49 protein-coding genes and 2 tRNA genes (2 of these 51 cut by a window edge) are annotated in these 57,671 nt (G+C 35.9%); 19 read left to right on the forward strand and 32 right to left on the reverse strand.

Annotation, left to right across the window (positions count from 1 at the left end):
- The 3 genes from recJ to ACNQGD_RS03385 all read left to right on the forward strand — a co-directional run.
- Window positions 1–14, forward strand: partial view of a single-stranded-DNA-specific exonuclease RecJ gene (gene recJ / locus ACNQGD_RS03375; protein ID WP_417998305.1) — the 3' end only. It extends 1,678 nt beyond the left edge of the window; 14 of the gene's 1,692 nt are visible here — the last part of the coding sequence; its start codon lies off the left edge, out of view; the stop codon is at window positions 12–14.
- A gap of 10 nt (window positions 15–24) precedes the next feature.
- A complete protein-coding gene (locus ACNQGD_RS03380; protein ID WP_417998306.1) occupies window positions 25–1,293 on the forward strand; it encodes an MFS transporter in 1,269 nt (422 codons plus the stop codon).
- Between the two features lie 147 nt (window positions 1,294–1,440).
- Window positions 1,441–1,797, forward strand: coding sequence for a hypothetical protein (locus tag ACNQGD_RS03385; protein WP_417998307.1), 357 nt, complete (start codon window positions 1,441–1,443; stop codon window positions 1,795–1,797).
- Between the two features lie 3 nt (window positions 1,798–1,800).
- Here the strand turns inward: ACNQGD_RS03385 and ACNQGD_RS03390 are convergent, their stop codons facing one another.
- The 3 genes from ACNQGD_RS03390 to ACNQGD_RS03400 form a co-directional block, all read right to left on the reverse strand.
- Complete coding sequence (locus ACNQGD_RS03390) at window positions 1,801–2,553, reverse strand: UDP-2,3-diacylglucosamine diphosphatase (RefSeq protein WP_417998308.1); 753 nt, start codon at window positions 2,551–2,553, stop codon at window positions 1,801–1,803.
- 4 nt (window positions 2,554–2,557) lie between these two features.
- Window positions 2,558–3,022, reverse strand: coding sequence for a 6-pyruvoyl trahydropterin synthase family protein (locus ACNQGD_RS03395; RefSeq protein WP_417998309.1), 465 nt, complete (start codon window positions 3,020–3,022; stop codon window positions 2,558–2,560).
- A 251-nt stretch (window positions 3,023–3,273) separates the two neighbouring features.
- On the reverse strand, window positions 3,274–4,041 hold the full coding sequence (locus tag ACNQGD_RS03400) for an enoyl-CoA hydratase/isomerase family protein (protein ID WP_417998310.1): 768 nt from the start codon (window positions 4,039–4,041) through the stop codon (window positions 3,274–3,276).
- A gap of 125 nt (window positions 4,042–4,166) precedes the next feature.
- Here ACNQGD_RS03400 and ACNQGD_RS03405 point away from each other — a divergent pair.
- Window positions 4,167–4,240 (forward strand) — tRNA-Ala (locus ACNQGD_RS03405).
- Window positions 4,241–4,329: 89 nt separating this feature from the next.
- Here the strand turns inward: ACNQGD_RS03405 and mtgA are convergent.
- Both mtgA and ACNQGD_RS03415 read right to left on the reverse strand, forming a co-directional pair.
- A complete protein-coding gene (gene mtgA, locus ACNQGD_RS03410; protein WP_417998311.1) occupies window positions 4,330–5,076 on the reverse strand; it encodes a monofunctional biosynthetic peptidoglycan transglycosylase in 747 nt (248 codons plus the stop codon).
- Window positions 5,076–6,188, reverse strand: coding sequence for an NAD(P)/FAD-dependent oxidoreductase (locus ACNQGD_RS03415; protein ID WP_417998312.1), 1,113 nt, complete (start codon window positions 6,186–6,188; stop codon window positions 5,076–5,078). Before ACNQGD_RS03415 ends, mtgA begins: the two co-directional genes overlap by 1 nt.
- A gap of 246 nt (window positions 6,189–6,434) precedes the next feature.
- On the opposite strand from ACNQGD_RS03415, the gene ACNQGD_RS03420 reads away from it, so the two are divergent.
- Window positions 6,435–8,336 (forward strand): S9 family peptidase, encoded by a 1,902-nt coding sequence (locus ACNQGD_RS03420; RefSeq protein WP_417998313.1) that lies wholly within the window; start codon window positions 6,435–6,437, stop codon window positions 8,334–8,336.
- A 113-nt stretch (window positions 8,337–8,449) separates the two neighbouring features.
- Window positions 8,450–10,879: an ATP-binding response regulator gene (locus tag ACNQGD_RS03425; protein WP_417998314.1), complete on the forward strand. Its 2,430-nt coding sequence runs from the start codon at window positions 8,450–8,452 to the stop codon at window positions 10,877–10,879.
- On the opposite strand, the gene ACNQGD_RS03430 is transcribed toward ACNQGD_RS03425, so the two are convergent.
- From ACNQGD_RS03430 to pdxA, 9 genes are all read right to left on the reverse strand, one after another.
- Window positions 10,876–12,225 (reverse strand): sigma-54-dependent transcriptional regulator, encoded by a 1,350-nt coding sequence (locus ACNQGD_RS03430; protein ID WP_417998315.1) that lies wholly within the window; start codon window positions 12,223–12,225, stop codon window positions 10,876–10,878. The two genes, ACNQGD_RS03425 and ACNQGD_RS03430, sit on opposite strands and share 4 nt — an antisense overlap.
- A 120-nt stretch (window positions 12,226–12,345) precedes the next feature.
- Window positions 12,346–12,636 carry a hypothetical protein gene (locus ACNQGD_RS03435; protein WP_417993619.1) on the reverse strand — a complete coding sequence of 97 codons (291 nt, stop codon included), beginning with the start codon at window positions 12,634–12,636 and terminating at the stop codon, window positions 12,346–12,348.
- A gap of 29 nt (window positions 12,637–12,665) precedes the next feature.
- Window positions 12,666–12,962 (reverse strand): hypothetical protein, encoded by a 297-nt coding sequence (locus ACNQGD_RS03440; protein ID WP_417996454.1) that lies wholly within the window; start codon window positions 12,960–12,962, stop codon window positions 12,666–12,668.
- 265 nt (window positions 12,963–13,227) lie between these two features.
- Window positions 13,228–14,574 (reverse strand): acetyl-CoA carboxylase biotin carboxylase subunit, encoded by a 1,347-nt coding sequence (gene accC / locus ACNQGD_RS03445; protein WP_417993621.1) that lies wholly within the window; start codon window positions 14,572–14,574, stop codon window positions 13,228–13,230.
- Between the two features lie 90 nt (window positions 14,575–14,664).
- Window positions 14,665–15,144 (reverse strand): acetyl-CoA carboxylase biotin carboxyl carrier protein, encoded by a 480-nt coding sequence (accB, locus tag ACNQGD_RS03450; protein WP_417998316.1) that lies wholly within the window; start codon window positions 15,142–15,144, stop codon window positions 14,665–14,667.
- Between the two features lie 22 nt (window positions 15,145–15,166).
- Entirely contained in the window at window positions 15,167–16,165 is a 999-nt protein-coding gene (locus tag ACNQGD_RS03455) for a beta-ketoacyl-ACP synthase III (RefSeq protein ID WP_417996451.1), read from the reverse strand.
- Between the two features lie 172 nt (window positions 16,166–16,337).
- On the reverse strand, window positions 16,338–16,532 hold the full coding sequence (gene rpmF, locus ACNQGD_RS03460; RefSeq protein WP_007137315.1) for a 50S ribosomal protein L32: 195 nt from the start codon (window positions 16,530–16,532) through the stop codon (window positions 16,338–16,340).
- A gap of 9 nt (window positions 16,533–16,541) precedes the next feature.
- Window positions 16,542–17,084, reverse strand: coding sequence for a YceD family protein (locus ACNQGD_RS03465; RefSeq protein WP_417998317.1), 543 nt, complete (start codon window positions 17,082–17,084; stop codon window positions 16,542–16,544).
- 85 nt (window positions 17,085–17,169) lie between these two features.
- Window positions 17,170–18,219: a 4-hydroxythreonine-4-phosphate dehydrogenase PdxA gene (gene pdxA, locus ACNQGD_RS03470; RefSeq protein WP_417993625.1), complete on the reverse strand. Its 1,050-nt coding sequence runs from the start codon at window positions 18,217–18,219 to the stop codon at window positions 17,170–17,172.
- A 58-nt stretch (window positions 18,220–18,277) separates the two neighbouring features.
- Between pdxA and ACNQGD_RS03475 the strand changes: the two genes are divergently transcribed.
- Entirely contained in the window at window positions 18,278–18,865 is a 588-nt protein-coding gene (locus ACNQGD_RS03475) for a riboflavin synthase (RefSeq protein WP_417993626.1), read from the forward strand.
- A 32-nt stretch (window positions 18,866–18,897) separates the two neighbouring features.
- Here ACNQGD_RS03475 and ACNQGD_RS03480 read toward each other — a convergent pair whose 3' ends face one another.
- From ACNQGD_RS03480 to mce, 3 genes are all read right to left on the reverse strand, one after another.
- Window positions 18,898–19,128 carry a hypothetical protein gene (locus tag ACNQGD_RS03480; protein WP_417998318.1) on the reverse strand — a complete coding sequence of 77 codons (231 nt, stop codon included), beginning with the start codon at window positions 19,126–19,128 and terminating at the stop codon, window positions 18,898–18,900.
- Window positions 19,129–19,285: 157 nt separating this feature from the next.
- Window positions 19,286–19,359, reverse strand: a tRNA-Ile gene (locus ACNQGD_RS03485).
- A gap of 142 nt (window positions 19,360–19,501) precedes the next feature.
- Complete coding sequence (gene mce / locus ACNQGD_RS03490; RefSeq protein ID WP_417998319.1) at window positions 19,502–19,903, reverse strand: methylmalonyl-CoA epimerase; 402 nt, start codon at window positions 19,901–19,903, stop codon at window positions 19,502–19,504.
- A gap of 197 nt (window positions 19,904–20,100) precedes the next feature.
- Between mce and ACNQGD_RS03495 the strand changes: the two genes are divergently transcribed.
- Window positions 20,101–21,765: an Ig-like domain-containing domain gene (locus ACNQGD_RS03495; RefSeq protein WP_417998320.1), complete on the forward strand. Its 1,665-nt coding sequence runs from the start codon at window positions 20,101–20,103 to the stop codon at window positions 21,763–21,765.
- A gap of 2 nt (window positions 21,766–21,767) precedes the next feature.
- Here the strand turns inward: ACNQGD_RS03495 and ACNQGD_RS03500 are convergent, their stop codons facing one another.
- On the reverse strand, window positions 21,768–22,538 hold the full coding sequence (locus ACNQGD_RS03500; protein WP_417998321.1) for an amidohydrolase: 771 nt from the start codon (window positions 22,536–22,538) through the stop codon (window positions 21,768–21,770).
- A 71-nt stretch (window positions 22,539–22,609) separates the two neighbouring features.
- Between ACNQGD_RS03500 and ACNQGD_RS03505 the strand changes: the two genes are divergently transcribed.
- Window positions 22,610–23,173: a hypothetical protein gene (locus ACNQGD_RS03505; RefSeq protein WP_417998322.1), complete on the forward strand. Its 564-nt coding sequence runs from the start codon at window positions 22,610–22,612 to the stop codon at window positions 23,171–23,173.
- A gap of 117 nt (window positions 23,174–23,290) precedes the next feature.
- On the opposite strand, the gene ACNQGD_RS03510 is transcribed toward ACNQGD_RS03505, so the two are convergent.
- The 3 genes from ACNQGD_RS03510 to ACNQGD_RS03520 form a co-directional block, all read right to left on the reverse strand.
- Window positions 23,291–24,037 carry a succinate dehydrogenase/fumarate reductase iron-sulfur subunit gene (locus tag ACNQGD_RS03510; RefSeq protein ID WP_417993632.1) on the reverse strand — a complete coding sequence of 249 codons (747 nt, stop codon included), beginning with the start codon at window positions 24,035–24,037 and terminating at the stop codon, window positions 23,291–23,293.
- Between the two features lie 83 nt (window positions 24,038–24,120).
- Window positions 24,121–26,121, reverse strand: a complete 2,001-nt coding sequence (locus tag ACNQGD_RS03515; RefSeq protein ID WP_417993633.1) for a fumarate reductase/succinate dehydrogenase flavoprotein subunit — start codon at window positions 26,119–26,121, stop codon at window positions 24,121–24,123.
- Between the two features lie 12 nt (window positions 26,122–26,133).
- Window positions 26,134–26,796: a succinate dehydrogenase cytochrome b subunit gene (locus ACNQGD_RS03520; RefSeq protein WP_417996444.1), complete on the reverse strand. Its 663-nt coding sequence runs from the start codon at window positions 26,794–26,796 to the stop codon at window positions 26,134–26,136.
- 369 nt (window positions 26,797–27,165) lie between these two features.
- Here ACNQGD_RS03520 and ACNQGD_RS03525 point away from each other — a divergent pair, with 369 nt between their 5' ends.
- On the forward strand, window positions 27,166–28,527 hold the full coding sequence (locus ACNQGD_RS03525; RefSeq protein WP_417998323.1) for a hydroxymethylglutaryl-CoA synthase family protein: 1,362 nt from the start codon (window positions 27,166–27,168) through the stop codon (window positions 28,525–28,527).
- 76 nt (window positions 28,528–28,603) lie between these two features.
- Here the strand turns inward: ACNQGD_RS03525 and ACNQGD_RS03530 are convergent, their stop codons facing one another.
- On the reverse strand, window positions 28,604–30,085 hold the full coding sequence (locus ACNQGD_RS03530; protein WP_417998324.1) for a helix-turn-helix domain-containing protein: 1,482 nt from the start codon (window positions 30,083–30,085) through the stop codon (window positions 28,604–28,606).
- Between the two features lie 118 nt (window positions 30,086–30,203).
- Between ACNQGD_RS03530 and aceB the strand changes: the two genes are divergently transcribed.
- Together aceB and aceA are read left to right on the forward strand one after the other, a co-directional pair.
- Window positions 30,204–31,805 carry a malate synthase A gene (gene aceB / locus ACNQGD_RS03535; RefSeq protein ID WP_417998325.1) on the forward strand — a complete coding sequence of 534 codons (1,602 nt, stop codon included), beginning with the start codon at window positions 30,204–30,206 and terminating at the stop codon, window positions 31,803–31,805.
- A 46-nt stretch (window positions 31,806–31,851) separates the two neighbouring features.
- Entirely contained in the window at window positions 31,852–33,132 is a 1,281-nt protein-coding gene (aceA, locus tag ACNQGD_RS03540; RefSeq protein WP_417998326.1) for an isocitrate lyase, read from the forward strand.
- A 73-nt stretch (window positions 33,133–33,205) separates the two neighbouring features.
- Here aceA and ACNQGD_RS03545 read toward each other — a convergent pair whose 3' ends face one another.
- Window positions 33,206–36,043, reverse strand: coding sequence for a WD40/YVTN/BNR-like repeat-containing protein (locus ACNQGD_RS03545; protein ID WP_417998327.1), 2,838 nt, complete (start codon window positions 36,041–36,043; stop codon window positions 33,206–33,208).
- 202 nt (window positions 36,044–36,245) lie between these two features.
- Here ACNQGD_RS03545 and ACNQGD_RS03550 point away from each other — a divergent pair, with 202 nt between their 5' ends.
- The 3 genes from ACNQGD_RS03550 to ACNQGD_RS03560 all read left to right on the forward strand — a co-directional run bounded on the left by ACNQGD_RS03550 (window position 36,246) and on the right by ACNQGD_RS03560 (window position 39,590).
- Window positions 36,246–37,538 (forward strand): aminopeptidase P family protein, encoded by a 1,293-nt coding sequence (locus tag ACNQGD_RS03550; RefSeq protein WP_417998328.1) that lies wholly within the window; start codon window positions 36,246–36,248, stop codon window positions 37,536–37,538.
- A gap of 259 nt (window positions 37,539–37,797) precedes the next feature.
- A complete protein-coding gene (locus ACNQGD_RS03555; protein WP_417998329.1) occupies window positions 37,798–38,598 on the forward strand; it encodes a TIGR00266 family protein in 801 nt (266 codons plus the stop codon).
- A 209-nt stretch (window positions 38,599–38,807) separates the two neighbouring features.
- Window positions 38,808–39,590, forward strand: coding sequence for an alpha/beta fold hydrolase (locus tag ACNQGD_RS03560; RefSeq protein WP_417998330.1), 783 nt, complete (start codon window positions 38,808–38,810; stop codon window positions 39,588–39,590).
- Here the strand turns inward: ACNQGD_RS03560 and ACNQGD_RS03565 are convergent.
- The 4 genes from ACNQGD_RS03565 to ACNQGD_RS03580 all read right to left on the reverse strand — a co-directional run bounded on the left by ACNQGD_RS03565 (window position 39,587) and on the right by ACNQGD_RS03580 (window position 48,388).
- Window positions 39,587–42,352, reverse strand: a complete 2,766-nt coding sequence (locus ACNQGD_RS03565) for a PD-(D/E)XK nuclease family protein (RefSeq protein ID WP_417998331.1) — start codon at window positions 42,350–42,352, stop codon at window positions 39,587–39,589. The genes ACNQGD_RS03560 and ACNQGD_RS03565 overlap by 4 nt on opposite strands.
- A 65-nt stretch (window positions 42,353–42,417) precedes the next feature.
- The gene (locus ACNQGD_RS03570) at window positions 42,418–43,851 is read right to left on the reverse strand and encodes an OmpA family protein (RefSeq protein WP_417996434.1); all 1,434 of its coding nucleotides are present in this window, start codon (window positions 43,849–43,851) and stop codon (window positions 42,418–42,420) included.
- Window positions 43,852–43,984: 133 nt separating this feature from the next.
- A complete protein-coding gene (kbl, locus tag ACNQGD_RS03575; protein WP_417998332.1) occupies window positions 43,985–45,178 on the reverse strand; it encodes a glycine C-acetyltransferase in 1,194 nt (397 codons plus the stop codon).
- A gap of 45 nt (window positions 45,179–45,223) precedes the next feature.
- The gene (locus ACNQGD_RS03580; protein ID WP_417998333.1) at window positions 45,224–48,388 is read right to left on the reverse strand and encodes a UvrD-helicase domain-containing protein; all 3,165 of its coding nucleotides are present in this window, start codon (window positions 48,386–48,388) and stop codon (window positions 45,224–45,226) included.
- Window positions 48,389–48,650: 262 nt separating this feature from the next.
- Here ACNQGD_RS03580 and rbfA point away from each other — a divergent pair, with 262 nt between their 5' ends.
- A complete protein-coding gene (rbfA, locus tag ACNQGD_RS03585) occupies window positions 48,651–49,043 on the forward strand; it encodes a 30S ribosome-binding factor RbfA (RefSeq protein WP_367756553.1) in 393 nt (130 codons plus the stop codon).
- Between the two features lie 3 nt (window positions 49,044–49,046).
- Window positions 49,047–50,246, forward strand: a complete 1,200-nt coding sequence (locus ACNQGD_RS03590) for an ABC transporter permease (protein WP_417998334.1) — start codon at window positions 49,047–49,049, stop codon at window positions 50,244–50,246.
- A gap of 121 nt (window positions 50,247–50,367) precedes the next feature.
- Here ACNQGD_RS03590 and dusB read toward each other — a convergent pair whose 3' ends face one another.
- Genes dusB through ACNQGD_RS03605 form a run of 3 tightly spaced genes read right to left on the reverse strand, consistent with a single transcriptional unit; the run spans window position 50,368 to window position 53,429 of the window.
- Window positions 50,368–51,360 carry a tRNA dihydrouridine synthase DusB gene (gene dusB / locus ACNQGD_RS03595; protein WP_416842394.1) on the reverse strand — a complete coding sequence of 331 codons (993 nt, stop codon included), beginning with the start codon at window positions 51,358–51,360 and terminating at the stop codon, window positions 50,368–50,370.
- A gap of 43 nt (window positions 51,361–51,403) precedes the next feature.
- Window positions 51,404–52,171, reverse strand: a complete 768-nt coding sequence (locus tag ACNQGD_RS03600) for a TIGR03915 family putative DNA repair protein (protein ID WP_417998335.1) — start codon at window positions 52,169–52,171, stop codon at window positions 51,404–51,406.
- A complete protein-coding gene (locus ACNQGD_RS03605; protein WP_417998336.1) occupies window positions 52,149–53,429 on the reverse strand; it encodes a putative DNA modification/repair radical SAM protein in 1,281 nt (426 codons plus the stop codon). The genes ACNQGD_RS03600 and ACNQGD_RS03605 overlap by 23 nt, the downstream gene beginning before the upstream one ends.
- A 190-nt stretch (window positions 53,430–53,619) precedes the next feature.
- Between ACNQGD_RS03605 and lepA the strand changes: the two genes are divergently transcribed.
- A complete protein-coding gene (lepA, locus tag ACNQGD_RS03610; RefSeq protein ID WP_416842391.1) occupies window positions 53,620–55,416 on the forward strand; it encodes a translation elongation factor 4 in 1,797 nt (598 codons plus the stop codon).
- 99 nt (window positions 55,417–55,515) lie between these two features.
- Here lepA and ACNQGD_RS03615 read toward each other — a convergent pair whose 3' ends face one another.
- A complete protein-coding gene (locus ACNQGD_RS03615) occupies window positions 55,516–56,448 on the reverse strand; it encodes a 1-phosphofructokinase family hexose kinase (protein ID WP_417998337.1) in 933 nt (310 codons plus the stop codon).
- A gap of 105 nt (window positions 56,449–56,553) precedes the next feature.
- On the opposite strand from ACNQGD_RS03615, the gene thiL reads away from it, so the two are divergent.
- Complete coding sequence (thiL, locus tag ACNQGD_RS03620; RefSeq protein ID WP_417998631.1) at window positions 56,554–57,600, forward strand: thiamine-phosphate kinase; 1,047 nt, start codon at window positions 56,554–56,556, stop codon at window positions 57,598–57,600.
- 59 nt (window positions 57,601–57,659) lie between these two features.
- On the opposite strand, the gene ACNQGD_RS03625 is transcribed toward thiL, so the two are convergent.
- Window positions 57,660–57,671 carry the 3' portion of a response regulator gene (locus tag ACNQGD_RS03625; RefSeq protein ID WP_417998338.1) on the reverse strand. The gene runs 684 nt beyond the window's last position, so 12 of the gene's 696 nt are visible here — the last part of the coding sequence; its start codon lies off the right edge, out of view — the gene reads right to left on this strand; it ends in the stop codon at window positions 57,660–57,662.

Here is a 57,671-nt window from a genome sequence, read left to right on the forward strand (position 1 = left end):
ATATTAAGGAATGATTCTTTTGCTATGAAAAAAAAAGACCCCTACTCGGCGCTGCGTTATAAAGAATTCAATATTTTTTTGTTACTGCGTTTTGCCATGGTTTTTGGCTGGTCCATGCAGTTTATCGTCATTGAATGGGAAGTATACAGTCTGACTAAAAATCCGTTGTCGTTAGGAATCATAGGATTAATGGAAGTCATTCCGGCAATATCGATGGCATTATTTGCTGGGCACATTGTTGATCAGAAGGAGAAAAAAGGATTACTTTTCAAATGTATTTTAGGGTTTTCAATCATCAGTTTGGGCTTGTTTTTATTCACGTGGCCACCTTTTATAAAAGATTTTTCTACCCAAACCATTTTATATTCCATTTACTTTTTCGTGTTTTTAGGCGGATTGGTTCGCGCTTTTCTTGGCCCGACGATATTTTCTCTTTTGGCACTGATTGTCCCTAAAAAAGAATATCCCAATGCTGCCACCTGGAGCAGTTCGGTTTGGCAAATAAGTTCGGTTTTAGGACCCGCAGTAGCCGGCTTTTCGATTAATTGGATTGGTGTTCATTGGTCCATGTTCATCGTTTTGGGCTGTTCACTTTTGGCGCTAATCGCTTTAACCCAAATAGCAACAAAACCTATTTTGAATCCAAAGATTGGCGAACCCATTATAGAAAGTTTAAAGGAGGGCGTGAAATTTGTTTTCAACAATAAGACGATTTTAGGCGCTTTATCACTCGATATGATTGCCGTACTTTTTGGTGGAGCCGTTGCACTATTGCCCATTTTTGCACAAGATATTTTGAAAGTGGGACCGCAGGGATTTGGTGTTTTGAGAGCCGCTCCGGCAGTTGGTGCTTTTTTGATGCTAATAATCTCAGCTTACATTCCTTTTACTAAAAATGCAGGTATGAAATTGTTGTCGGCCATTTTTGCATTTGGAATTTGTATTATCATTTTTGGACTTTCGTCTATTTTTTGGTTGTCCGTTGCGGCTTTATTTTTAAGTGGTGTTTTCGATGGGATTTCGGTGGTAATACGCCAAACTATTTTGCAATTGAAAACTCCCGATCACATGCGAGGCCGAGTTGCGGCTGTAAATTCTATATTTGTGGGTTCCTCTAATGAATTGGGTGCTTTTGAAAGCGGCTTAACAGCAAAACTGATGGGAACCGTTAGCGCAGTAGTCTTTGGAGGAAGCATGACATTGATTACCGTATTACTTACCGGAGCCGTTTCGCCTACTTTTAGAAAACTGGACTTGCAAAAAGACATTGAGGAACACGAAAAGAGCGAATAATAAATAGATTTAAAAAAGAATACACTTCCTGTAACCATATAGTAAAATAATCTCAAGATTACTTACTGCATTTTTTATCTCTTTTTTATGTTTAATTATTTAGAACAAATATAAATAATACGTATTTTTGTTTCAAACTGATGAGACATGCAAGAAATAAAACAAATTTATCATAACAATTTAGGCACCGCTTTTTACTGGAGAAAAGACAATGATGTGGTATTAGACAAAGTCCAACTAGTTTTTAGAGAAACGGGGTTTTATTTTACCCAACAGGAATTGCAACTATTTAAGCGCTGTATCGAGGACAGCTATAACCAAAACAAATGTTGTGATGATTGCGAACTGAAAAACAAATGCCATAAATTTTTACTAAAAACACCTTGCTCCCAAATTGATTTGGCCGTTTCCATGGAAGAATTAGACGCCGTAAAAGACTTAGTGGAAGGGACTTTGTTTAAAATAAGTTTGGATGACTATTTGTATGGGGAGGGGATGAATTAGGGATTAATACTTTTTAATATCAAAATTCTCGCCATCAAAAACGCCATAAGTAAAATACGTAATCCAGTCCCCCAGATTCACATACTCGGCATTTTCTCCTACGGTTACTTTCATAGGCAAATGACGGTGACCAAAAATAAGGTAATTGTAGTGTTTGGTTTCCAATTTTCTTTTGGAATAGAGAATCAGCCATTCGTTGTCTTCGCCAAGAAAAGTTACATCTTCATCGCCAGAAATCAGTTTGTTTTTTACGGAAAGGTATTGCGCCAGTTTCACGCCAATATCCGGATGAAGCCATCTAAAAAGCCATTTGAAAAACGGATTTGTAAATATTTTTTTCATGCGTTTGTATCCTAAATCGCCAGGGCCTTTTCCGTCACCGTGGCCAATTAGGAATGTTTTATCCCCAAAAGTGTATTCTTGATTGTCATGAAACACGGGAATATTAAGTTCTTTCTGGAAATAATCGGCCATCCACAAATCATGGTTTCCCACGAAAAAATAAATAGGGATTCCGCTATCTCGTATTTCAGCGAGTTTGCCTAAAATACGGACAAAGCCTTTTGGGACTACGGTTTTGTATTCGAACCAAAAATCGAATAAATCCCCCAACAGAAAAATAGCTTCGGCATCGCCTTTTACTTCGTCGAGCCAAGCCACAAATTTTTGTTCTCTCGGAAAACTCAATTCGGGTGTTGGTGCGCCAAAATGCTGATCGGAGGCGAAATATATTTTTTTGTTATTGGGTAATTGCATGAAGTTACAGTATGGATTTCATATTATCACTGGCAAACCATTCTGCAAAAGAAGATTCGGTTTCTTGTAATTTTAAGGAAAAAAGAGTGATTCCTTCCGGTAAACGGCCGATGATTCTTTGAGAAAAATCAACGACCATATTTTCGCTTGTTGGTTGGTAATCTACTAAAATAACGTGGTGTCCGCGGCTTATTAATTCGTTTGCCAATTCGATATGCGGCGTTGTTCCGTTGAAAACAGTCGCATGGTCAAATTGATCTACAATTTCTTCTTTAACAATTTTCTTTAAATCTGTGAAGTCAATCACCATACCAAATTTTACATTGGAACGATCTGCAATTGGAGTTCCAATAACCGTTACTGACAATTTATAACTATGTCCGTGGACATTTTTACATTTCCCGTCATAGCCATATAAGGCGTGTCCGGTTTCGAAACTAAATTGTTTTGTAATTCTGATATTGCTCATCGGAGTATAATTTTGGTGCAAATTTAGCAAATTGATATGAGAAATGGGACGTAAATATTTCCCCTTCCCAAAGTGGAGGGAGATAGGATGAAATTATTTTGTTTGTAATCCGAATTTGATAGTTCCCAAATGCTCTAGCCCTGATGGAAACGGCATCCTTTTTATAAGGTGATTTTTCTCCACCTTATAAAAAGATATAGTGAACAGCAGGAAATAGCTCCTGAAATAAATTTAGAATAAATCCTGAATAATTACTTTTTGAATTGAGACAAGGCTTTTCTGGTGAAATCAGACAGCACCAATTTACCCGAAATTGCGGCGCGTTCCAACAATAATGTGTCCCAATGTTGTGTTCCTTCCCACAAAACCTTTTTCATTTCCAATAAAGCTTCGGGATTATAACTGGATAATTTAGCGCTGAAATCAGCTATTGTGGCATCCAGCGCTTCGATGGTTTCAAAAGTATTGGCATATAATCCTTTGGCTACAGCCCAATCTGCGGTTTTCCAATCGTGGGCTGCGAGTGTCATTTCTGCCATTGCCGTCTTTCCGATTTTCTTAGAAACTACCGGTTCTATTACAAAGGGACCAATTCCGATTGCCAACTCTGATAGTTTTATTGATGCGTTTTTTGTGGCCAGTGCGTAGTCACAGGCAGAAGCAATTCCTACGCCACCGCCAACTGCTTTACCGTGAACGCGACCCACAATAAGCTTGGAACACGAACGCATCGCATTGATTAAATGCGCAAATCCAGAGAAAAAATGGGTCCCTGCTGCTTCATCAGAAACGGCCAAAAGTTCATCAAAAGAAGCGCCTGCACAAAAAGCCCCTGATCCTTCGCTTTGTATAACAATAACCGAAACGGCTGGGTTCGTACTCAAAGTATTGAACTCACTGGTTAAACGATTTAACAATTCTCTTGGAAAAGAATTGCTCGAAGGATGACCAAATGAAACCGTTGCGATTTTATTTTCGATTGTTGTGAAGAGCGAACCTGTTGGGTTTTCTGATACCATAGCGGGGATTTTGATGTAAAGTTAAAAAAAGTAAAGGAGGATTTGACTTTTTTTCAAATAGAATGGATTTGTATTTTGAAATTTGCTTTTTGGAAAATTTATATGTTATATTTGTGCTTTAGTTTGGGGGATTAGCTCATTTGGCTAGAGTGCTTGCCTGGCAGGCAAGAGGTGATCGGTTCGAATCCGATATTCTCCACAAAATAAAACCGTAAAATCTTTTAAGTAAGAGTTTACGGTTTTTTATTTTTTAGAAATTGTTTGATTGCTTTTTAAGACTGCAACAAACTATTTTGAATAGTCTATTTTCCCCACTTGTCGCATAATGCGGACAATTTTAGCTTTTCGTCTGTTGATATACGTAGAAGAACTGGTTGCTGAATATTTTCTTGGATTGGGCAAAATTGCTGCAATTCCAGCTGCCTGCATCGGCGTGAGACTGGAAGCTCCTTTTCGATACCAATGTTCTGCGGCTGCTTGTGCTCCATAGACACCATTCCCCATTTCGATACTGTTCAAGTAGACTTCCATGATGCGTTCTTTACCCCAAATAATTTCGATTAAAACCGTGAAATACGCTTCAAGTCCTTTTCTCAAATAACTTCGGCCTTGCCATAGAAAAACATTCTTGGCTGTTTGTTGTGATATGGTGCTTCCTCCTTTTACTCTTCGACCTCTTTCATTGCTTTTGTACGCTTTTTGCATGGCGACAAAATCAAAACCATTGTGTTTCAGGAACGTTCCATCTTCACTGGCAATCACGGCCTTTTGAAGATTCATAGAGATATTTTCAATGGGTTCCCAGTCGTGGCTGAAAAAAACTTCTTTTCCGGCTGTTTTGTTTTCAATCGCCCGAATGACCATTAAAGGCGTAAACGGAACCGGAACAAATTTAAAAAGTACCACAAAAAACAAAGAGAGTCCAAAGAACCATAGCAATGCTTTGAATAAAAAACGAGTTAGGTTGCTCATAAAAGAGGTAGGTTCTTTTTTAACGGGTTGTTTTGATTTTCTTGGTGTTATTTTCGTTGCCATTATACTAAATCTGCTAATTCTGTTCCAATTAAACTTCCTATTGCTACTCCCATTCCACCCAATCTAACGCCACAATAGACGTTATCGGATATTTGTGAAACAATAGGATTCTTGCTGTTACCGATACCCATGATGCCACTCCAACGGTGTCCAATTTGGAAATCCTGATGCGGCAAAATTACTTCTTTTAATAATTGTTCCAATTTTTTTTGGACGATTTCTGTTTGTCCAAATTCGGTTGTATTCTCCGTCTCAAAATCGAGGTTTCTCCCTCCGCCCAGTAGTATTCTGTCGCCAATATTCCTGAAATAATAATACCCTTTATCTAAGTGAAAAGTTCCTTTTATATATAAGTTTTTAATGGGCTCCGTAATTAAAACTTGTGCTCTGGCCGGTTTGACTGCGCCATTTGTCAATGCGTTTGCAAAACCGTTCGTCGCAAACAGTATTTTTTTGGTACTGAAACTGAATTCACCAAGTGCTACTTCCACTCCATTACCTTTGTCAAAATAAGAGGTAACCGTTTGTTGGTTTAGAATTAAAATATTTTTAGAAACCGCCTCTTTCAACAACGCCTGCATCATATTTCCGGTATCAATCTGTGCTTCAAATGGATTGAAAACTAAATATTCCTGTATCCCACTGAATCCAAAGCGGTCTACTTCTTTGGCAAAAACATCTGCTTTAAAAAGTGGTCTTAAAATTTCATTGATGAAGGGCAATTTCCCAACACACTGACTGTAAAAACTGTCGTCGTCTTTTAAAAACAACTCATAACCCCCATACGGTTTGAAATCTATTGTGTTATCACCGAGTCTTTTTCGTAGCAATTGCAAGCCTTTCCATCGTTTCTGAATCAGATGCATCACTTCTTCCTCTGAATGGGATTTTAAATCTTCTATAATTTCAGAAAGACTTCCAAAACAGGCAAAACCGGCATTTTTAGAACTCGCTCCTTGCGGCAACATTCCTTTTTCCAACACTAAAATTTTACTTTCCGGGAATCTTTCGCGCAAGCGTAATGCAGCATGTAAGCCCACAATACCGCTTCCTACGATCGTATAGTCTATATCAGTAAACCAGTTTTTCAACTCCCAATAGCTCAAATCCATGTTTAAATATTTTTTATAAAAATAATAATTTTTTGGAGCTAATCCCGCTATCCGTTGCAAATAAATTCACTGAACTCCAATTAAAATAAAAGTAGTGTGAAGTAATCTTTTATTTTTTTCAAGAAAAAAAATAAAAGGATTTCTCCCGAAGTTTCGGGACTATCGGGACTAAAAAGCAAGTGTTAAAAACGAAAAACATCAAATTAAATTGGCTAATTTTAGCATTCGAAAAAATCAATTATTTAAATGAAAAAACTTCTGCTTATACCCTTATTAATGATGAGTTTAACTGCTATGGCACAAAATGTAATGACTCCGGAACTGCTTTGGAAACTAGGAAGAGTAACTCCTTTAGGGATTTCCAAAGATGGAAAAAATGTAGTTTATAAAGTAACGACTCCTTCGGTTCAAGAAAATAAATCGGATACAAAAATCTATATCTTACCCGTAAATGGTGGAAATCCAACCGAAGTAAAAGATACCCCAGCCCTATTAAAAGACAAGAACATTTCTACAGACGGGAAATATATTGTTTACAATGAAGAAGTGAAAATTGAAAAAGTACACGGAAAAGATTTTTATCCGGAACTGGAAAAATCAGATGTTCAAATCTATGACGGATTGAATTACCGCCATTGGGATACTTGGAACGAAGGCAAATACAACCATGTTTTTTACAAAGAAAACAAGGAAGGCGCAACGGGAATTGACATTCTGAAAGGAGAAAATTTTGACAGTCCACAAAAACCTTTTGGTGGAGACGAAGATTATATTTGGTCACCAGACAGCAAAAGCATCTTGTACGTTAGCAAGAAAAAAGCAGGAACCGATTATGCTGTTTCTACCAACACCAATATCTTCGAATACAATCTCGAAACTGGAAAAACCATCAATACAACGGAGGGAAATCTAGGATATGATACCGCTCCACAATTTTCTCCAACAGGAAATTTAACTTGGCTACAAATGAAACGAGACGGTTATGAAGCCGATAAAAATGACCTGATGGTTAGTTTCAAAGGAATGAAAATGAACCTGACAGCAAACTGGGACGGAACTGTGGATCATTTTATATGGAGCACTGACGGAAAAAAAATCTATTTTGTGGCACCAATAGACGGAACAAAACAGTTATTTGAAGTTAATTTTCCGGGTCTGACCAAAATAGCAATTACCGTTCGCCAAATTACAAATGGTGATTATGATGTCAATGATTTAGTTGGTTTTTCTGGTGACAACATCATTGTAACGAGAACTGATATGAATCATGCTGCGGAAATTTTTTCGTATAATTTAAAGAAAAGCACGTGGAAGCAATTGTCCAATGTCAATACAGCAACCTATAATTCTTTGGCGTTAAGCAAAACCGAAAGAAGATATGTAACCACAACGGATGGCAAAAAAATGTTAGTTTGGGTCGTTCTTCCTCCTAATTTTGATGCTTCAAAAAAATACCCAACCCTATTATACTGCCAAGGTGGACCACAATCTCCATTGACACAATTTTATTCGTATCGATGGAATTTACAGTTGATGGCCGCTAATGGTTATATTGTTGTTGCCCCAAACCGTCGCGGTATGCAAGGTCATGGCGTGGAATGGAATGAGCAAATCAGTAAAGACTGGGGCGGACAAGTGATTGATGATTACCTATCAGCGATTGATGCTGTGGCGAAGGAAAAATACGTTGATGCGACACGTTTAGGATGTGTTGGCGCCAGTTACGGTGGGTATTCTGTTTTCTATTTAGCCGGAATGCACAACAACCGATTCAAAACATTTATTGCACATGATGGCGTTTTTAATACCCAAAGCATGTTTGGAACTACTGAGGAAGTTTTCTTTAGCAACTGGGATTTTGGCGGTGCCTATTGGGAGAAAGACAATGCTGTAGCACAAAAAACCTATACGACATTCAACCCAATGACCATGGTGGAAAAATGGAACAAACCCATTTTAATTATTCAAGGCGGAAAAGATTTCCGTGTACCGATAGGACAAGGCCAAGAAGCTTTCCAAGCGGCTCAATTGCGTGGAATAAAAAGTAGATTCCTGTATTTTCCGGAAGAAAACCATTGGGTATTAAAACCTCAGAATGCTCAAGTTTGGCAAGGTGAATTTTTCAAATGGTTGAAAGAAACCTTGTAGATTAGAACATTTAAAAGAAATTAAACCTCACTCACCGGTGAGGTTTTTTTGTTGCTGAAAAATATTTTGAATATCTTAACTTTAAAGCCTTTTCTAATTTTTATCTTTGAAAAATGGATAGTACAAAAAGTTATATTCCGATAAAAGTTTTCATAAGTTACTTAGTGCTGGCATTACTTTTTGTAAGCGTGGGTTGGTTTTTATATACTGAAAACAAGAGTTTTTCTAAAACTGATAAGAGAATCGCAGAAGAAAGCAGCACTATCTTGAAAGTAAGCAACTTACTATCCAACATGCATAAAACGGAAAGTTTGGCCCGAATCGCCATTCAATCGGAATCAGATAAAGATTTTAAAAATTACACCAACAAAACTGCGTCTTTAAAATCAGATATTGATTCTTTAAAATTACTGGTTTCTACTCCCTATCAAATTACTTTATTGGATAGTGTTAAATATTTATTATCCAAAAAAACAAAAAATATACAGCAACTAAAAACGATAAAAAACAAAACCGAAGACGAAACTACTGTTAAGAATGCCATTGACGATTTGACAAAAATGGAGTCTTCGTTACGAAAACTTGAATTGGAAGATTTTGTAAAATATCCTTCGGAAATGGGGCTGTACCAGCGAAATGTACTTAAAAAGTATGTGGCCTATTTGAACCAAAATATTCCCGATGACAGTACCAATACATTAAGCAAAAAAGCTTCGGATTCTATTTTAATGGTTTCTAAAAATTTGCTTAATGAGGTAAAAAGAGAAACTGCAAAAAAGAAACGACTGTTAAATCAAGAAGAAAATAAATTGTTGCAAAATGAACTTTCGATATCCGATCAATTAAGAAAGGTACTCAATATAATAGAACGTGAAATCATTATAAATACGACCAAAAGCTATTCAGACCGGGAAAATTCTCTAAAAAAAACAAACCAAATTGTTAGCACCGCCGCAATAATTGGATTGTTGCTGACCCTATTCTTTTTGATTATTATTTTAAATGATTACTCCAAAACCCAATCTTATAAAAAACAACTGGAAGTTGCAAATTCAAAAACCAAAAAACTCTTGACGAGTAGAGAACAACTTATTTCGACAGTGAGTCACGATTTAAAAACGCCTTTGAGCACTATTGTTGGCTACACGGAGCTTTTGAGTAATTCTGATTTAAATACCAAACAATTGTATTTTACAAAAAGCATCAAAGGTTCCTCCGATTACATTTCACAATTAGTACAGGATTTATTAGATTTCACTCAAATTGAAGCAGGAAAAATCACCGTAGAAAAAATTTCGTTTTCATTATACAACATCATTAACGAAGTCGGAAATAGCATCCAATCCGTTTATACACAAAAACAAATTGAACTGATTATTGAAATTGATCCTAATCTAAAACAAAGAATCATTGGAGATCCATTTCGATTAAGACAAATACTGTCTAATATCATTGGGAATGCTTTCAAATTTACGGAGAAAGGATTCATAAAAATTCAAGCCAAAGTTCATTCAGAAACCAATACAATAATTATCCTAATTGAAGATTCCGGCATTGGAATAGAAGCAAAAAATCAACAATTAATTTTTGAGGAGTTCAAACAAGCCGATGAAAATATTGAGAAAAAATACGGAGGAACGGGTTTAGGACTTACCATCTCTAAAAAAATGACGGCTATTTTAGGTGGCGAATTAAGTTTAAAAAGTGGGCTGGGTAAAGGCAGTGTTTTTGAAATCAAAATCCCTTTACAATTTGACGATGCGATTCAAAAAGAATTTAATAACACTCCATCAAAAGAGGGATTTACCGCAGTAATCATTGATGATGATGAGAGTTTATTGAAATTGACAACCGAAGTTTTAAAACAGCATCACTTCAATACAATTCCATTTAATGATGCCAGCGAAGCACTTCATTGGATTAAAAATAATAGTTTTGATTTCATAATTACGGATATTCAAATGCCCGTTATGGACGGTTTTTCATTTTTAAAAGAACTCCAAAACAACCCTGAATCTAATTATCAAAAACAACCCGTAATAGCGGTGACAGGAAAAAGTGATTTGGATTTAGAAAGTTATAAAAAAGCCGGATTTACAACCGTTGTCAGAAAACCATATTCGCCAAAAACAGTACTTAAAATTATAAAAGCAATCTTGAATAATGAGGTAATCCCTATCGGATTAAAAAATAAAATTGACTCTAAAAAAACAGATAAGCTCTATTCTTTAAAAACAATAAAATCATTTTTGCCCAATGAAAAAGAAGCTTTAACTGAGGTCTTAGAATCGTTTATGACAAGTACCAAAGAAAATTTAGAAAATTTAGAACAAGCTGTTTCTTCAGAAGACTTTGTCGAGATTAAAAATATTGCCCATAAAATGGGGCCTATGTTCAAGCAAATTCAGGCCAATGAAATAAGTGGTATATTAGATACATTAGAACTCGAGGATTTTACACTAGCAGCAATTCAAATCCATTCTAAAAACTTAAAATATAAAATCGATCATGTTTTCACTCTTTTACAAAAGGAATTAGACTAATTAATATTGTAGCGATTTAATTTATTATACAACGTTTTTCGGGTGATTTTCAGCAGTTTTGCCGCTTCTGATTTGTTGTTATTCGTTTTATTTAAAGCTTCCAGAATGGTTTCTTTCTCATTTTGAAACAAAGAAAAATCGGTTGTTTTCAACTCTTCATTTTGAAAAAACTCTACAGGAAGTGTGGTTTTTTCAATAAAATCTCCCTGCGATAAAAGCGTCGCTCTTTTAATACAATTTTGAAGTTCCCGAAGATTACCGGGCCATTTGTAGTTTTGAAAAATAGTCATGACTTCAGATGAGAATCCGATGATATTTTTATTCAATTCCTGATTTGCCTTTTCAAGAAAAAAATCTGAGAAAATCATTAAATCTTCATTCCTCTCGACTAATGATGGGGAATGTATAGAGAATTCATTGATTCTATGGTATAAATCTTCTCTGAAATCTCCATTTTTAACTGCTTCACGCAAATCTTCATTTGTGGCGGTAATAATTCTGATATCCACGTCTATTTCTTTATTACTGCCTACGGGTTTTATTCTTCTTTCCTGCAAAGCTCTCAGAAGCTGCATTTGATTTCCATAAGAAAGATTCCCTATTTCATCCAGAAAGATAGTTCCTCCATTTGCCGCTTCAAAAAAACCAATTTTATCCTGAATTGCTCCCGTAAAAGACCCTTTAAGATGACCAAAAAATTCACTCGCTGCTAATTCTTTTGGAATGGAACCACAATCAACGGCAATGAAATTAGTATTTTTTCTGGAACTGTTTTGGTGAATACTTTTTGCAATGACTTCTTTTCCGGTTCCGCTTTCGCCAATAATTAAAACTGACATATTTGTTGGGCTGACTAATTGGATGTATTCAGCAAGCTTTTGAGAGGCTTTAGAAATCCCTTTAACGAACTCGTCAGTAGCTTTTTTTACTACTAGTTCTTTATTTTCAGATGCAGAAATCGTATCCTTTGTGCTGTTTATATTATTAGAGATTTTTAATGCACCAGCAATAACCAATAAAACTTCCTCCGGATTAAAAGGTTTCGAAATATAATCCGCAGCACCGTTTTTAATAGCTTTTACAGCTGTACTCACATCAGAATATCCTGTCATTAGTATTACAGGAATATTGGGGTGAGTCAATTTTATTTCTGACATAAGCACAATCCCATCAGAATCGGGAAGTCTTAAATCAGTAATAATCAAATCGAATTTGTTGCTTTTAATCTTAGATTTTGCTTCTGCACCCGAAAATGCTGTCGTTACATCGTAAGATTTTTTTATTAGAAATTTTTCTAATAATTTACAAAAGGCAACATCATCTTCAATCAATAAAATCTTAGCCATCACATTTTAACTTTAAAGGCTAAAATAAAGTTATTAAAATTGTATTCTCCTAATTTTTTGCAAAAAAAGAGAGAGACTGTTACAAACAATCTCTCTTTTAAAAAACAAAACCCACCTAAATTATTTATTGATCCAGTTCCCAATGGCATCTGCATAAACAGTAGCTTTCTGGTCTCCAACTGTAATCTCTAATTTGTATTCTTTCTTTGCATTTATATATGCTTTCCCAAGAACTGCACCGGGATGTGCTATTTCCAATGCTTTTTTCACTGCATCTGGAACTGTTTCTACTTCAATGTACTTTTCTTGAAACAAGGAGAATTGAACTTGAATATTTTGATTTGGAACTGTAGTCGCAAATGCTGAGAAACTCCCTAAAACGATTGCTGCTGCTATCATTACCTTTTTCATACTATTTGTTTTAATTGGTTATTCTAATTTTATTTTTGAATCCATTTCCCATTTGCATCTGCAAAAAGATTTCCCTTTTTATCTCCAAGCGTTATGTCTAATTTATATTCTTTGGCAGCATTTATATATGCTTTGTCAAGAACAGCATCAGGATGATCCGCTTTTAATGCCGCTTTTATTGCTTCAGGAACCTCTTCCATTTTTACTTCAGTGTATTCCTCTTGAATTGATACTGTTTTGACAATCGCATTAGTTGCAGGAACAGTACTTGCAAATGTTGATAAACTTCCTAATAGAATTGCGGTTGATAAGATTAACTTTTTCATAGTATTTTAATTTTAATTATTTGTTTGTTATTGTTGTTACTTAAGATATAGAAATAATTATACCAATCATTTAAAGCAAGAAGTCATACATCTAACCATCTTAAAAACAGACTTTTAAAAATATAATCCAAAATAGAAACACAAGAAATATGTATAAATACTGGAGCAAAGTGTATAAAAATTACACTGTTCTTAGTACTATCAAAATAGTATAAACAAAAAAAACCTTGCATCGCTGCAAGGTTTTACTTAAAGAAAGTATTTTTTATTCCGGATCATTCATTTTGAAAGTATCCATAAATGCAGTAGTGTAGTCTCCTGCAATATAGCGAGGATCGTCCATTAATTGTCTATGAAATGGAATGGTCGTTTTTATTCCTTCGATTACAAATTCATCCAAGGCTCTTCTCATTTTACTAATGGCTTCCTCACGAGACTGAGCGGTTGTAATAAGCTTTGCAATCATTGAATCGTAATTTGGCGGAATCGTATACCCTGAATACACGTGAGTATCTAAACGAACTCCATGTCCACCCGGCATGTGTAATGTTGTAATTTTTCCCGGAGACGGACGAAAATCATTGTAAGGATCCTCAGCATTAATTCTGCATTCGATTGCATGCAATTGTGGCAAATAATTATTACCAGAAATAGGTATTCCAGCAGCAACCATAATTTGCTCCCGAATTAAGTCATAATCAATAACCTGTTCCGTAATTGGATGCTCCACTTGAATACGGGTATTCATTTCCATAAAGAAAAAATTACGGTGCTTATCTACCAAAAATTCTACCGTTCCAGCACCTTCATATTTAATATATTCGGCTGCTTTTACAGCTGCTTCACCCATTTTCTCTCGTAACTCATCTGTCATAAATGGAGATGGAGTTTCTTCGGTTAATTTTTGATGACGTCTTTGAACAGAGCAATCTCTTTCAGAAAGATGACAGGCTTTTCCATAGGAATCTCCTACTACTTGTATCTCAATGTGGCGCGGTTCTTCGATTAATTTCTCCAGATACATTCCATCATTTCCAAAGGCTGCTGCAGATTCCTGACGCGCACCTTCCCAAGCTTTCAACAGCTCCTCTTCTTTCCAAACAGCTCTCATTCCTTTTCCACCTCCACCAGCAGTTGCTTTAAGCATTACTGGATAACCAAAATCTCTCGATAATTGTAACGCTTCTTCATAGGATTCTAAAATTCCTACTGAACCAGGAACACAAGGAACACCTGCTTCAATCATCGTTGCTTTTGCAGAAGCTTTATCTCCCATTCTATCAATCATCTCTGGAGAAGCTCCAATGAATTTGATCCCATGTTCTTGACAAATTTTAGAAAATTTTGAATTTTCAGAAAGGAATCCATATCCCGGATGTATTGCATCTGCATTTGTAATTTCGGCAGCGGCAATAATATTTGACATTTTTAAATAGGACAAGTTGCTTGGAGGTGGCCCTATGCAAACTGCTTCATCAGCAAACTTTACATGTAAACTTTCGGCATCTGCAGTAGAATAAACGGCTACCGTTTTTATGCCCATTTCCTTGCATGTTCTAATTACGCGTAACGCAATTTCCCCTCTATTGGCAATCAATATTTTTTTAAACATCTTTTTTGAAATTTTAAATGTAGAATTTTAAATCTTAAATTATTTCAAATAATGAAAACTCATCATTCAAAATTTATAATTTATAATTTCTTATGATGGATCTACTAAGAATAACGGCTGGTCAAATTCTACTGGCGACATATCGTCAACCAATATTTTTACAATTTTACCAGAAACTTCAGATTCAATTTCATTAAATAATTTCATGGCTTCAATTACACAAAGTACGTCACCTTTAGAAATTGTTTTACCTACTTCAACAAACATTGGTTTATCAGGAGATGGTTTTCTATAAAAAGTTCCAATTATTGGAGATTTTATGGTGATAAAGTGCGCATTTTCTACTACAGGAACTTCTGGAGCGGCTGGAACGGGAGCAGTTGGTTGCGGTGCTACTGCTTGCTGAAGCGCAGCTTGAGCGGGCATTTGTTGAACATACGTGGTTTCAGTTACATTCCCTTCTAAAGTTGTTCTGATGGTAATTTTCACATCATCCATCTCTAATTTAACTTCTGCAACTCCTGAATTTGCTACAAACTTGATTAGATTTTGAATTTCTTTTAAATCCATAATTATTTGTTTTAGTTTAAATTTATTTTTTATCGTATGCCCATTTTAGATAAATAGATCCCCAAGTGAATCCACCTCCAAAAGCAGCCAAAATTATTGTATCTCCTTTTTTGAATAAATGTTCAAAATCATTAAGAACTAATGGTAAAGTCGCAGAAGTTGTATTTCCATATTTCTCAATATTCATCAGCACTTTAGAATCTTCTAAATTCATTCTATTTGCTGTTGCATCGATAATACGTTTGTTGGCTTGATGGGGAACTAACCAATCTACATCTTCATTGGTCAAATTATTCCTTTTGAGAATTAATTCACTGGAATCAGCCATGTTGGTTACGGCATATTTAAATACTGTTTTTCCGTCTTGAATAATATTGTGTTTATTATCTTTTACCGTTTCATGAGAGGCCGGAAGTAGGGAACCACCCGCATCAATTTTAAGAAAATCTCTTCCGATACCATCACTGCGCAAGTATTCGTCTTGCAATCCTAATCCTTCATAATTAGGCTCAAACAATACTGCTCCAGCACCATCTCCAAAAATGATACAGGTTGATCTATCCGTATAATCTACGATAGAAGACATTTTATCAGCACCAATTAAGAGGACTTTCTTGTATCTTCCGGATTCTATATAAGCTGCTGCCGTTGACATCCCAAATAAGAAACTGGAACATGCTGCTTGCAAATCATATGCAAAAGCATTTAAAGCTCCTATTTCGGTTGCGACATATACACCGGTTGAAGCAACTGGCATATCTGGTGTTGCAGTTGCCATTATCAATAAGTCTATTTCTAGAGGATCAATATTGGCTTTAGCTAATAAATCTTGTGCAGCTTTTATCGCTAAAAAAGAAGTCCCTTTACCCTCTTCTTTGAGAATTCTTCTTTCTTTTATTCCTGTACGAGAGGTTATCCATTCGTCATTGGTCTCAACCATAGCCTCTAGGGCTTTGTTTGTTAACACAAAGTCTGGAACATAGGCTCCAACAGCGGTTATTGCGGCTGTAATTTTATTCATTGTATGCGATTATTTTTTGTCAAATATTACCATTTGAAAAATTTTTAAATGACCTGAAAATTACAAAAAAAATTCCATTTTCATTGATTTGGAACTTCTTATTTAATGAAAATTATAAACAACAAAAAAACTCTCACGATGTGAGAGTTCGAATATCATTTACAAAAATGTATTAAGCAACAGCTACAGATTTATCTATAACAACTTGCCCTCTGTAATACATTTTACCTTCATGCCAGTAAGCTCTATGGTATAAATGTGCTTCTCCTGTAATAGGACAAGTAGCAATCTGTGCTACAGTAGCTTTGTAATGTGTTCTTCTTTTATCTCTTCTTGTTTTGGAGATTTTTCTCTTAGGATGCGCCATTTTACTATATTATTTATCCGTTAATAGTTGCTTTAATTTGTCCCAACGCGGGTCAATATTTTCTTCTTGTTTATTCTCTTTTTTTTCTTCTTTTACGATCAGTTCATTAAGCTTAGTCAAAGCTTCCGTCTTTAAACTTCCATCTTTAACTCCTGGATGAACTCGTCTTAGAGGCACTGACAACACAATCATTTCATAGATATATTGTGCAATATCTACTTCAAACTCTCCATGAGGTAGAATCAACAATTCTTCATTGTCATTATTATACTCCTCGCCAAAACGAATAATTAAATTCATTTTGCCTTTAACTGGCAAGTCAAAATCTTCGCTTGTTAAATCACAAGGTACATTTACGACTCCTTTATGCTTAAAACTTAACTCTAACAGCGTACCTTTTTTCTCTAAAACTACATTTACTTTGATATTTGAATCTTGATATTCATTATAATCAAAGATTTCAAAGAACGAATTATTTATTTGATACTCAAAATGATGTTTTCCTAGCTTTAATCCTATAAAAGGTATTAAAAATTCTTTTGTCTTATTCATTTCAACAACAATTTGACCCTAAACTTCGGGAGTGCAAAGATATAAAATTATTGCAAATCTAATAATGTTATTCACTTTTTTTTGTTCACAACTGTTTTTCTTTTGTTTTCAATGGCTTCACACTGATTTCAGCATATTGATTTCTCGAATGATAAATATCAATTGCAAGATACACCGCTTCTTTAAAGGAGTTAAAATCAGCCACTCCTTTTCCCGCTATATCATAAGCAGTACCATGATCCGGAGAGGTTCTTATCTTATTTAAACCCGCAGTATAATTCACTCCATTTCCAAAAGACAAGGTTTTAAAAGGAATCAATCCCTGATCGTGATATGCCGCAATAATAGCATCATACTTCTCATATTGATTGCTTCCAAAAAAACCATCCGCTGCAAAAGGACCAAACACCAAAGTTCCTTTTTCAAATATTTTTTTCAATGTTGGCTTTATAATCAAATCATCTTCAGTACCGATAACTCCTCCATCACCACAATGCGGATTCAATCCTAAAACAGCTATCTTAGGTTTATTAATACTAAAATCCCGTATCAATGATTGCTTAACCGTTTCGATTTTTCTTACAATCAATTCCTCCGTAAGATGAGATGCCACTTCACTTAACGGAATATGGTCCGTCAAAAGCCCTACTCTCAAATTATCCTGAACCATCAACATAAGTGCATTTCCTTCCAATTCTTGATCTAAATAATCCGTATGTCCTGGAAATTTAAAATCCTCTGATTGAATATTATACTTATTTATAGGCGCAGTAACCAATACATCCACAAGACCATCTTTCAAAGCTTTGGTAGCCGCAACAAATGATTTTATAGCATACTCACCGGCCTTAGGATCACTGACTCCTAGATTTAAATCTACACTTTCTCTCCAAAGATTGAGAACATTAATCTTTCCAGGTATAATCTGATCCAGTTTGTCAATTCCGTGCAATAAAGAAGCTGATTGAAAACTTTTCTTTACAAAAGACAACAACTTAACATTAGCAAAGATAACAGGAGTACACAACTCTAACATACGAGAATCCTCGAATGTTTTTAAAACAACTTCGCTTCCAATACCGTTTAAATCTCCTATAGAAATCCCAACGATTATATTTTCTGCTTTTTTCATCATGACCTAACGTTATTTATTGCTAATTTTGAAGTGCAAATTTAGTAAAATAAAACAAGAAATGTTTACAGGAATCATAGAAACACTTGGTCTCATCCAAGAAATAAAAAAAGAGAACAGCAATGTCCACATAACGATGAATTCATCGATTACCAGCGAACTACAAATTGACCAAAGCGTTGCCCATAACGGAATTTGCCTTACCGTGGTTGCAATTAAGGACACTTTTTATACCGTGACCGCAATAGACGAAACGATAAAAAAAACAAATTTAGCGGATTGGAAAGTTGGAGACAGCATCAATTTAGAAAGAGCAATGAAACTTGGCGACAGACTTGACGGACACATCGTACAAGGGCACGTAGACCAAACAGGCACCTGCATCACCGCAAAACAAACTGACGGAAGCTGGCTTTACACATTTGAATACGATGAAAAATTAAATAACATTACTATAGAAAAAGGTTCAATTACCGTAAATGGCGTAAGTTTGACTGTGGTGAATTCTAAAAAAAATGAATTTAGCGTAGCCATAATCCCCTATACACATGAACACACTAATTTCAAAACTTTTGAAGTTGGCACAAAAATAAACCTTGAATTTGATGTAATTGGCAAATACGTTTCCCGATTATACGCTAACAAATAACTCGCAAGCATTCTAAAAACAGAAACCCCAATTTAAATTGGGGTTTCTGTTTTTAACATATTATCATAAATGATATAAATTCCAAACAACAAGGCAATTACCATTACTACAATACTATTTTCATCGATAGATAATCCAGGAGGCGGTGGTGGTTTTCTGGCCGTAGGCGCAGGAGGTCCAGAACCACCGGGTCCAGCAAGAACATCCATGATCCCAAAAAGGAAAATGATTAAAAAATAAACTTTATTTGACTCAATCTTCATCGGTTTCAAAAATAGTAAATTTACAAAAATAAGAAAATCCATTAAACAATAAATAGTAAGTACTTATTTCTAAATACAAAGATACGTTTTTTAGTCCAATTTGAGTTTTAGTAAAAAATAAACCCCCTCAATATCAACAGATATGAGGGGGTTTTTGTGGTCCCACCTGGGCTCGAACCAGGGACCACCTGATTATGAGTCAGGTGCTCTAACCAGCTGAGCTATAGGACCGGTTAAGAGTGTGCAATATTACTACTATTTTTCATTTGCTCCAAATATTTTTGACTTAGATTTTAATATAGTTCAATTATTAATTTATTTTAAACAGAAACCAACTGAATATTAGAATACTACCCATGTATCTGTACTTAAATTATTTTATTTCCTGACACAATTCTATCAAAACACCATTCGTACTTTTAGGATGTAAAAACGCAACTATTTTATTATCAGCTCCTTTTTTTGGAATTTCATTCAAGACAACAAACCCTTCTTTTTTTAAACGCGCTATTTCCGAAACAATATTTTCAACATCAAAAGCGATATGATGAATCCCTTCTCCCTTTTTTTCTATGAACTTAGCAATAGGACTTTCTGGATTGGTAGCAGCAAGGAGTTCAATTTTATTGGGTCCATTCATAAAAAAAGAAGTTGTCACTCCTTCGGTTTCTACATCTTCAAATTTATAAGCTGGAGCACCAAAGAGTTTTTCGAAAACTAAATTCGACACTTCTAAATCTTTAACCGCAATTCCTATGTGTTCTATTTTTCTCATTGTCTATAATATCAATTCAACTTTGGTTTTAAATTCAAGCAATACAATTTGTTTGATGTAAAATTAAACATTAAAAACAAAAAATAAGGAATAATTCTAAAAAGTAAGCTGAATTAAATCACTCATAATAATTCTATAAAAAATTTCGATTGCATGAATTATAATTGTTATTTTGTAAACTCTAATTATGATTTGATATGTTGAAAAACAATTTAAAATACACCTTCTTTCTATTGCTTTTAATTATTGTTGGATGTGCAAAAAGAGGCTCCATCACTGGCGGTTTGAAAGATACCATTGCCCCTGTTTTAAAAGTAAGTTTCCCGGAAAATTTCAACAAAAACTTCAAAGGAAACGAGATCAAACTAGTTTTTGACGAGAATATTAAACTCAAAAACCTTAACAAGCAATTGATTATTTCACCACCAATGAAATACGAACCATCAATTCTGCCTACTACCCCAAGCAAAACGATTACAATAAAAATCAAAGACACGTTACAGCCTAATACCACTTACAGCTTTAATTTTGGCCAAAGTATCGCTGACAATAACGAAGGAAATCCGCTAAATCAATTCAAATATGTGTTTTCAACTGGCGATTATATCGACTCTTTAAGCCTTGGCGGAACTGTAAAAAGCGCTTATGACAAAGAGATAGAATCATTCGTTTCGGTTATGCTTTATGACATAAATGACACTTTTAAAGATTCGGTAGTCTATAATGAGAACCCAAGATACGTGACTAATACTTTAGACAGCTTGAAGACTTTTCGTTTTGAGAATTTAAAAGCTGGGAAATACCTTCTTGTAGCCATGAAAGACTACAACAGCAACAACAAATACAATCCAAAAACGGATAAAATTGGATTCAACAAAGAGTATATTACCATTCCAAACGACACTCTTTACGAGTTGGAATTGTTCAAGGAATCACTTCCTTTCAAAGCTTTCAAACCAAACCAAGCATCCGGAAACAGATTATTCTTAGGATATGAAGGCGTTGTAAATTCAGTTGCTGCCCAACCGAAATTAACCTTGAAAAACAACACTGAAATCCTGTCCCATATCATTACTAAATTTCCAAAAAAGGATTCCCTTCAAGTGTGGTATAAACCCCTCAAAGCAGATTCGCTTACTTTGGCTGTAGCCAAAGACAAATACGAAATCAATTTCAACTTTAAAATAAAAGATCAAAAAAAGGACACTTTGAGTATCTCTGCCATACAAACCGGTAACTTAAATTTCCGAGAGCGTTTTACTTTAGAAAGCTCAACTCCATTAATTCGCATTGAGAATTCTAAAATAAATTTGATCAATAATGCAAAAACCGCAGTGTCCTTTACCACTGAATACGACGAATTCAATCAGAAATTGTATTTTGATTTTAAAAAAGATCCCTCAGAAAATTACACTTTTGAAATTTTGCCCGGAGCGTTAACTGATTTTTTCGAAAAATCGAATGATACCTTAACCTATAAATTAAACACCAGAAACACCTCAGATTATGGAAATCTTACTGTGGCATTAGAAAACATAAAGGAATTTCCTGTTATTATAGAACTGACAAATTTAAAAGGTGATGTTTTGGCGACCGAATACAGTGAAAAAAACACCGCATTAGAATTTAATTTAATCGAACCTGCGCTTTATACATTACGCGCTATTTATGACACCAATAAAAACAAGGAATGGGATTCCGGTAACTATCTAGAAAAACGCCAGCCCGAAGAAGTGATTTATTTCTCCAAGGAAATCGATGTCCGCGCTAACTGGGATGTAAATCAAATTTTCGACTTGAGTATTCCTTACACTCCCGAGCCTAAAAAGAAAACAGACAAGAAAACCGATAAGAAAAACTAGGGTTAAATATTTTTTATTTCAAAAGAATCTCTGTCGTTCAAAAAACCTAATTTTTGTCGGGTTTCTAGCATTTTTTCTTTATCTAGTACTACTAAAAAAGATCCTTCAGATTCTTTTGGTTCCAAGACATAATTCCCAAGAAAATCGACCGCTTGCGAGTGACCAATATATTCATAATCATTCGCATCCGTCCCTATTCTATTGACACCAATCGAATAACTCATGTTTTCTATCGCTCGGGCTTTCAATAAAGCGTCCCAAGCATTGGTTCTGATTTTTGGCCAACTTGCCACATAAATCAATAGGTCATAATCTTCTGAATTTCGTGAAAAAGCAGGAAATCGTAAATCATAACAAATCAACGGACAAATTCTCCATCCTAAGTAGTCCACAACTATTTTTTGGTCACCACTTGTATAGACTTTGTCTTCGCCAGCCAAAGTAAACAAATGCCTTTTATCATAGAATTGAATTGCTCCCGAGGGAAACACAAACACTAATCGATTGTAGAAGTTTCCATTTTCCTTTATAACTAAGCTTCCCGTAATGGCGCAGTTTCTGGCTTTCGCCAATGCTTTAAGCCAAGTTATCGTTTCGCCCTGCATTGTTTCAGCAACATTTTCAGGACTCATTGTAAAACCGCTCGTAAACATTTCCGGCAATACAATTAAATCAACTGCCGAAGTAATTTCATTTATTTTGGTCTCAAAATAATCGCGATTTAACTTTGGATTTTCCCAAATTAAAGGAGCTTGGATAAGGATGACTTGCATTGTTTTATTTTTTATAAAAATAAGAAATATCACAATACCATAAGTTTATTATATTCGCAAAAAACCATTTTATGAAAAAAATACTTCTTGTGTGCACACTGTTCTACTCTATTATGATTTTTGGACAAGAAAAATCAGGAGCAAAACAATTTTGGGAAAACTTGCAAAAACAATGTGGCAAATCATTTGAAGGTGACGTAAAAGTAGGCGCTGCCAATGATACTTTTCGAGATAAAAAACTGGTAATGCATGTTCGTAATTGTAACGAAAACACCATTCGGATTCCGTTTTTTGTAGGAGATGACAAATCGAGAACTTGGGTATTAACCTATAAAAATGACCGCATTCAATTAAAACACGATCACCGCCACGAAGACGGTTCTGAAGATAAGGTGACACAATACGGCGGAACAACCTCTAATTCTGGTACATCGACACTTCAGTTTTTTCCGGCAGATCAAGAAACCTGTGATTTGATTCCAAATGCTTCCGCAAATGTCTGGTGGATTACTTTAGACGAAACTTCTTTTACCTATAACCTAAGACGCATCGGTTCAGACCGATTGTTTACCGTGAAATTTGACATTACAAAAGCAGTCCCAACACCTTCGGCACCTTGGGGATGGAAAGACTAATCTACTTCTAAAATCTAACTTTTAGCCATAAAAAAAAACGCATTCAACTTTGACATTGAATGCGTTTTAAATTATTATTTAATCTTTAGACCCGATTTGGACTTTAGGACTAAGTTATTATCCTTTCAAACTTGCAGAGAGATATTCTCTGTTCATTCGAGCAATATTATCAAGAGAAATTCCTTTTGGACATTCTACTTCGCAAGCTCCAGTATTAGTACAGTTACCAAAACCTTCGGCATCCATCTGGCTTACCATGTTTAAAACCCTGTCAGTAGCTTCAATTCGTCCTTGTGGTAACAAAGCATATTGAGATACTTTTGCAGCAACAAATAACATAGCCGATGAGTTTTTACAAGTAGCAACACAAGCTCCGCAACCAATACAAGCAGCAGCATCAAATGCATCATCAGCATCTTTCTTGTTCACTGGAATTGTATTTGCATCAATTGTATTTCCTGAGGTGTTTACAGATATAAATCCTCCGGCATGTTGAATTCTGTCAAAAGAGCTTCTATCAACAACTAAATCTTTAATTACAGGAAAAGCTTTCGCTCTGAATGGCTCAATAAAAATAGTGTCACCATCCTTGAACATTCTCATGTGCAATTGACAAGTGGTAACACCTCTATCCGGTCCATGAGCTTCACCATTGATGTACAAAGAACACATTCCGCAAATTCCTTCGCGACAATCGTGATCAAATGCTACTGGCTCATCCCCTTTCATGATTAGTTCGTCATTTAAAATGTCAAGCATTTCAAGAAACGACATGTCTGGTTCAATATGATCTATCGGATATTCAACTATTTTTCCTTCTGCAGCGGCATTTTTCTGACGCCATATTTTTAATGTAAGTTTCATATTTTTTTAGTTTTAAAGTCTGAAAGTCTAAGGTCGAAAGCCCTTTACTTTAAGACTTTTGACTTTTAACTTTTGACTAAATTCTATTTATAACTTCTTTGAACTAATTTCACGTTGTCAAATACCAACGGCTCTTTGTGTAAAACAGCTTCACTTGGTTTTCCAGTGTATTCCCATGCTGCTACGTACGCGAAATTCTCATCGTCACGTTGCGCTTCACCTTCTTCAGTTTGGTATTCTTCACGGAAATGTCCTCCACAAGATTCATTACGATGTAAAGCATCTTTAGCGAATAATTCTCCCAATTCAAGGAAATCGGCAACACGAGTCGCTTTTTCCAATTCTTGGTTTAAACCATTGGCATCTCCAGGAACTTTTACTTCATTGTAGAACTCTTCGCGTAAAGCAGCAATTTCTACAATCGCTTCGTTTAATCCTTTTGCGTTACGAGCCATACCCACTTTGTCCCACATAATTTTTCCTAATTTCTTATGGAAATAATCAACAGAATGTGTTCCTTTATTGTTCATGAATCTTTCGATTTGATCTTTCACCGCTTTTTCAGCAGCAACAAATTCTGGCAAATCTGTAGATATGGTACCCATTTTAATGTCTGGCGATAAATAATCTCCAATAGTATAGGGCAATACAAAATATCCATCAGCTAAACCTTGCATCAAAGCAGAAGCTCCAAGTCTGTTTGCTCCGTGATCAGAGAAATTAGATTCTCCAATAGAGAAACATCCCGGAATGGTAGTTTGTAAGTTATAATCAACCCAAGTTCCACCCATAGTATAATGTACCGCAGGGTAAATCATCATTGGAGTTGAATATGGATTTTCATCAACGATTTTTTCATACATCTGAAACAAGTTACCGTATTTATTGGCAACAACTTCTGTTCCTAATTTAATAACTAAGGCAGCGTCTTTCTCGTCTAAATGTTTGATTCTTGCTTGGTCAACTCCATATCTTTGGATTGCTGCAGCGAAATCTAAATAAACAGCTTCTCCAGTTTTATTTACTCCAAAACCGGCATCACATCTTTCTTTAGCAGCACGAGAAGCAATATCTCTAGGTACTAAATTTCCAAAAGCCGGGTATCTTCTTTCTAAATAATAATCTCTATCAGCTTCCGATAAATCCGTTGGTTTCTTTTTCCCTTCACGAATCGCTTTGGCATCTTCTTGCTTTGCAGGAACCCAAATACGACCATCATTACGCAATGATTCTGACATTAATGTCAATTTCGATTGGTGATCTCCAGAAACTGGAATACAAGTTGGGTGAATTTGTGTGTAACAAGGATTTGCGAAGAACGCTCCTTTTTTGTGGATTTTCCATGCTGCAGTAGCATTACTTCCCATTGCATTTGTAGAAAGGAAAAACACATTTCCGTAACCACCAGAAGCAATAACAACAGCATGCGCTGAATGTCTTTCTATTTCCCCAGTAACTAAGTTACGAGCGATAATTCCTCTTGCTTTTCCGTTTACGATTACTAAATCCAGCATTTCGTGACGGTTGTGCATTTTTATTTTTCCACGACCTATCTGGCGATTCATTGCTGAGTAAGCCCCTAATAAAAGTTGTTGTCCTGTTTGTCCTTTAGCGTAAAAAGTTCTAGAAACCAATGTTCCTCCGAAAGAACGGTTGTCTAACAATCCTCCGTATTCACGAGCCAATGGAACACCTTGTGCCACACATTGGTCAATAATATTCGAAGAAACTTCAGCCAAACGGTGCACGTTAGCTTCACGAGCACGATAATCGCCTCCTTTTACGGTATCATAAAATAAACGGAAAGTGGAATCTCCATCTCCTTGATAGTTTTTTGCAGCATTAATTCCCCCTTGTGCTGCAATTGAGTGCGCACGACGTGGTGAATCTTGAAAGCAAAAAGCTTTTACGTTATATCCTAATTCTGCTAAAGTTGCAGCAGCAGAACCTCCAGCAAGACCTGTACCAACTATAATTACATCTAAATTACGTTTGTTAGCAGGGTTTACTAAATTAATATGATCTTTATAATTTGTCCATTTGTCCGAAATTGAACCTTCTGGTATTTTTGAGTCTAATGCCATTATAATTGAATATTAATGATTGAAATGATGAAATAATGCAATAAAAATAAATCCAAAAGGAACTACAATTGCAAAAGCGTAACCGAATTTTTGAGTTCCCAAAGAAACTCTTCTTGCTCCAACTGATTGAAAAGAAGAACTAAATCCATGCCATAAGTGCAATGCCAAGAGTACAAATGACAAGCAATATAAGCCAGTACGAACTGGACTTTCAAATTTATGCGTCAATTCAGCAAAATATCTAGTTTCGTCCAGTGGACTAGCATCAACATATTTATAAATCATTTCTGGAAACCAAAAATCATAAAAATGCAATGCCAAAAACGCTAAAACTACTGACCCAGTAACAATCATGTTTCTTGAAGCCCAAGAAGAATTAACCGCTCCATTGTTTTTTGCATACCCAATTGGTCTGGCACTTCTGTTTTTGAAATCCAAAACAAAACCCATAATGAAGTGAAAAATCACCCCTACAATTAATATAGGCTGTATCACGAATTGTACTAATGGATTATTTCCCATAAAATGAGAAATAGAATTAAAAGTATCGGAACTAAAAACCGATGTCATATTGATAAAAAAATGCTGTGCTAGAAACAACATCAAAAAAAGTCCTGAAAGTGCCATAGCTACTTTTTTTGCTATTGACGATTTCAATAATGCAGATTTTGCCATAAGATTTATATAATTTGTTTTAAAAAATTATACAAAAATAGAGCAATTAGACAGTAACTACAACCTTTTCGCTGTTATTTATAATGATTTTAAAGTGTTTTCCGCAAAATATCAAGAAATCCTTAAATATCAAACAGAAATCCAAAAACAGCCAGAAAAACGGTTAAACAAAAAAGAAAAAAATCTTAAATAATACGCAACGAAATTGACCGAAAACCAAACCCAATACAGTTTAAAATTACCAATTTAATAATTTTTATTATTCTTTATTTCTAAATCAATAAAAACATCAAGTGCCTTCATTTTATGTCCTTAAAATAATTGTATCCAGACAATGCGTTTTTAACTTTACACGTTAAAAATTGAAGAATGAAAACAGGAATTGACGCCATCTCTTTTGATGTTGCAAAAATACATTTACCCATAAACACTTTGGCAAAAGCCAGAAATATAGAACCCGAAAAATTAGAAAAAGGACTGGGTCTAATCAAAATGACATTGCCGGACACACATCAAGACACAGTAGTTTTTGGCGCCAATGCATTGACAAAATTAATTTTAGACAACAGCATCAACCTTAAAGAAATCACCCGCATTTATGTAGGAACCGAAAGCGCCATTGACAGTTCAAAACCAACAAGCTCATTTTTGGTGGCATTGATGGAACAAAAATTTGGAGCAAATACTTTATCAGAATGCGATGTGGTTGATTTTACTTTTGCTTGTATTGGCGGAGTTGATGCCCTGCAAAACTGTATTGATTTTGTAAAACTGAATCCAACTAAAAAAGCCATTGTTGTCACAACTGATTTTGCAAAATACGATTTGAATTCTACCGGAGAATACACCCAAGGCGCCGGAGCTTTGGCAATGTTGATTACTGCTAATCCAAGAATTATTGCTTTCGGGAATAATTGGGCAACGAGCACGAAAGGAGTTTTTGACTTTTTCAAACCATACCGAACGATTTCGAAAACAGCAATTACAGGAAATTCAACTAACCAACCTTGGTTTGAAAATTTAGAAAGTGAAGTTGAAATCCACAAAGACCAACCGGTTTTTGACGGGCAATATTCGAATCAATGTTACATGGACAGAACCAGAGATGCGTATTTTTCATTCAAAAAATTAAAAAATACTACCGAAACTGTTTATGATTCCTGGAAAAGTATCGTCATGCACTTACCTTATGCTTTTCAGGGACGCCGCATGTTGTCTGAAATTTATGCTTTGGACGCCTCCAATACAATTATTTCCGGTGATGAAGACGCACCAGAATACCAAAATAAATTGAAAGAAATAAGCAAATCAGAAGCCTACAAAAAATTTATAAACGAAAAATTAATGCCTGCCGAAATTGCCTCTTCATTAATTGGGAATTTATACACAGGTTCTATTTTCATGGGATTACTATCTACTTTGGCTCATTTTTATGATACTGAAAAAGAAATAAGCGGCAGCACATTTGGTTTTCTCGCTTATGGAAGCGGTTCAAAATCGAAAGTTTTTGAAGGAACAATTCAACCGGACTGGAAATTAGCAATCACTGGTATAAATCTTTTTGAAACAATTGAGAAAAGCTTTGAAATTGATTTTGATACCTACAACAAACTACATAAAAAGGAACAAAAAATCAGCATTCAAACTCCTAAAAACGAATGGGCTTTAGACCGAATTGAAAATGAAATCCCAAATTTAATAGGCGCTCGCTATTACAAATGGGTTGATTAATTTATACTTCAACAAAAAAGCACCAAGAATTCACATTTGAACTTTCGGTGCTTTTTTACTTAAATACTGTATACCTCTAACTGAATTTTGTCATGTATTGCTGCACAATTAAATCTGTGTTTTCATTGCGCATTTTTTGCTCTAAATGAATTGGAGGCGAAGCTCTTTCCAAACAATTTTTAACGGCACAGGTTTCGCAAGTAACCCCAACAACCTGTTTCTTGATCGAATCATTTTCGATAAACTTGAATTTTTTCTTCATTCCAGGTGTAATCAATATTCCTACCGAAATACTACGAATACAATCTACCTTAAACGGATCCGGCGTTGCGGATGAAAAAACTAAATATTCATTCTTACTGTTATCATATCTGGAGATTTGCGCATCAAAAAAGTGGTTTTTATTTTGCTTCAAAGACTCCTCAATAGTACGTATAGAAACCCATCTTCGGCAGTAATGCTCATTCATTTCATTCGCATGTGGTTCCTGCTGATTGGTAATGTGTAATTCCTTTTTTATCTGATACGTATCCGTTCCTATCTGATGCGACAATCGTAGGAAAAAGAGATTTTTCAACTGAAAGTCTTTCGGTAAAATATTAGTCAGCCTCTGGTAGAATGATTCCGGAGAAACATTAAATCCGCTCATCAGAGCAATCATTTCCTGAGGTTTTGGATTTGTTTTTGACAAAAATAAATTCAGTTCGTCTATCAATTTTTGTCTTGGAATAAGTAGCGCTCCGGCAAAATAAGAAGCATAAAAATTATTCAGAACCTGATCAAAATTATCAAACTTAATCCAGCTGAACGTATATAACCTTTCGGTAATCTCGAGGTAATTATACGCAATTTCTTTGGCTAGAATAAATGCTTTCTGAGGTTCGTCAATATCTAATGAAAGTAACAGCGTCTTGCTTTTTGGCACAAAAATCGACCTTAAATCTCCCAATTGTTCTTGCTCTGAAAAAACAAGTTCCTTTATCGTATACCCGTATTCTTCAATTAATATTGCCGTTAATTCTTCAATCGAAAGTTGGGTGTCAATATTTACATGAAACGCTTTGGAAAACTGCAACACTTTCTGCTCTAAATCTTCAAAATAGTTTGAGTGCGCTTCTTGGTACGAACGCAACGAAGCCAAAAAGAAACTCTCTCTTGTTAAATTATAATGCTGCGCAATCTCAATAATCGTACTGATAAACGCATTTACTTTTGCAGGAGCATTGGCAATAATATCGATAAGATCATTCTCCTGAATTCCAAAAATCTCCAGAGGAATCTCTTTCAAAATACCCGATTTCAGGATTTCTCCAATAGGTGCCAAATTATTATCTAGTTTCAACGAAACCATATTGTCATAAGAAACATCCAGTTTTTCAGACAGCAGAATGATTTTATCCGTTTTGGGATACTTTTTTCCTTTTTCAATTTCGTTCAAATACGATTTTGAAAGGTCTGTGATTTTTGCCAAACCAAATAGCGACAGATTCTTATTGGTGCGAGCCTGCTTGAGTTTTAATCCAAAAATCAACTTGATATAATCCTTTTCTATGTTCATATCTCAAAGATATACTAAAAAAATATTTTCGCCAAAAAAAATATTTTACATTTTTAGCGTACGTTCGCTTGTTTTGTAAAAAACTTTTTGTAACATTGTCGTGTAAAACATTTTAACCATGAAAAATAGTATTGAAACAACCGAAAAATCGTTACAGTTTTCACCTGAAACGAAAGAGTATTATCCCGTAATTTTGACGGATGAGGCGATTATTTTTATTACAGAACTTCACGAGCGTTTCAATGACAAAAGACTTTTGCTATTAGACGAAAGAAAAAATCAACAGCATTTATTTGATGCAGGCGCGTTACCAACATTTCCTTCTGAAACAAAAAGCATCCGAGAAAGTAATTGGGAAGCTGCAAAAACTCCAGAGGATTTATTAGACCGAAGAGTCGAAATAACCGGACCTGTCGATAGAAAAATGGTAATTAATGCATTGAATTCTGGAGCAAAAACGTTCATGGCTGATTTTGAAGACAGCACTTCTCCTACTTGGAGCAACTTAATGACGGGTCAACAAAACCTGAAAGACGCCGTGAATAAAACCATCACACTTGAAGACACTATAAAAAATAAAAAATACAATCTGAATGACCAAACTGCCGTACTGATAGTTCGTCCAAGAGGATTGCATTTGCAAGAGAAAAATATTTTGATTGACGGAGAACAAACTTCGGGATCGCTAATTGACTTTGGGTTGTATGCTTTTCACAATTACAAGCAACTTATGGAAAACGGATCAGCTCCCTATTTTTACATTCCAAAACTGGAACATTATCTGGAAGCGAGATGGTGGAATGAAGTTTTCGAATTCACACAGGAATATTTAGGCGTAAAAAATGGGACATTCAAAGCCACGGTTTTAATCGAAACCATAACTGCAAGTTTTCAATTGGATGAAATCATTTTTGAATTAAAAGATCATATTGTAGGTCTTAATTGTGGACGATGGGATTACATCTTCTCGTACATCAAAAAACTAAGAAAAAATCCCGCTTATATTGTTCCAAACAGAGATCAAGTGACGATGACTGCGCCATTTATGAGTGCGTATTCCCAATTGGTGATTCAACGATGCCACAAACGCAACATACACGCAATTGGGGGAATGGCAGCACAAATTCCGATAAAAAACAACGAAGAAGCCAACAAAATAGCTTTCAACAAAGTAATAGCCGATAAAGAACGGGAAGTTAAAAATGGTCATGATGGCACTTGGGTTGCGCATCCGGATTTAGTTTCGCTTGCCATGACAGTATTCGATAAAAACATGCCGACTAAAAATCAGATTCATGTAAAAAGAGAAGACGTACACGTTACTGAAAGCGATTTACTCGAAACTCCAAAAGGTACTATTACTGAAGAAGGCGTTCGGAAAAACATCAGTATCTCCGTTTTATATATCGCTTCATGGCTCAACGGACAGGGTGCCGCAGCGTTACATAATTTAATGGAAGATGCCGCCACTGCTGAAATTTCGAGATCACAATTGTGGCAATGGTTACAAAACGAAGTGGTTTTAGACAATCAAAAAGTGTTGAATGAGAAATACTATCACCGACTGGCGATGGAAGAATTTGAGAAAATCAGAAAGCTTGTTGGAGATGAAAATCATGACAAACAAAAATACAGATTGGCGGAACAATTATTAGACATTTTGGTCGTGAACGACAATTTTATCGAATTTTTGACAATTCCCGGATACAAATACATTTAAAAACTCAATTGCAATACCTATTAACAAACAACCAAAAAAAAAGAAAATGAAAACTACAGAAACAAGAATTCAAGAATTAGTGACCGACTGGATCACGAACCCAAGATGGAATGGCATTGAGCGACCTTACACTGCTGAAGAAGTGGTGAAATTGCAAGGTTCGTATCAAATAGAACATAGTGTAGCCAGAATTGGGGCAAATAACTTATGGAATAAACTAAATGCTCAGGATTTTGTAGCCGGACTTGGCGCACTTACCGGGAACCAAGCCATTCAAGAAGTAGAAGCAGGATTAGATGCGATTTATTTGAGCGGTTGGCAGGTAGCTGCTGACGCAAATGTAGCCGGCGAAATGTATCCTGACCAATCTTTATATCCTGCTAACAGCGTACCTTTAGTAGTAAAACGAATCAACAATGCACTTTTGAGAGCGGATCAAATACAAGTTGTAAACGGAACAACCGATAAAAAACAATATTTAGTGCCTATCGTTGCTGATGCCGAAGCCGGTTTTGGAGGGAATCTAAATGCTTTCGAATTAATGAAAGCGATGATTGAAGCGGGAGCTGCCGGAGTTCACTTTGAAGATCAATTGAGTTCTGCCAAAAAATGTGGTCACTTAGGTGGAAAAGTATTGGTTCCTACTCAAGAAGCCATCAATAAATTGATTGCAGCACGTTTGGCAGCTGACGTAATGGGAACACCAACAATTGTGGTTGCCCGCACAGATGCGGATGCAGCTAACTTATTGACTAGCGATATTGACCCACGAGATGCTAAATTCATCACGGGTGAAAAAACTGGAGAAGGTTTTTTCTATGTAAATTGTGGTGTAGAACAAGGAATTGACAGAGGATTGAGTTATGCGCCTTATGCCGATTTAATTTGGATGGAAACCAGTAATCCGGATCTTGATTACGCAAGAAAATTTGCCGAAGGAATTCATGCGAAGTTCCCGGGAAAAATGTTGGCTTATAATTGTTCCCCTTCTTTCAACTGGGCTGCCAAATTATCCGTTGCTGAAATGGAAACGTTCCGAGAGGATCTCGCTGCAATGGGATACAAATTCCAATTCATCACTTTAGCCGGATTCCACGCATTGAACACCAGCATGTTCGAATTGTCTAAAGCCTACAAAGAAAGAGGAATGGCTGGCTATTCTGAATTACAGGAAAGAGAATTTGCTTTGCAAAAGCACGGTTTCAAAGCCGTAAAACACCAAGGCTTCGTAGGGACATCCTATTTTGATGCGGTACAAAACACCGTAACCATTGGAAAATCTTCTACTACTGCCATGAAAGATTCTACAGAAGTAGCGCAGTTTTAAACAAAATAGCCACCATAAAAAAACACGATTTCAGATGGAATCGTGTTTTTATTTTAAAAGTAAGAATGAGTCTTTATTTTGATTCTATAATTTCAAGATCCGTAACGACTTTCTGTTTTCCTTTTTGAATACTGATTGTATTGACTGAAACCGGAAGGTAAAATTTACCATTTTTAGCTGGTTCTAATTTTAATTTTTTATCTTTCTTTTTCCAATTATCCGCTGTTGCTTTCGTTATCGAAAGATCATAAACCTGCTTGTTCAATCCTTTTACGCCTTTCACTTTCTGAGAATAAACGACTTCTTTGAAGCTGTTTTCAATTTGTAAAAGCACCTCCGATTCCTCATTCGAATAATACCAAATCTCCGCTTTTGGCTCTGAAGCCTTAGCCCAAGAACTCCAGCTGTTGCCCCATTCTCTTGATTTTTTTATCTTTTTAAGTTCAAAAACATGAAGATTTTCCGCTATGACTTTATCATTCAGTTGTTGCACTTGATCCAAATTAACTTTGTACACCGAACGACCGTGAGTTCCCACCACTAAATCTTTTGCTTTCTTTTGAATCACTACATCGTGAACGGCCACGTTTGGAATTTCGTTAGAAAAATCATCCCAAGATGTTCCTTTGTTTAATGAAATATACAAGCCGTTATCCGTTCCCACATATAAAATATTCTCGTTTACATTATCTTCCACAATTACATTCACAGGACTTGAAGGTAAATTATTGGCGATGTTTTTCCAGGTTTGCCCAAAATCATCTGACATGTACACATAACTGGTGAAATCATCATTACGATATCCGTTCAAAGTCGCATAAACTCTCTCTTTCTTATGTGCCGAAGCTACGACTCTGGAAATCCATCGGTTATGAGGCAAATTCTCCGAAATTTTGTTCCAAGTCGCCCCTCCGTCTTGCGAAACATGAATCAATCCATCATCACTTCCCGTGTAGAGCAAACCAAACTGCAATGGGCTTTCGCTGATAGCTGCAATTGTTCCAAAGGCTACATTTCCTTCCTTCACTCCATGCGTCAAATCAGGTGAAATAGCAGTCCAAGTTTGTCCTTGATTCATCGAACGATGCAAGAAATTAGATCCCATGTATAAAATATCTTGGTTGTGCGAAGACAATAAAATAGGCGTTTGCCAATTAAATCGAAATGGTTTTTCATCCTTTTTTGGCTTTGGAGAAATATAATCACGTTTGTTATTCGCACGATCAATTCGGTAATAATTTCCAAATTGAAATCCAGTGAAAACAATATTAGAATTCCTTTTGTCGATTTGAGTTTGCATTCCGTCTCCTCCCATCAAATTTTCGTACGGATATTTTCCGGTTTGGTACCATTCTGAGGAATATTTATACGTGCTTGGCCCAACCCAAACCCCATTATCCTGCATGCCGCCATAGATATTATACGGTTCTTGCTCATCTACATTCACTGCATAAAACTGACTTACGGAATGCGAATTACTTTTCACCCAATGCGCTCCATCATCATACGAAATGTTCAAACCCCCATCATTTCCATTGATTAAATGTCCTGATTTATTTGGGTTGACCCAAACTACGTGATGATCTGCGTGAACATTCTCTTCGCTTATGGAGGTAAATGTTTTTCCGCCGTCATTTGATTTTATAATGGGTACACCTGATAAATAAATTTTATTCACATCATTTGGATCAACAGCAATAACACTGAAATAATACCCGTACGAATAAAAGAAATCATCGATAAAATCTTGATGGGTCTTCGTCCAATTTTTTCCTCCGTTACTTGATTTGTACACTTCGGCACCGATAACTTCTGTTTCGGCTAAACTATTTATCGCATCCAAAACTACTTTGGCAGCTTCGTTTGGTTGCAAATACCCGTTTTGAACCCAGTGTTTGATATTTTCGGCTCGATATTTTTCGGTTAAACCATAATTCTTTAAAATAGAATTCAGACTTTTATTGGGCAATTTCAGGAATTCGTCTCCTGGCATAGAAAACGCAACCGGTAACGAATTGCTTTTTTGGGATTGCAACGGTCTTTTGAATTGGTTATCCAAAATGGCATACACGTTATCATCATCATACACCGCTAAACCAATACGACCAACACCTTCGCCAACAGGAAATCCACTTTCAGCATTCGTAAAAAGTTTCCATGTCAATCCTGCATCTTCACTTTTATAAATCCCCGAAGTAGCACCGCTTCCTGTAAAATCCCACGCCTTTCTGTCTTTACTCCAAGAAGCCGCAAATTGAATCTTGAAATTTTTTGGCGAAACAGCCACATCTATAATTCCGGTTTCATCGTCGATATAAAGGGTTTTGCTCCACGTTTTTCCGCCATTTATCGTTTTATAAATTCCTCGTTCTTCATTTTTAGAGTACAAATGTCCCACGGCACCTACAACAACTTCATCAGGATTTGATGGATTTATAAGTATTCTGCTGATGTGATGACTGTCGTGCAATCCCATATTTTGCCAAGTCTTCCCTTTGTCTTCGGATTTCAAAATTCCAATTCCCGCATAAGAGGATCGGGACGAATTGACCTCGCCAGTTCCTACCCAAATCGTTCCTCGTTTCCAGTCTATCGCAATATCACCTACATTTTGCGTTGGCACAGCATCCATAACCGGCGTAAAACTCATCCCATTATTATTCGTGTACCAAAGTCCGCCCGAAGCATATCCTACATAAAACTCGGTTGGGTTTTCCGGATTTACATCCACATCCACCACTCTTCCGCTCATCACCGTTGGCCCTACATTTTCGAAAGTAACACTTTGAAACAGCGATTGGTTTTCCATTGTTTTCTTGGTTTCCAATGATTTCTGAATCGCTTCGGGAGAAACTTGTCCCCAAGAGACACTTTGTACGATAAGGGCAGAAAAGAGTACTATTTTTTTCATGTAAATTGATTTGAATTGGAAAATTAATCATAAAAATAGTTATCTGAAAATTTTATAGTGTAATTAACATCCGTTTCTTTCAAAGTTAGTATTTTTGAATAATCATTATAAAAAACAAGGATTGTATAATGTTATTTATATTTATCTATAAAAACGCCCATTAAGATTGCATTTTGCTACAATAAAATAAAAAAATCAACACATGAAATACCATCAAATTGACCGCGATTTATTTATAAAAAATAGAGCCAAATTCATGGCTCAGATGAAACCAAAAAGCGTTGCTATTTTCAACTCTAATGATATTTACCCCGTTTCTGCCGATAGTACATTGCCATTTGCACAGCACCGCGATATCTTTTACTTAAGCGGAGTAGATCAGGAAGAAAGTATTTTATTGCTTTTCCCGGACGCGCCATACGAGCACCAAAGAGAAATGGTATTCTTGAAAGAAACCAGCGAACACATTGCCATTTGGGAAGGTGAAAAACTGACTAAAGAGCGTGCTTTTGAAGTAACAGGAATCAGAACTGTGCATTGGTTGCAGGATTTCGAAAAAGTTTTATTCGAAATGATGACGCACGCTGAAACAATTTACATCAATACTAACGAGCATTACCGCGCCACCGTGGAAACCGAAACGCGTGAAGCCCGTTTTGTAAAATGGTGGAAAGAGAAATATCCGGCACATGCTGTTGCAAAAAGCAACCCGATATTGCAACGCCTTCGTTCTGTAAAAGAAACCGAAGAATTGGACTTAATACAAAAAGCCTGTACTATTACGGAACTTGGTTTTAGAAGATTATTGCCTTTCGTGAAACCAAACGTTACCGAATATGAAATCGAAGCCGAGTTAATTCACGAATTCATTCGCAACCGTTCCAGAGGTTTTGCCTACACGCCAATTATCGCTTCCGGAAACAATGCCAACGTGTTGCACTACATCGAAAACAACCAACAATGCAAAGCCGGTGATTTAATTTTACTGGATGTTGCCGCTGAATATGCCAATTATTCGAGTGACATGACGCGTACCATTCCGGTTTCAGGAAAATATACTAAAAGACAAAAAGAGGTCTACAATGCTGTTTTAAATGTAAAAAACGAAGCGACCAAAATGCTGACTACAGGAACACTTTGGAAACAATACCATATCGAAGTGGGGAAATTAATGACTTCCGAATTACTAGGTTTGGGTCTTATTGACACAGCCGACGTACAAAACGAAAACCCGGAATGGCCCGCTTATAAAAAATATTTCATGCACGGAACATCGCACCACATGGGATTGGACACGCACGATTACGGAATCCTGACCGAACCCATGCAAGCCAATATGGTGTTCACTGTAGAGCCTGGAATTTACATTCCTGCCGAAGGTTTTGGAATCCGTCTGGAGGACAACATTATCGTTCAAGAAAGCGGAGAACCATTCAACATGATGCGCAACATCCCAATTGAGGTAGACGAAATCGAAGAATTAATGAACAGTTAATTCCATAAAATATACAACCAAATCGGTTTACAGCAATGTGAACCGATTTTTTTTTGGGCGCAACCCAGCCTCCGTAAACTCCGGCTGCGTCGGGCTATTCGCTGCAAGTCCTCGTCTCGTCAAAAAGACAAGACTGTGGGCTTTCCACTATTATCCCTTGCGCTTCAACGAGAAAATCTGTAATTCCAAAATTCATCTTAAAGCTGTAACTTTATAATCACGCTTCCGACATATTTAAAAAACTTAAAACATAGAAATCATGCAAGCACACCAAATAGACTACCACATTTACGGCGAAGAAATGCAATATGTGGAAATAGAACTGGACCCACAGGAAATTGTAATTGCCGAAGCCGGAAGTTTTATGATGATGGACAATAATATCCAAATGGAAACTATTTTTGGTGACGGTTCCGGACAAGAAAACGGATTGTTCGGCAAGCTTTTAAGCGCCGGAAAAAGAGTCCTGACCGGCGAAAGTCTTTTTATGACCGCATTCATCAATCAAAACAATACCAAAAGCAAAGTTTCCTTTGCCTCACCATATCCAGGAAAAATTATCCCAATTGACTTAACGCAATTTGGCGGAAAATTCATTTGCCAGAAAGATGCCTTTCTCTGCGCTGCCAAAGGCGTTTCTGTGGGGATTGAATTCTCTAAAAAACTCGGTCGTGGGCTTTTTGGCGGCGAAGGTTTCATCATGCAAAAAATAGAAGGCGACGGAATGGCGTTTGTGCATACCGGCGGAACATTAGCCAAAAAAGAATTAGCAGCAGGCGAAATCCTAAAAGTCGACACGGGTTGCATCGTAGGTTTTACCAAAGATGTCGATTATGACATTGAGTTTATTGGCGGGATCAAGAATTCAATTTTTGGTGGCGAAGGTTTATTTTATGCCACGCTAAGTGGCCCGGGAACAGTTTATGTACAATCCTTGCCTTTCAGCCGACTCGCTGACAGGATCATCGCATCTGCTCCCAAAGCTGGCGGAAAAAGTCGCGACGAAGGCAGTATATTAGGCGGATTAGGAAGTTTGCTTGATGGGGACCGACGATTTTAAATTTTACCAATATTGAATCACCACTTTAAATAATACCTACAAGGTTCAAAAAAACCTTGCAGGAAACGCAACAACGGCTTTCATAAATGGAAGCCGTTTTATTTAACCATATAAGCCATTTAAGCAAATAGAAATAATGCTTACATCACCTTATATTTCTTAAATGGTTAAAAAAATAAAATGCTACTTTTGTAGACTAAATTTCCATTTTGAAACAAATTCTCTTTAAAAACACCAACATCTCCTATTCCGATACCGGAAAAGGAACCGCTATTGTCTTACTTCATGGTTTTTTGGAAAACAAAGGCATGTGGGATTTTTATATTTCGGAGTTTGCTAAAAAAAATCGCGTTATCACGATTGATTTATTGGGACATGGCGAAACGGAATGTCTGAGTTACGTGCAAACGATGGAAGATAATGCCGATGCTGTTCACGCAGTTTTATCGGAATTGCGCATCCGAAAAGCCATTTTTGTCGGGCATTCTATGGGCGGTTATGTGGCTTTGGCTTTCGCCGAATTATATCCTGACACCATAAAAGGATTGGTTTTATTAAACTCCACCGCAAGAGCCGACAGCGCCGAACGAAAAACAAATCGGGATCGAGCCATCAAAGCGGTAAAACAATCTTTTATAAATTTTGTTTCACTTTCTATTGCTAACTTATTCAGCGAATCCAACAGAGAACGACTTTCATCAGAAATTGAAAGCGTAAAAAAAGAAGCTTTAAAAACATCGCTACAAGGAATAGTTGCGTCACTGGAAGGAATGAAAATAAGACACGATCGGGAAGTGTTGTTGCACCTTACACCCTATCCAAAATTATTGATTCTTGGCGAAAAAGATCCTGTCCTGAATTATGAAGAGACTAAAGAACAGATAGAAAACACTGCGGTAAAACTAGTCACTTTTCCCGACGGACACATGACTCATATTGAGAATCAAGATCAATTATTGATTGTATTGTTGGATTTTTTCAAAAGTATTTAAATTATTTTCTCTTCGAAAGAAATGCTTTCATCTAAAATTTCGCTCAATAAAAGAACCATTTGCTCTAAATAATTACTCAAAATTTCTTCATTTATAATCGAATTTATTTCTTTATCTTCTTTAAAATTAAACGGAAGAAAACCTGCTTTTAAATTTTTAAAAGAAATAATTCCCGCTTCAATTGGCTTTCCTTTTGCTTCGTGTTCATACATATATGCATACGCCAGCACCTGAATGATTTTATCGCTTTTAATATCTTCAGTTAGTCCTTTCCACGATTTCAGAGTGACGCTTGCTTTTTCTACTTTTCCGGTTTTATAATCGATAATTCGAATGATTCCGTTGCGCTCTTCTATTCGGTCTACATTTCCTTTTATCAATACAGGAAAAGGCAAATTAGGATGATGTAATGGTCGCTCGAAAGTTTGTTCTAAAGCAATTATTTTTATCGCATCGCCGTTCTTAATACTTTCCAGTTCGACTTTTAAGAAATTAGAAACATTACGTTTGGCGACTTCAAACGCCAATAAATTTCTTCCTTTTTTGATTTCGCCTTCTTTGTAAACCAATTTGAATTGCTGGAGAACCTCTGCATCAATTTGTTTGAAACAATTTAAAATAGCACTTTCCGAAATAAATTTACCAATGAAAGGCTCGTATAAAACCTTCAAAGTTTCGTGGATAATGGTTCCCAACGTATTCAAGGCAATATTTTCTTCGACTTCTTCGACTTCGCTGATGCGCAAAATCTTCTGGAAATAAAACTGAATTGGATTTCGGATATAACTCGTCAATGCGGACGGAGAAAACCCTTTTTCTGCAATTTCTTTCAAACGAATCATCACACTTTCAGATTTTGGAATTACCATCGGTTGATATGCCGTTTCAGGTAAAACAGCATTATAAATTTCGTGTGTCAACGTATGATTAACCTGCTTTTCGACTTCCAATTGGGTTATGAATCGGCTTTTTTCACCTGCATCCAAACCTTCACTTTCGGTATTATAAAGCAAGTAAACATTTTTGGCACGTTGCAATAAATGATAGAAATGATAGGTATAAATAGCATCTTTTTCTTTGAATGTCGGCAACCCTAATTCGCGTTTCACATCATACGGAATAAACGAATTCTGCGATTTACCAGCCGGAAACTTACCTTCATTCATTGAAGTAACAATAACGGTGTCAAAATCCAAAACCCGGCTCTCTAACACTCCCATAATCTGCAAACCATTCAAAGGTTCGCCTTCAAAAGAAACTTCGGCCAAATCAATTACTTGTTTGTAAATGGCATAAAGCGTTTCTATTTTATCAATATGTAGGTGCTTCGAATAATAATTAATTAGTTTATTGATGACTTTAAAAATAGCAAAGACAAAAGACTTGGTGATTTTCTCTTCCTCGTTATCGTTGCTTAAATTTTCTTTTATTGTCAGTAATAATGTAGAAATCGTTTCTAATACCGGAATTGAACCCTTTTCCCATTTTTGGAATAATAAAAGAAACAATTCGCTCGGAATTACATTCAATTCCATCAATTTATGATGCGTAATAAAAGTATAATTATTTTGATTGATCGTATGGACAAGAGCGCTGGTTTTCGCATACGGTTCTACCAAAGGATGCGTCAAAACATCTAATACATCTTTGTAATACAGCACATAGCTTTTGGCATTTCTGGATAACGCATTCGTATGCATTTTGAATAATTTGGCAATCAAAATCTGTGCTGGATTGTTCTTGCTCGAATACCCCATCGTTATATTCAAAGCTCCAACGCTTGACGGTAACGAATATAAAAGCGGCACCAAAAGATTTTCCTCACCAAGCACAATCGCCACTTTATCAAGCTTGCCATTCGGATTTTCATTGATGACATTTTCAACAATACTTCCGGCTATTTTGGCCTGACCAATTGTTTTTGGTGTACCAATAACCTGAATGTTTTTAGTCTGTGAAAAATCATTTACAATCCATTCAAACGGATGTAATTTATAATGTTTCCAACTTTCTTTGAAACGGCGTACAAAGAGTCCTGCATCGTGATACGGATCATTGAGAAACGTTTGGTCTACGTCCCAATATATTTTGGCTTGATCAGAAGCGATAAGATGCTGGATTATTTTTTCTTCGGCTGCATTCAATGCATTAAAACCGGCAAACAGGAATTGTTTATTTTGTACAGAATTCGAAAAATGATTTAGATTATTTACTGCCTCGCGATAAATCAAGCCTTGATAACCGATTCCTTTATTCAATAAATGGGTATATAGTGACTGATAATAATTGGGTAGTAATTTCCAAAAATCGATATATTTTTCTAATAATACGGTCTTATTTTCGACTTCAATTCCCCATTTTTTGATATCTTCAATATCTTTCAGGTACGAAAGAACGTGGGAGGGTTCTAATAAATAGCGGTCAATTTCATTAAAATCTTGTAACAATGTTTTAGCCCAATTGGCAAAGAGTTCAAAGGATTGTTGGTTTACTTTATCAGTAATCGACAAGTAGACTTCGTAAAATTCAAATAATAGTTCAATGGGGTCTATGGTACGAATACCCGCAATATTTTGAATAAAATCTTCAATACTAATAATTTCAGGAGAAAGTATATTTGTGGTTACCTGATTTTTCAGCTCTTCAATCAAAAATATTTTTGCCCGTTTGTTTGGTAAAACTACAATTGTGTTGGAAAGGTTGTCTGAATAGTTTTCAATTAAAACGGCAGCAATTTTATCAAGAAAAGAAGTATTTGTCATTCTATAAAAATAAAAAAAACGCCCCGATAAATCGAGGCGTTTTCCATAAATATTTTAGAAAGAAATTATTCTTTAATCAAAGATATTTCAACTCTTCTGTTCATTGCTTTTCCTTTTGCAGTTTTATTAGTTGCAATTGGTTTAGTTTCACCAAAACCTGTAGATCTAAGTCTATCAGCAGCAATTCCGTTTTCAATTAAATAATTTTTAACGGCAGCAGCTCTGTTCTCAGATAACGTTTGGTTAAGTTCGTTACTACCATCACTATCACAATGTCCTTCGATCATGAATTTTGAATAAGGATATTCTTTCAAGATTGAAGTGATTGATTGCAATACAGTGTAAGTTCCTTGTTGGAAAGTAGCTTTACCAGAATCAAACAAGATTACTTTACCATAGTTATTTAAAGTTTTCATAACTTCTTCTGAAACTTCTGGACAACCTTGATTAGCAACAGTACCTCTTACGTCTGGACATTTATCATCTTTGTCTAAAACACCATCTCCATCAGTATCTGGCCAAGGACAACCTGCGTTTTCTTTAGGACCTGCAACAGTTGGACATTTGTCATCTTTATCAGCTACTCCGTCTCCATCAGCATCTGGACAACCTTTCAATGCGGCTAAACCAGCAACTTCTGGACAAGCATCATCTTTATCAGCAATTCCATCTCCATCAGTATCAGGACATCCGTTCAATGCAGCTAAACCAGCAACTTCTGGACAAGCATCAGCACTGTCTTGAATTCCATCTCCATCCGTATCAGGACATCCGTTGAATTCTTTTAAACCAGCAACTTCTGGACAAGCATCATCTTTGTCATATATTCCATCACCATCTGTATCTTTACCTCCGAATTTGAAGATAAGACCAGCTGAATGTTGGAAATGTGATGGAGCATCTGGAACACCAGCTGCATCTTCTCTATCTCCAAAAGATTTTTTATATCTTGTAGCAAGTTCAACTCCAACATTTTCAGTAAACCAAAAAGTTAAACCAGCACCTGGGTTTAAAGTTCCGTAGCTACTATCACCAAAGAAAGTATAACCTCCACCAACAGATAGAGACGGATCAATAACTTTAGAACTAATCAAATTCATGAAACTATATTTAATAGTTGCATCAACACCATAATACATTAAATCTCCAGGATTAGACACTACATAGCCACGTGAATCATGACCAACTGCAGTTGGAGCAAATTTCACATATTTATCAATTTTATTCACAGAACCAGAAAGTCCAAAAGAGAAATTATCTCCTACGTATCTAGATACACTTAAATAAGATACAGAAGGAAGAATATTCCAGTTGTCTTTAACTGCAAATGGTTGAGAAAAATGTTGATCGAGCCAATTATGTCCTCCACCAGCACTAGCTTTAGTGTCAACGGCATTAACTCCAAAAGAGATTGCCCATGGATTGTTACTGTCTTGTGCATGAGAGCTTAATCCCATCACCATCATTACAGCAACAAAAAGTTTGTTAAGATGTTTCATACTTAATTTTTTTAATTACAATTTAGTTAATTATTAACAAAAGTAATGCGTAAATTTTTAACTACAAAACTAAATGTTAAAAAAAACCTATAAAAACTACCAAAAGTGGAAATTATACAACTTCAAATCAAAATTATACAACATTTAACATTCTGCCAACTTCAACAAAAGCACTGATTGCCTTATCTAAGTGGGCTTGTGTGTGAGCTGCAGATAACTGTACTCTAATTCTTGCTTTATCTTTAGGAACTACTGGGAAAAAGAAGCCTATAACATAAATCCCTTTTTTCAAAAGCTCATCTGCCATTTTTTGTGATAATTTTGCATCGTACAACATCACTGGAACTATAGCAGAGTCGCCATCAATGATATCAAAACCTGCTTTTTTCATCCCGTCTTTGAAATAATTAGTATTCGATTCCAATCTATCACGCAATGAAGTATCCTTTTCTAATAATTCAAAAACTTTAATAGAAGCCCCAACAATAGCAGGCGCCAAAGAATTAGAAAACAAATATGGTCTGGAACGTTGACGTAATATTTCAATGATTTCTTTTTTGGCGGTTGTGTACCCTCCCATAGCACCACCAAGTGCTTTTCCTAATGTTCCTGTAATAATATCAACTCGACCCATCACCCCTTTAGCTTCGAGAGTTCCTTTTCCGGTTGCACCAATGAATCCAGCTGCATGACATTCATCAACCATAACCATCGCATCATATTTATCCGCTAAATCACAGATTTTATCCAACGGAGCTACAACACCGTCCATAGAAAAAACACCGTCCGTAACAATTAATTTGAAACGAGTTCCAGCCGCTGTCGCTTTGATCAATTGCTGCTCCAAATCTTCCATATTGCTGTTTTCATACCGATAACGAGCCGCTTTACACAAACGAACTCCATCTATAATGGAGGCATGATTCAAACTATCTGAAATTATCGCATCATTTTCTCCTAACAAAGGCTCGAAAACACCGCCGTTTGCATCAAAAGCTGCGGCATAAAGAATAGTATCTTCGGTACCATAGAATTCTGCTATCTTTTTTTCCAATGTTTTATGAATATCCTGAGTTCCACAAATAAAACGAACTGATGACATTCCGAAACCATGGGTATCCAAAGCGTCTTTTGCAGCCTTAATAACTTCTGGATGCGAGGACAATCCAAGATAATTATTGGCACAAAAATTCAAAACAGTTTCTCCCGTAGAAATAGTGATTTCTGCTCCTTGAGGCGAAGTGATGATTCTTTCTTTTTTGAAAATCCCATTATCTTCAATAGTTTGTAATTCTGCTTGAAGATGCTCTTTTATTTTTCCGTACATTAGTTTGTGTTTATTAATTCGTTTTATATTTATAAATATCTCAAGCTACAAATTTACTACATCGATTTCTTTTCCTATATATATAAGTGCTTTTTTTATCACTTTATACCCCATTAACTCAATTGCCGTTTGATAATTCTCCAATTGCTGTTGGTATTTCGCATTATGCGTTCCTGTTTTATAATCCAGCAACAATACTTCTTTGTTTTTTGTTAAAACCATTCGGTCCGGTTTAATGGTTTTACCTTGTTTTTGAATAATAGTTTGCTCGTTCAAAACTTCATTTCCTTCAGCAAAACAAATCTCTAGTTCACTATGATTGACAATTTCTTGAATCGTATTAAAAACTGTTTCTTTTTGACCAAAAGTTATCAATCCGTTTTCAATAGCCTTTGTAATTGCCAAATCAATATCTTTTTTAGTTTTCACAAAAGATAAAATTTCGTGAATTACATTTCCGTATTCTATAGCTTCCTGCTGATGCGTTCCCCACATTAAAGCTTCACGCTGCGCAATTTTTATGTTTTTTGGATTTAAAATTTCCGAAACCAAAGGAATCGTTTTTGAAGTATCAACGTGTTGTTTTGCTGAAGATAATTTCGTTACATTTCCAAATTCATACTCAAATTTATTTTCATCAAAACCAACTTTGCTATCCAAATAATTAATAAAAAAACTACACATATTATTCTTTGGAATTTCTCCTTTACTGGACAAATTCATATTCGAAATCACATATAATTGTTCCTCCGCTCTAGTCAAAGCCACGTACAAAACATTAATATTATCCAATAATTCTTCCTGCTTTTTTTGATTGTAAACCTCAGCAGCTTCTTCACCAAACCCTTCTACCGCGCTGCTGTTGTCAATTAAAACTTTTGGCAGGCCAAAATCTTGTTCCGCTGCATTGAGCCACAACTTGTCTTTGGGTTTCCTAGTGTAATCTTCCTCAGCAAAAGGAAAAATAACCACCGGAAACTCCAATCCCTTTGATTTGTGGATCGTCATAATTCGAACCGCATTAGTCCCTTCAGGAGACGGAATGCTAAATTTCTCCGCATTTTTGTCCCAAAAACTCAGAAAATCAGAAATTCCAGCTTGATTGCGAATGTCTCGCTCTAAAACAATGTCTAGGAAATATTGAACATAGGCATTGCTAATCTTTGGGTTTAGGAATTTCGAAATAATAACCTCAACGGCTTCATACAATGATTTTTTTCTAATGTTTTGAAATGTAAGTGAAACATCAAAACCCATTAACCAATTTTCGAAATCAATTTCTTGAAACAACGCCATTCCTTGGGCAATAAAATCATGAATTGGTAATTTATCCTGACTGTTTTGTGCTAAATATTGAAGGAAATTTGCTTTGGATTCCAAATCAGCACAGTTTTTCAAGTATTTTAATAAATGAATAATCAATCGGACTTCGGTGGCGTTTTGAATCATCAACGTTTCCGAAGACAAAAGTGGAATACCTTGCTTCGTCAAATAATTGGCAATCGCAATTCCTTGACTTCTTTTTCGGGTAAGAATAACGATGTCTTTGTATTCAAATCCTTTTTGCAGTGATTTTTGAATCGTATTTAAAGTCGCCAAAACATACAAATCGGTTTTATCCAAAGCTTCTTCACCTGAATTGTCGGAATCTTCCAAACTTTCAACTTTTGGAATAAAAGAAATATTCACATAGCCACCGGTTTTATCATTCGTTTTTTGATGGCTGTGATTTCCATACAAATCTTTATAATCCAAATGCTCGAATTCATTGGATAACAATTTAAAAAAATCATTGTTGAATTCAATTATTTGCGAATAACTGCGGTAATTTTTATCTAAATGTTCGAGTTTTTTATCGGGATTATTGAACGGATTTTGGTCTTTACTCAATTCAATAAACTGTTCCGCTTTTCCGCCACGCCATCTGTAAATGGATTGTTTTGGATCGCCCACAATCATCAAAGTCCCTTTTACACCAAAATCATCCTGACCTGAAAGCGCATTATCAATCAGCGGAATTAAATTCTGCCATTGCATTTCAGACGTATCCTGAAATTCATCAATAAAAAAATGACGGTAACGCTCGCCCAATCGTTCGTATATAAAAGGAGCGGGCTGGTTTTGGATCTCCCGATGAATAATCGCATTAAATTCGGAAATAGAGAGCACATTTTGTTCTTCTTGAATTTTAGCCAATTCATTGCTGACCGTATTTAATAACGATAAAGGTGTAATATTTTTCAAGAAGGCTTTGTAGAAATTTATCTTTTCGAACGTTTTATACACTTTGTCCAGGAATTGTAATAAATCAGGAATTATGTTTTCAATAATTGCACGGTCTTTTGCCGTTTTATTGATTTTTATGTCATCAAATTCGTGATAGGTTTTATTTTTTGGATTAAACTTTCCTTCTTGAATACTCAACAAATGTTTTGGAAAATGTCCCGCCGAAAATGATTTCGTGTCAATTCCGTTTTTATCGATCAGTGACAAGGCTTCTTCCGCAAAAACGATACTTTCTTTTTCTAAAGCTTTACACGCTTCGGTTAATTTGGATTTGATTTCAACAAATTCAGCAATGGATTTATCCTTAAAATGCGTAACTTCATTTCTATTATTTTCGTTTAAAACCAACCGACCGGTTTCAAGAATTTCACGAGAAATATCCCAAGATTTGTCATCATCGGTTTTTTCCATTGTGAAATCAATTAACAGCTTGGTTAATGTTTCATCTTCTCCGGCTTGCGCGATAATAGCATCGACGGCTTCAATCAAAAGATTTTCGGTATCCAATGTGACTTCAAAAGTCATGGGTAAATTCAAATCGTGCGCAAAGGCACGAATGACTTTATGCGTGAATTTATCAATGGTCGAAATATCAAAAGCAGCATAATTATGAATAATGTGCTTGATGATTTGCTGTGATTTGGTTTTTATTTCAATGATAGAAAGTTCCGTATCTATAGCCAAATCCTGCATTAAATCCTGTGCTTTTGAACTTGGTTCGTCTTTGGCAAACTCGGATAAACTGCCTACGATTCGGCTTTTCATTTCGTGTACCGCTTTGTTGGTAAACGTAATGGCGAGAATGTTTCGATAGGCGTCATTTTTTTTGGCAACAAGAATGATTTTCAGGTATTCTTTGACAAGCGCGTAGGTTTTTCCGGAACCTGCTGATGCGTCGTATATGGAGAAGGAAGGTCTTTGCATTACGATTTTAGATTTCTGATTAACGATTTTAGATTTCTGATTTCTGATTTCTGATTTCTGATTTAGAATTAGCGTTCTAATTTCCCAAATCCCATAGCCCTGATGGAAACGGCATCCTTTTTATAAGGTGATTTTTCATCACCTTATAAAAAGATATAGTGAACAGCAGGAAATAGCTTCTAAAAACACAACAATTTTTAGGTAACTTTTAAAATTTGTCCCGAAACTTCGGGATAAAACTTAAAAGTAGTATTTTTGCAGCATGGAAACAAATAGACAGAAAAAAATAGGTGGGGTTATCCAAAAAGATTTGGTTGACATTCTGCAAGGTGAAGTGAGAAAAAACGGAGTAGCTAATTTAATTATTTCGGTATCCAAGGTTACGGTAACTACAGATTTATCAGTAGCGACAGTGCATTTAAGCGTTTTTCCTCAGGATAAAGCCAAAGAAATTTTAGAGGCGGTGAAGTCCAATGCTAAAAACATAAAGCATGATTTATCCCAACGCGTTCGTTTGCAATTGAGAAAAGTACCTAATTTGGTTTTCTTTATTGACGACTCTTTGGACTATATCGAAAAAATTGACAATGCCTTAGCGAATAGGGATAATCCTATAGAAAACAGAGACCTTCTGGACAAACGTAGATTTCAATAAAACTTGAATTTCCCCCTTTACATCGCCAAACGCTATATTCGCAGCAACAGTAAAAACAATGCGATCAACATCATCAATCGGATTGCCAGCATGGGAATTATTGTTGGCGCAATGGCTTTGTTTGTGGTTTTATCTGTTTTTAGCGGGCTGAAAGTTTTTAGCCTTTCCTTTACCAATGACATTGATCCCGATTTAAAAATAAGCAGTACTTTAGGGAAATCATTTATTGTTTCTCCAAATCAGGAGATCCAAATCAAGAAAATCGAAGGTTTGGTTTCTTATACTAAAATAATAGAGGAGCGGGTTTTATTCACTTTTGACGGAAAACAGGAAGTTACATACTTAAAAGGTGTTGATGCTAATTTTAGCAAAGTAAATGCTATTGAAAAGAAACTTTTCAACGGGCAATGGCTCAAACCGAATACATATCAAGTAGTGGTTGGTTACGGAATTGCCCAGAAATTCTCGATGGGATTGCTCGATTTCAATCGTCAATTGGAAGTTTTAGTTCCAAAACCGGGAAAAGGTGCAATTGAAAATCCGGAACAAGCTTTTAATAAATCCGATCTAATTCCTGTTGGAATTTATGCCATCAGCGAAGATTTAGATTCTAAATATGTTTTTGCCGATTTAGGTTTAGCACAAGAATTATTGGAATACAAAACCAATCAGGTTTCTGGGATTGAAATCAAAGTGAAAGCTGGCGCGGATGAAAGTGCCATTTCAGACGAACTCCAAACTATTTTCAATAATAAAATCACCTTAAAAAACAGGGCTCAACTCAACGAATCCTTGTATAAAATGTTGAATACCGAGAATATTGCCGTGTATTTAATCTTTACTTTGGTGATTGTTGTGGCGCTTTTCAATTTGATTGGCGCATTGATTATGATGATTTTGGACAAAAAAGGAAACTTGAAAACCCTTTTTAATCTAGGAACCGAAATCAAAGATTTGCGAAAAATATTTCTGCTTCAAGGTACTTTATTGAGTGTTTTTGGCGGAATTATCGGGTTGGTTTTAGGGATTGTAATTGTGTTACTGCAACAATATTTTCAACTGGTTATGATTACACCTACACTGGCGTATCCCGTTGTTTTCTCTCTTGAGAACGTATTGATAGTTATGGGAACAATTGTCACTCTTGGCTTTATTGCTTCGCTGATTGCAAGTAGTCGCGTGAGTAAAAAGTTATTAGAGTAAGATTTCAGATTGAAGATTAACGACTTTTGATTTCAGATTTAAAAAAAACAAAACGCAAATTGCACTACTTTACACGAAATAATTTGTGCTAATTAGTGAAATTTATGTGTGAAATATCTAATTAAACAACCTCATAACCCGCATACGCTTCTTCAATTTCATTCAAAGCGGCGAACAATTCTTCCGGACGATCTAGAGTTACCAATTGTTGTTTGAAGGGTTTAAAAGAGTGAATTCCTTTGAAATAATTGGTATAATGTGGTCTTGTCTCAACAATTCCCAATCGTTCTCCTTTCCATTCCATGGCCCAAGTGAGGTGATTTCGCACTGCTTCGACTCTATCAATAACGGTAGGCTTTGGCAAATGTTCTCCCGTTTTAAAGTAATGTTTAATTTCGTCAAAAATCCAAGGATAACCAATCGCAGCACGACCAATCATGATGCCATCAATCCCGTATTCGTTTTTGTACTGTAATGCTTTTTCGGGGGAATCAATGTCGCCATTACCAAAAATGGGCATGGTAATTCTTGGATTGTTTTTCACTCGGGCAATGTGCGACCAGTCGGAATGGCCTTTGTACATTTGCGCACGAGTTCTGGCGTGGATGCTTAAAGCGGCAACACCAATGTCTTGCAGACGCTCCGCAACTTCATCAATATTTATCGAATTATCGTCCCAACCCAAACGGGTTTTTACAGTTACTGGCAAATGGGTACTATTGATAACAGCCTGAGTCAAACGAATCATCAAATCTACATCTTTAAGAACCCCGGCTCCGGCTCCTTTACAAACTACTTTTTTGACGGGACAACCAAAATTAATATCTATTAAATCCGGGTTTACGGTAGATACAATCTTAGACGACATGGCCATGGCTTCTTCATCTCCACCAAAAATCTGGATCCCAACAGGACGTTCATAATCAAAAATATCTAATTTCATTCGACTTTTAATGGCGTCGCGGATTAATCCTTCTGAAGAAATAAATTCCGAATACATCATATCGGCACCATGAGCTTTACACAATCGGCGGAAAGGCGGATCGCTCACATCTTCCATAGGTGCAAGAAGTAAAGGGAATTCGGGTAATATTATGTTGCCAATCTTGATCATCTTCATGTATTTTGGTGCAAAAATAAGGTTTATAGGCTATTGATTAAAATATTTTTTTTTCAGTCAAATATTTCCAGTACCGTTTGGGTACGTGTTGTACATGCAATTTTGTGTTTTTTCTTTCTTTTATGTTGGTATGGTCAAAATATTCTACCCACAACTTTTGATAGTTTATTTCTTTTTCATCAAAAAGAGAATCTCCTTTTTGCAGTAAAATTTGCTTGTCGTTATCCAAAGTAACTATCTCTGTAGTTTTCAAATCATAATATACACCATAGCCTCTTTTAAAATCATAAATCATCCATTTTTGGTCTTGGTACCGATTTTTAAAATGCCTAATAATAAGTGTAAGTACATTAAAATCGGGATAAATTGCTGCAAAATAAACGCTATCTTTCAACAATTCAAATCGCACAAAGGCTTCCATTCTATGTTTTTCTCTGCCTACACTTTTAACCAGCTTAGACACTTGTAAAACATTCGGATTGGAAAAATCTTTTAAAACATTAAGGGTCGGATTTTCAACAGCATATTTTATAACTCGGTATAAAACATTCTCTACATTTTCGGTTTCCGACAAAAAAGCATACAACAGTTCTCTAATTCCGTTTTTTCCTACTTGTTTTTCCAGTCGTGCTAAAACTCTATCAGATTTTTCGATATTGGTGTAAACTGGAATGATCGTGGCGAAAAAGGAATTTTGGTTCGTATTGGAAGGCATAATACTTACGTCCGCGTATTTGAATTCGAATATTTCAAAAACAGCAGTAAAAAAACCTTCTAAAGTATTATCGTAGAAAAGAATCGTCATTCAGTAGCGTTAATTGATTGCTAAAAGGGTTTTCGAACTTACTTTTTGTTTCGTTCAATATAATATTCTTCAAATTTATCGAATCCAAAAATTGAAGACTTTTATTGACATTAGCAACTGTTATAAAATATTTTGCTCTATTACTTGCAACTCCCATTTTTTTTATGTGTTCTAAAGTAAGACTTTGAAAACGCCTAGCATTGATAATTTTATAAGCTGATTTGACTCCGATTCCTGGAACTCTTAGGATCATCTCAAGGGACCCAAATTGAAGGTTTACCGGAAACTTATCAATATTTCGAAGAGCCCAACCTAATTTTGGATCTACTTCTAAATCTAAGAAAGGATTGTTTTTTTCTAAAATTTCATCAGCTTTAAAACCATAAAAACGCATCAACCAGTCCGCTTGATACAATCGGTTTTCTCTTATTAGTGGAACCTGAGAGCCCAATGGTGGTAAACGGGTATCATTAGAAATAGGAACATAGCCCGAATAATACACTCTTTTTAGGTTGAAATCATTATAAAAATGATCAGCAACTTTTATGATCTGAAAATCCGTTTCTTGGGTGGCGCCGATAATAAGCTGTGTACTCTGACCTGCTGGGGCAAATTTCGGAGTCGATTTAAATTTTTTCTTTTCCTCTTTGTAAACTAAAATTTCATTTTTCACAAAACCCATCGGTTTTATCATTTGCTGATGATTTTTGTCTGGAGCCAATAATTTTAAACCAGATTCTGTAGGAATCTCTAGATTCATGCTTAACCTGTCTGCATACAAACCTGCTTCGCGCATGAGTTCATCACTGGCGTCCGGAATACTTTTTAAATGAATGTATCCATTGAAATTATGTTCTAATCGGAGTTTTTTGGCAACCAGAACCAGGCGCTCCATGGTATAATCGGCATTTTTAAAAATACCCGAACTCAAGAACAAGCCTTCTATGTAATTTCTACGGTAAAAATTAATGGTTAGATCTACAACCTCGTCAACAGTAAATGCTGCGCGTTGTATGTCGTTACTTTTTCTGGTTACGCAATAAGCACAATCATAAATGCAAAAATTGGTGAGTAAAATTTTCAGCAAAGAGACACAGCGCCCATCCTCAGTATAGGTATGACAGATACCTGAAGCAGAAGAATCTCCTAATCCTTTGTTGGTGTTTTTTCGGTTGCCACCACTTGAGGAACAGGAAACATCATACTTTGCTGCATCCGCTAGAATTTCCAGTTTTTCTTTTACTCGTTCGTAATTCAATTTTTTACATTTTAGGGAATACAAATTTAGCTATAAAAAGAATATTCTTTTACAAAGCAATAAACATTTAAGATTTGTTTAATACTTAATTGAACGCATTAAATATTAACTAAAATGTTAAAAACTTTGCAGTATATTTGCCTTCTTAAATGCTTGGTATTTTGGCCAATAAATTGAATGAACAACAAAAATGAAACACATTAGGAATTTTTGCATTATTGCACATATTGATCACGGGAAAAGTACGCTTGCTGACCGTTTACTTGGTGCTACCCAAACAGTAACTGCTCGTGAAGAAAAAGCGCAATTGCTAGACAACATGGACCTAGAGCGCGAACGTGGCATTACGATTAAGAGTCACGCGATTCAGATGGAATACACGTATAAAGGACAAGAATACATCCTGAATTTGATTGATACTCCGGGACACGTGGATTTTTCGTATGAGGTTTCTCGTTCGATTGCGGCATGTGAAGGCGCACTTTTGATTGTAGATGCAGCGCAAAGTATTCAGGCGCAAACCATTTCGAATTTATATTTGGCTTTGGAAAACGACTTGGAAATTATTCCGGTTTTGAATAAAGTGGATTTACCCAGCGCGAATCCTGAGGAAGTAAGTGACGATATTATTGATTTACTTGGCTGTAAATTGGAGGATATTATTCATGCTTCAGGTAAAACTGGTTTTGGTGTAGAAAATATATTGGCAGCGATAATAGAAAAAATTCCGCCTCCATCAGGAAGTGTTGAAGAGCCGTTACAAGCATTAATTTTTGATTCGCATTACAATCCGTTTCGAGGAATCGAAGTTATTTTCCGTGTAAAAAACGGACAGATTAAAAAAGGTCAGAAGATTAAATTCATGGCTACCGGGAATGAATATTTCGCGGATGAAATTGGCACATTGAAACTAAATCAAGTTCCGAAACAAGTCATTTCAGCCGGTGATGTTGGGTACTTGATTTCTGGAATTAAAGAAGCGAAAGAAGTAAAAGTAGGCGATACGCTGACGGATGCGAAAACACCAACAACAAATATAATTAAGGGTTTTGAAGATGTGAAACCAATGGTTTTTGCTGGAATTTATCCTGTAGATACTGAAGATTATGAGGAGTTGAGAAACTCTATGGAAAAACTACAGTTGAATGATGCGTCGTTGGTGTTTTTACCGGAAAGTTCTGCCGCTTTGGGATTTGGTTTCCGTTGCGGATTCTTAGGAATGTTGCACATGGAGATTATCCAAGAGCGCTTGGAAAGAGAGTTTAACATGACTGTAATTACTACCGTTCCCAACGTTTCGTATTTGGCTTACACCAAAAAAGATCCTACAACGCCACTTATCGTAAACAACCCTTCGGATTTACCGGAGCCTTCTCGTTTAGACCATGTTGAAGAACCTTTTATTAAAGCAACTATTATTACTAAATCCGATTATGTGGGGAATGTAATGAGTTTGTGTATCGAAAAACGTGGGTTGATTACCAATCAGACGTATTTGACTACGGAACGTGTAGAGCTGACTTTTGACATGCCATTAGCAGAGATTGTATTTGACTTTTACGACCGTTTGAAAACTGTTTCTAAAGGATATGCCTCGTTTGATTATACTCCAATTGGGATGCGAACTTCTAATTTGGTTAAAGTGGATATTTTATTGAACGCTACAATTGTGGATGCTTTATCATCCTTGATGCATGCCGACAATGCGTATCACATTGGTAAAAAAATGTGTGAAAAACTAAAAGAATTAATCCCACGCCAGCAATTTGACATTCCTGTTCAAGCGGCAATTGGGGTAAAAGTAATTTCTCGTGAAACGATAAAAGCGTTGCGTAAAGACGTTACCGCCAAATGTTATGGTGGGGATATTTCTCGTAAACGTAAATTATTGGAAAAACAGAAAAAAGGTAAAAAACGAATGAGACTGGTTGGAAATGTTGAAATCCCACAGGAAGCGTTTATGGCGGTGTTGAAGTTGAATGATTAAAAATTATTCTAAATTCTGACCCGAGTAAAGCAAACTGGCGAAGCAATTTTAAATTATAAATGAAACCTGACGATGTAAAAACTGTCAGGTTTTTTGTTTTTATTTATCCTTTAACCATTCAAACAATCGTTTGGCATCTTCGAATTTAAACAATTGTGTTCCTTCATTCATCGTTGCTGCTGAACCGCAAGCGACTCCCCAACGAATTACTTCTTTCAGGTTTTTATTTTGCGAAAGCGCCCAAACCATTCCGCCAACCATACTGTCACCGGCACCTACAGTGCTTTTTTTAGCAACATTGGGAGCAGGAACAAATTCGTAAGAATCTTTTGTAACCAATACTGCGCCTTGCGGACCAAGGGAAACGACTACAATTTCGGCGCTACCTTTGGCTATGATTTGTTTTGCAGCTTCGTTTACTTCTTCCAATTCCAATCGCTCCACACCGATCAATTTTGCCAGTTCTCCAACATTTGGTTTGATCATATAAACGCCAATTTCTAATGCTTTTTGTAATGATTCACCAGAGGTGTCCACAATTAATTTAGCATTTGTTTTTTTTGCGATTTCTGCTATTTTTCGATAAAAATCTGTTGATAAACCTTCATTCAAACTACCGCTGGCTACTAGAAATTTTGATTTAAAACCAGCTATGGTCTCTAGAATTCTGTTGGTTTCTTCTTCTGAAATTTGACCCCCTGTAAATCCAAATCGGTATTGTGAATTGGTGTTGTCATCCACGGCGACGAAACTTTCTCTGGTCCAAATTTGAACTTCGATAGCTTTAAATTCAACGGATTCCTTAGCCACCAATCCCTCCAGCATTTTACCCATTGGTCCACCAGAAGTAAAGACTGCTAAAGACGTCCCTCCTAGACGGGAGATTGCCTTAGAAACATTGATTCCTCCTCCTCCAGCATCATATTGAGGTTCAGCACATCGTATTTTTTGTTCTGGGACTAATCCTTTAAAATGAGTGCTTTTATCTAAAGCAGGATTAACGGTAAGGGTAACGATATCAAATGTCTTCATTTTATGAGATTTAACTAATCTAAAGGTCGGATAAAATTCATGAAAATAGATGTAATTCACGGCGAATATTTCTTTGTATATTTGCAAACTCAAAACAAAGAAAAAATGATTGAAGATAAAAACCCACAACGCACAAGTATTGCCCAATTAGGAGAATTTGGATTGATAGACCATTTGACGAAAAACTTTGAAATTAATCAACCTTCGACTTTTAAAGGAATTGGGGATGACGCTGCTGTTTTGGATTTTGCAGCTAAAAAAATAGTCATTTCTACCGATTTATTGATAGAAGGTGTACATTTTGATTTGGCTTACATGCCCTTAAAACATTTAGGTTATAAAGCTGTTGTAGTCAATGTTTCTGACATTTGCGCAATGAATGCAAAGCCAACACAAATAACGGTTTCAGTAGCGGTATCCAATCGTTTTCCTTTGGAAGCATTAGATGAATTATTTGCAGGAATTACGCATGCAGCACGTGAATATAATGTAGATGTTATAGGTGGAGACACTACCTCATCTCAAAAAGGACTGATTATTAGTATTACCGCCATTGGTGAAGCTGATGAAAATGAAATCGTGTATAGAAACGGTGCCAAAGAAACTGATTTATTAGTGGTTACAGGAGATATTGGAGCGGCTTATATGGGATTACAGGTTTTAGAAAGAGAAAAGCAAGTTTTTCAGGTTAATCCAAATTCACAACCGGATTTAGATGCGTATACCTATTTGATAGAACGTCAATTAAAGCCGGAAGCACGTAAAGATGTTCGTACCTTATTGCATGCCTTGGAAATAAAGCCAACTTCCATGATTGATATTTCTGATGGATTGTCATCGGAAATTATGCATTTGTGCAAGCAGTCTAAAGTGGGTTGTAATTTATATGAAGACAAATTACCAATCGATCCGCAATTTATTAATGTTTGCGAAGAATTCAACATTGACAGTACAACCGTTGCGATAAACGGAGGAGAAGATTACGAACTGCTTTTCACCATAGCCATGGAAGATTTTGAAAAAATAAAAGGGAACCCAAATTTTACGATTATCGGTCACATGACACAAGAAAGTGAAGGAATCCATTTAGTAACTCGGGCCAATACGAAAATTGCTTTAAAAGCACGTGGTTGGGATGCTTTGAGCGAATAAATATATATTAAACTAACAAAAAACGACATTTAATAGGTGTCGTTTTTTGTTTAAGAAATTTAAAAAAGTAA

Source organism: Flavobacterium glucosi (genome assembly GCF_048286535.1).
GTDB lineage: Bacteria > Bacteroidota > Bacteroidia > Flavobacteriales > Flavobacteriaceae > Flavobacterium.

Excerpts from the sequence above, each read along its gene's own strand:
- ACNQGD_RS03380 (WP_417998306.1), top strand. The coding sequence starts at position 25 with ATGAAAAAAAAAGACCCCTACTCGGCGCTGCGTTATAAAGAATTCAAT.
- ACNQGD_RS03385 (WP_417998307.1), top strand. The coding sequence starts at position 1,441 with ATGCAAGAAATAAAACAAATTTATCATAACAATTTAGGCACCGCTTTT.
- ACNQGD_RS03390 (WP_417998308.1), bottom strand. The coding sequence starts at position 2,553 with ATGCAATTACCCAATAACAAAAAAATATATTTCGCCTCCGATCAGCAT.
- ACNQGD_RS03395 (WP_417998309.1), bottom strand. The coding sequence starts at position 3,022 with ATGAGCAATATCAGAATTACAAAACAATTTAGTTTCGAAACCGGACAC.
- ACNQGD_RS03400 (WP_417998310.1), bottom strand. The coding sequence starts at position 4,041 with ATGGTATCAGAAAACCCAACAGGTTCGCTCTTCACAACAATCGAAAAT.
- mtgA (WP_417998311.1), bottom strand. The coding sequence starts at position 5,076 with ATGGCAACGAAAATAACACCAAGAAAATCAAAACAACCCGTTAAAAAA.
- ACNQGD_RS03415 (WP_417998312.1), bottom strand. The coding sequence starts at position 6,188 with ATGGATTTGAGCTATTGGGAGTTGAAAAACTGGTTTACTGATATAGAC.
- ACNQGD_RS03420 (WP_417998313.1), top strand. The coding sequence starts at position 6,435 with ATGAAAAAACTTCTGCTTATACCCTTATTAATGATGAGTTTAACTGCT.
- ACNQGD_RS03425 (WP_417998314.1), top strand. The coding sequence starts at position 8,450 with ATGGATAGTACAAAAAGTTATATTCCGATAAAAGTTTTCATAAGTTAC.
- ACNQGD_RS03430 (WP_417998315.1), bottom strand. The coding sequence starts at position 12,225 with ATGGCTAAGATTTTATTGATTGAAGATGATGTTGCCTTTTGTAAATTA.
- ACNQGD_RS03435 (WP_417993619.1), bottom strand. The coding sequence starts at position 12,636 with ATGAAAAAGGTAATGATAGCAGCAGCAATCGTTTTAGGGAGTTTCTCA.
- ACNQGD_RS03440 (WP_417996454.1), bottom strand. The coding sequence starts at position 12,962 with ATGAAAAAGTTAATCTTATCAACCGCAATTCTATTAGGAAGTTTATCA.
- accC (WP_417993621.1), bottom strand. The coding sequence starts at position 14,574 with ATGTTTAAAAAAATATTGATTGCCAATAGAGGGGAAATTGCGTTACGC.
- accB (WP_417998316.1), bottom strand. The coding sequence starts at position 15,144 with ATGGATTTAAAAGAAATTCAAAATCTAATCAAGTTTGTAGCAAATTCA.
- ACNQGD_RS03455 (WP_417996451.1), bottom strand. The coding sequence starts at position 16,165 with ATGAATAAAATTACAGCCGCAATAACCGCTGTTGGAGCCTATGTTCCA.
- rpmF (WP_007137315.1), bottom strand. The coding sequence starts at position 16,532 with ATGGCGCATCCTAAGAGAAAAATCTCCAAAACAAGAAGAGATAAAAGA.
- ACNQGD_RS03465 (WP_417998317.1), bottom strand. The coding sequence starts at position 17,084 with ATGAATAAGACAAAAGAATTTTTAATACCTTTTATAGGATTAAAGCTA.
- pdxA (WP_417993625.1), bottom strand. The coding sequence starts at position 18,219 with ATGATGAAAAAAGCAGAAAATATAATCGTTGGGATTTCTATAGGAGAT.
- ACNQGD_RS03475 (WP_417993626.1), top strand. The coding sequence starts at position 18,278 with ATGTTTACAGGAATCATAGAAACACTTGGTCTCATCCAAGAAATAAAA.
- ACNQGD_RS03480 (WP_417998318.1), bottom strand. The coding sequence starts at position 19,128 with ATGAAGATTGAGTCAAATAAAGTTTATTTTTTAATCATTTTCCTTTTT.
- mce (WP_417998319.1), bottom strand. The coding sequence starts at position 19,903 with ATGAGAAAAATAGAACACATAGGAATTGCGGTTAAAGATTTAGAAGTG.
- ACNQGD_RS03495 (WP_417998320.1), top strand. The coding sequence starts at position 20,101 with ATGTTGAAAAACAATTTAAAATACACCTTCTTTCTATTGCTTTTAATT.
- ACNQGD_RS03500 (WP_417998321.1), bottom strand. The coding sequence starts at position 22,538 with ATGCAAGTCATCCTTATCCAAGCTCCTTTAATTTGGGAAAATCCAAAG.
- ACNQGD_RS03505 (WP_417998322.1), top strand. The coding sequence starts at position 22,610 with ATGAAAAAAATACTTCTTGTGTGCACACTGTTCTACTCTATTATGATT.
- ACNQGD_RS03510 (WP_417993632.1), bottom strand. The coding sequence starts at position 24,037 with ATGAAACTTACATTAAAAATATGGCGTCAGAAAAATGCCGCTGCAGAA.
- ACNQGD_RS03515 (WP_417993633.1), bottom strand. The coding sequence starts at position 26,121 with ATGGCATTAGACTCAAAAATACCAGAAGGTTCAATTTCGGACAAATGG.
- ACNQGD_RS03520 (WP_417996444.1), bottom strand. The coding sequence starts at position 26,796 with ATGGCAAAATCTGCATTATTGAAATCGTCAATAGCAAAAAAAGTAGCT.
- ACNQGD_RS03525 (WP_417998323.1), top strand. The coding sequence starts at position 27,166 with ATGAAAACAGGAATTGACGCCATCTCTTTTGATGTTGCAAAAATACAT.
- ACNQGD_RS03530 (WP_417998324.1), bottom strand. The coding sequence starts at position 30,085 with ATGAACATAGAAAAGGATTATATCAAGTTGATTTTTGGATTAAAACTC.
- aceB (WP_417998325.1), top strand. The coding sequence starts at position 30,204 with ATGAAAAATAGTATTGAAACAACCGAAAAATCGTTACAGTTTTCACCT.
- aceA (WP_417998326.1), top strand. The coding sequence starts at position 31,852 with ATGAAAACTACAGAAACAAGAATTCAAGAATTAGTGACCGACTGGATC.
- ACNQGD_RS03545 (WP_417998327.1), bottom strand. The coding sequence starts at position 36,043 with ATGAAAAAAATAGTACTCTTTTCTGCCCTTATCGTACAAAGTGTCTCT.
- ACNQGD_RS03550 (WP_417998328.1), top strand. The coding sequence starts at position 36,246 with ATGAAATACCATCAAATTGACCGCGATTTATTTATAAAAAATAGAGCC.
- ACNQGD_RS03555 (WP_417998329.1), top strand. The coding sequence starts at position 37,798 with ATGCAAGCACACCAAATAGACTACCACATTTACGGCGAAGAAATGCAA.
- ACNQGD_RS03565 (WP_417998331.1), bottom strand. The coding sequence starts at position 42,352 with ATGACAAATACTTCTTTTCTTGATAAAATTGCTGCCGTTTTAATTGAA.
- ACNQGD_RS03570 (WP_417996434.1), bottom strand. The coding sequence starts at position 43,851 with ATGAAACATCTTAACAAACTTTTTGTTGCTGTAATGATGGTGATGGGA.
- kbl (WP_417998332.1), bottom strand. The coding sequence starts at position 45,178 with ATGTACGGAAAAATAAAAGAGCATCTTCAAGCAGAATTACAAACTATT.
- ACNQGD_RS03580 (WP_417998333.1), bottom strand. The coding sequence starts at position 48,388 with ATGCAAAGACCTTCCTTCTCCATATACGACGCATCAGCAGGTTCCGGA.
- rbfA (WP_367756553.1), top strand. The coding sequence starts at position 48,651 with ATGGAAACAAATAGACAGAAAAAAATAGGTGGGGTTATCCAAAAAGAT.
- dusB (WP_416842394.1), bottom strand. The coding sequence starts at position 51,360 with ATGATCAAGATTGGCAACATAATATTACCCGAATTCCCTTTACTTCTT.
- ACNQGD_RS03600 (WP_417998335.1), bottom strand. The coding sequence starts at position 52,171 with ATGACGATTCTTTTCTACGATAATACTTTAGAAGGTTTTTTTACTGCT.
- lepA (WP_416842391.1), top strand. The coding sequence starts at position 53,620 with ATGAAACACATTAGGAATTTTTGCATTATTGCACATATTGATCACGGG.
- ACNQGD_RS03615 (WP_417998337.1), bottom strand. The coding sequence starts at position 56,448 with ATGAAGACATTTGATATCGTTACCCTTACCGTTAATCCTGCTTTAGAT.
- thiL (WP_417998631.1), top strand. The coding sequence starts at position 56,554 with ATGATTGAAGATAAAAACCCACAACGCACAAGTATTGCCCAATTAGGA.